35 protein-coding genes and 2 pseudogenes are annotated in these 47,032 nt (G+C 72.8%); 15 read left to right on the plus strand and 22 right to left on the minus strand.

Annotated features, from left to right (window positions below):
* Nucleotides 1-354 (plus strand): annotated as a pseudogene (locus ABFX54_RS37450) (hypothetical protein); the annotation flags it as partial.
* A 54-nt stretch (nt 355-408) separates the two neighbouring features.
* Here the strand turns inward: ABFX54_RS37450 and ABFX54_RS37455 are convergent.
* Together ABFX54_RS37455 and ABFX54_RS37460 are read right to left on the minus strand one after the other, a co-directional pair.
* Entirely contained in the window at nt 409-1,023 is a 615-nt protein-coding gene (locus tag ABFX54_RS37455) for a hypothetical protein (protein ID WP_346111483.1), read from the minus strand.
* Complete coding sequence (locus tag ABFX54_RS37460) at nt 1,020-1,319, minus strand: hypothetical protein (protein ID WP_346111484.1); 300 nt, start codon at nt 1,317-1,319, stop codon at nt 1,020-1,022. The genes ABFX54_RS37455 and ABFX54_RS37460 overlap by 4 nt, the downstream gene beginning before the upstream one ends.
* 395 nt (nt 1,320-1,714) lie before the next feature.
* On the opposite strand from ABFX54_RS37460, the gene ABFX54_RS37465 reads away from it, so the two are divergent.
* Nucleotides 1,715-2,542, plus strand: a complete 828-nt coding sequence (locus ABFX54_RS37465) for an alpha/beta fold hydrolase (RefSeq protein ID WP_346111486.1) — start codon at nt 1,715-1,717, stop codon at nt 2,540-2,542.
* Nucleotides 2,543-2,545: 3 nt separating this feature from the next.
* Here the strand turns inward: ABFX54_RS37465 and ABFX54_RS37470 are convergent, their stop codons facing one another.
* Genes ABFX54_RS37470 through ABFX54_RS37485 form a run of 4 tightly spaced genes read right to left on the minus strand, consistent with a single transcriptional unit; the run spans nt 2,546 to nt 7,270 of the window.
* Nucleotides 2,546-4,636 carry an iron ABC transporter permease gene (locus tag ABFX54_RS37470; protein ID WP_346111488.1) on the minus strand — a complete coding sequence of 697 codons (2,091 nt, stop codon included), beginning with the start codon at nt 4,634-4,636 and terminating at the stop codon, nt 2,546-2,548.
* Complete coding sequence (locus tag ABFX54_RS37475) at nt 4,633-5,625, minus strand: ABC transporter substrate-binding protein (protein ID WP_346111490.1); 993 nt, start codon at nt 5,623-5,625, stop codon at nt 4,633-4,635. Before ABFX54_RS37475 ends, ABFX54_RS37470 begins: the two co-directional genes overlap by 4 nt.
* A gap of 11 nt (nt 5,626-5,636) precedes the next feature.
* Nucleotides 5,637-6,473: an ABC transporter ATP-binding protein gene (locus ABFX54_RS37480; protein WP_346111491.1), complete on the minus strand. Its 837-nt coding sequence runs from the start codon at nt 6,471-6,473 to the stop codon at nt 5,637-5,639.
* A 50-nt stretch (nt 6,474-6,523) separates the two neighbouring features.
* Complete coding sequence (locus ABFX54_RS37485) at nt 6,524-7,270, minus strand: hypothetical protein (RefSeq protein WP_346111492.1); 747 nt, start codon at nt 7,268-7,270, stop codon at nt 6,524-6,526.
* A 161-nt stretch (nt 7,271-7,431) separates the two neighbouring features.
* Here ABFX54_RS37485 and efeB point away from each other — a divergent pair, with 161 nt between their 5' ends.
* Nucleotides 7,432-8,625, plus strand: coding sequence for an iron uptake transporter deferrochelatase/peroxidase subunit (gene efeB / locus ABFX54_RS37490; protein WP_346111493.1), 1,194 nt, complete (start codon nt 7,432-7,434; stop codon nt 8,623-8,625).
* A 39-nt stretch (nt 8,626-8,664) separates the two neighbouring features.
* Here efeB and ABFX54_RS37495 read toward each other — a convergent pair whose 3' ends face one another.
* From ABFX54_RS37495 to ABFX54_RS37505, 3 genes are all read right to left on the minus strand, one after another.
* Nucleotides 8,665-9,342, minus strand: a complete 678-nt coding sequence (locus ABFX54_RS37495) for a tetratricopeptide repeat protein (RefSeq protein WP_346111494.1) — start codon at nt 9,340-9,342, stop codon at nt 8,665-8,667.
* Nucleotides 9,343-9,346: 4 nt separating this feature from the next.
* Complete coding sequence (locus tag ABFX54_RS37500; protein ID WP_346111496.1) at nt 9,347-17,083, minus strand: RHS repeat-associated core domain-containing protein; 7,737 nt, start codon at nt 17,081-17,083, stop codon at nt 9,347-9,349.
* Nucleotides 17,084-17,205: 122 nt separating this feature from the next.
* Nucleotides 17,206-17,349: a hypothetical protein gene (locus tag ABFX54_RS37505; protein ID WP_181307945.1), complete on the minus strand. Its 144-nt coding sequence runs from the start codon at nt 17,347-17,349 to the stop codon at nt 17,206-17,208.
* 168 nt (nt 17,350-17,517) lie between these two features.
* Here ABFX54_RS37505 and ABFX54_RS37510 point away from each other — a divergent pair, with 168 nt between their 5' ends.
* Both ABFX54_RS37510 and ABFX54_RS37515 read left to right on the plus strand, forming a co-directional pair.
* Nucleotides 17,518-18,417 carry a CHRD domain-containing protein gene (locus tag ABFX54_RS37510; RefSeq protein ID WP_346111497.1) on the plus strand — a complete coding sequence of 300 codons (900 nt, stop codon included), beginning with the start codon at nt 17,518-17,520 and terminating at the stop codon, nt 18,415-18,417.
* A gap of 56 nt (nt 18,418-18,473) precedes the next feature.
* On the plus strand, nt 18,474-19,727 hold the full coding sequence (locus ABFX54_RS37515) for an FG-GAP repeat domain-containing protein (RefSeq protein ID WP_346111498.1): 1,254 nt from the start codon (nt 18,474-18,476) through the stop codon (nt 19,725-19,727).
* A gap of 126 nt (nt 19,728-19,853) precedes the next feature.
* Here ABFX54_RS37515 and ABFX54_RS37520 read toward each other — a convergent pair whose 3' ends face one another.
* Entirely contained in the window at nt 19,854-20,438 is a 585-nt protein-coding gene (locus tag ABFX54_RS37520; RefSeq protein WP_346111499.1) for a TetR/AcrR family transcriptional regulator, read from the minus strand.
* Nucleotides 20,439-20,548: 110 nt separating this feature from the next.
* Between ABFX54_RS37520 and ABFX54_RS37525 the strand changes: the two genes are divergently transcribed.
* Nucleotides 20,549-22,147: an MDR family MFS transporter gene (locus tag ABFX54_RS37525; RefSeq protein ID WP_487047327.1), complete on the plus strand. Its 1,599-nt coding sequence runs from the start codon at nt 20,549-20,551 to the stop codon at nt 22,145-22,147.
* A 126-nt stretch (nt 22,148-22,273) separates the two neighbouring features.
* Here ABFX54_RS37525 and ABFX54_RS37530 read toward each other — a convergent pair whose 3' ends face one another.
* The 3 genes from ABFX54_RS37530 to ABFX54_RS37540 form a co-directional block, all read right to left on the minus strand.
* Entirely contained in the window at nt 22,274-22,990 is a 717-nt protein-coding gene (locus ABFX54_RS37530) for a helix-turn-helix domain-containing protein (RefSeq protein ID WP_346111500.1), read from the minus strand.
* A gap of 52 nt (nt 22,991-23,042) precedes the next feature.
* Nucleotides 23,043-24,650: an amidohydrolase gene (locus tag ABFX54_RS37535; RefSeq protein WP_346111501.1), complete on the minus strand. Its 1,608-nt coding sequence runs from the start codon at nt 24,648-24,650 to the stop codon at nt 23,043-23,045.
* Between the two features lie 175 nt (nt 24,651-24,825).
* Complete coding sequence (locus tag ABFX54_RS37540; protein WP_346111502.1) at nt 24,826-25,626, minus strand: isocitrate lyase/PEP mutase family protein; 801 nt, start codon at nt 25,624-25,626, stop codon at nt 24,826-24,828.
* Nucleotides 25,627-25,816: 190 nt separating this feature from the next.
* On the opposite strand from ABFX54_RS37540, the gene ABFX54_RS37545 reads away from it, so the two are divergent.
* Entirely contained in the window at nt 25,817-27,046 is a 1,230-nt protein-coding gene (locus tag ABFX54_RS37545) for a glycosyltransferase family 2 protein (RefSeq protein WP_346111503.1), read from the plus strand.
* On the opposite strand, the pseudogene ABFX54_RS57160 reads toward ABFX54_RS37545, so the two are convergent.
* The 5 genes and pseudogenes from ABFX54_RS57160 to ABFX54_RS37565 form a co-directional block, all read right to left on the minus strand.
* A pseudogene (locus ABFX54_RS57160) lies at nt 27,010-27,369 on the minus strand (hypothetical protein); the annotation flags it as partial. The gene ABFX54_RS37545 and the pseudogene ABFX54_RS57160 overlap by 37 nt on opposite strands.
* Nucleotides 27,350-28,612 (minus strand): iron-containing redox enzyme family protein, encoded by a 1,263-nt coding sequence (locus ABFX54_RS37550; protein ID WP_346111505.1) that lies wholly within the window; start codon nt 28,610-28,612, stop codon nt 27,350-27,352. The gene ABFX54_RS37550 and the pseudogene ABFX54_RS57160, both read right to left, overlap by 20 nt.
* Nucleotides 28,613-29,528: 916 nt before the next feature.
* Entirely contained in the window at nt 29,529-30,524 is a 996-nt protein-coding gene (locus tag ABFX54_RS37555) for an NAD-dependent epimerase/dehydratase family protein (RefSeq protein WP_346111506.1), read from the minus strand.
* 160 nt (nt 30,525-30,684) lie between these two features.
* A complete protein-coding gene (locus ABFX54_RS37560) occupies nt 30,685-31,218 on the minus strand; it encodes a hypothetical protein (protein WP_346111507.1) in 534 nt (177 codons plus the stop codon).
* 176 nt (nt 31,219-31,394) lie between these two features.
* Nucleotides 31,395-31,916, minus strand: a complete 522-nt coding sequence (locus ABFX54_RS37565) for a nitroreductase/quinone reductase family protein (protein ID WP_346111508.1) — start codon at nt 31,914-31,916, stop codon at nt 31,395-31,397.
* Between the two features lie 89 nt (nt 31,917-32,005).
* On the opposite strand from ABFX54_RS37565, the gene ABFX54_RS37570 reads away from it, so the two are divergent.
* Nucleotides 32,006-32,626, plus strand: coding sequence for a TetR/AcrR family transcriptional regulator (locus tag ABFX54_RS37570; RefSeq protein ID WP_346111510.1), 621 nt, complete (start codon nt 32,006-32,008; stop codon nt 32,624-32,626).
* Nucleotides 32,627-32,638: 12 nt separating this feature from the next.
* On the opposite strand, the gene ABFX54_RS37575 is transcribed toward ABFX54_RS37570, so the two are convergent.
* The 4 genes from ABFX54_RS37575 to ABFX54_RS37590 all read right to left on the minus strand — a co-directional run bounded on the left by ABFX54_RS37575 (nt 32,639) and on the right by ABFX54_RS37590 (nt 37,622).
* Nucleotides 32,639-33,652, minus strand: coding sequence for an alcohol dehydrogenase catalytic domain-containing protein (locus ABFX54_RS37575; protein ID WP_346111511.1), 1,014 nt, complete (start codon nt 33,650-33,652; stop codon nt 32,639-32,641).
* A gap of 219 nt (nt 33,653-33,871) precedes the next feature.
* A complete protein-coding gene (locus ABFX54_RS37580) occupies nt 33,872-34,741 on the minus strand; it encodes a helix-turn-helix transcriptional regulator (RefSeq protein WP_346111512.1) in 870 nt (289 codons plus the stop codon).
* Nucleotides 34,742-34,765: 24 nt separating this feature from the next.
* Entirely contained in the window at nt 34,766-36,040 is a 1,275-nt protein-coding gene (locus ABFX54_RS37585) for a DUF3500 domain-containing protein (protein WP_346111513.1), read from the minus strand.
* A gap of 94 nt (nt 36,041-36,134) precedes the next feature.
* A complete protein-coding gene (locus ABFX54_RS37590; RefSeq protein WP_346111514.1) occupies nt 36,135-37,622 on the minus strand; it encodes a helix-turn-helix domain-containing protein in 1,488 nt (495 codons plus the stop codon).
* A 73-nt stretch (nt 37,623-37,695) separates the two neighbouring features.
* Between ABFX54_RS37590 and ABFX54_RS37595 the strand changes: the two genes are divergently transcribed.
* The 7 genes from ABFX54_RS37595 to ABFX54_RS37625 all read left to right on the plus strand — a co-directional run.
* Nucleotides 37,696-38,928 carry an S-methyl thiohydantoin desulfurase family protein gene (locus tag ABFX54_RS37595; RefSeq protein ID WP_346111515.1) on the plus strand — a complete coding sequence of 411 codons (1,233 nt, stop codon included), beginning with the start codon at nt 37,696-37,698 and terminating at the stop codon, nt 38,926-38,928.
* Complete coding sequence (locus tag ABFX54_RS37600; RefSeq protein WP_346111516.1) at nt 38,925-40,502, plus strand: hydantoinase/oxoprolinase N-terminal domain-containing protein; 1,578 nt, start codon at nt 38,925-38,927, stop codon at nt 40,500-40,502. The genes ABFX54_RS37595 and ABFX54_RS37600 overlap by 4 nt, the downstream gene beginning before the upstream one ends.
* Nucleotides 40,499-42,106, plus strand: coding sequence for an ABC transporter substrate-binding protein (locus ABFX54_RS37605; protein ID WP_346111518.1), 1,608 nt, complete (start codon nt 40,499-40,501; stop codon nt 42,104-42,106). The genes ABFX54_RS37600 and ABFX54_RS37605 overlap by 4 nt, the downstream gene beginning before the upstream one ends.
* Before the next feature lie 9 nt (nt 42,107-42,115).
* The gene (locus tag ABFX54_RS37610) at nt 42,116-43,168 is read left to right on the plus strand and encodes an ABC transporter permease (RefSeq protein WP_346111519.1); all 1,053 of its coding nucleotides are present in this window, start codon (nt 42,116-42,118) and stop codon (nt 43,166-43,168) included.
* Nucleotides 43,169-43,172: 4 nt separating this feature from the next.
* Nucleotides 43,173-44,900: a dipeptide/oligopeptide/nickel ABC transporter permease/ATP-binding protein gene (locus ABFX54_RS37615; protein ID WP_346111521.1), complete on the plus strand. Its 1,728-nt coding sequence runs from the start codon at nt 43,173-43,175 to the stop codon at nt 44,898-44,900.
* Nucleotides 44,897-45,688 carry an ABC transporter ATP-binding protein gene (locus ABFX54_RS37620; RefSeq protein WP_346111523.1) on the plus strand — a complete coding sequence of 264 codons (792 nt, stop codon included), beginning with the start codon at nt 44,897-44,899 and terminating at the stop codon, nt 45,686-45,688. The genes ABFX54_RS37615 and ABFX54_RS37620 overlap by 4 nt, the downstream gene beginning before the upstream one ends.
* Nucleotides 45,689-45,712: 24 nt before the next feature.
* On the plus strand, nt 45,713-47,032 hold a 1,320-nt coding region (locus ABFX54_RS37625), incomplete at its 3' end, for a GAF domain-containing protein (RefSeq protein WP_346111524.1).

Genomic DNA, 47,032 nt, shown 5'->3' on the forward strand with positions numbered 1-47,032 from the left:
GACGCCGCCTGCAACGACGCCGCCTGCAACGACGCCGCCTGCAACGACGCCGCCTGCGCTGACGCCGGGGTGAATGACGGCCGGACGCGCGGGCTGGCGCTGGCGATGCGGTACGAGATCGCGTCGATGCGCCCCGGCGGCTCCATCGTCAACCTGGCACCCGGCCCAGCCGGGATCGCGCTGACCCGCGCGACGGCACGGGAGGTCGCCGGCTCGGGAATCCGGGTGAACGCGGTGGCCGTGGGCAGGCCGGACGAGGTCGCCACCGCCGTCGTCTGGCTGTGCTCGGACGACGCCGCCCACGTCACCGGCGAGACGCTGAACCCGCCCTCCCTACGCCCGCCGCCCCGCTGACCCGCCCCCCGGAAGCGGCCCGTGAGCCGCACCCCCGCAGGTCGCCGACCGCGCTCACAGCGGGACGCGGCACAGCAGCCGGGTCGCGTCCAGACACTGAGCGTCGATGAACCGCCCCGACAGCCGCCCCGCCACCACGAGCCAGTTCTCCAGCCACAACCCCAGGCTGCCCACCGGCTTGGCCGGCCCCGTCGTGTGGAAGTCGATCAGGCCGGGACGGCTCGGCGCGAGCCCGTCGGCGTGCTCGCGAAAGGCCCAGGGCGTGGCGATGTCCCGAGGGCTCAGCTCCCCGGACGTGGTCCCGTCCGAGTAGGACAGATCGTGCACCCCGATACCGTGACGATCCCACACCACCCGCACGAACCGGCGCCCGTCGGCGGCCGGGAGGTCGGTGCGGGGCGGCGGTCCCGCGATGGTGATGGCGTGGGTCCAGCCGGGGGAGTGCTCGCCGATCCAGAGCAACTCCTTGAACGCGTACGGCTCGTACGACCGCATCGCCGAGCCGAGCCCGCAGGCGACCCCGGCGGCCGGGTCGGCGCCGAGCAGGCGGGCGACGTCGGCGGGGTCGCCCTCGATCCAGATCCCGGCGAACAGGTCGCCGAGCCCGCGCGCCGCGAGCAGGGGCCACTGCGCCTCGTGGCAAAGGGGCGACCGCGCCTCGTGCGTCATGAGGCCACCACCCGGCGCAGCGTCCGCCGTTCGGCGAGCCAGCCGGCATCGAGGAAGCGGCCGGTGATCCGGCCGACGGCGATCAGGTGGGGTTCGAGGTCGTCCTCGTCGCCCAGGTCGTCGTTGAGCTGCAGATCGTCCAGCCCGTCCTCCTCGTACAGGGCGCAGGGGCCGGAGAACTCGCCGAGCTCCCGCGCGTACCACAGGTCGAAGACGCGCCGCTCCGTCAGACCGAGACGGGGATCCGCCTCGCCGAGCACGAGGGCGAACGTCCAGCCGGGCGCGTGCGGGCCCATCCAGGCGACGGTGGCGCGCGAGCCGATCCCGCTCCAGCGCAGCGCGGTGGTCAGGTCGCAGTCGAACGTGTCGCCGGGATCGCAGCCGGCCTCGGCGGCGATCGTGTCGACGTCGTCGCCTTCGATTCAGGCGGCCTGGAAGTCTCCGCTCAGCCCGGCGGCGGTCAGCAGCTCCCACTGGCTCTTTTCAGGAAATAAGCTCACGTGGCTCCTCGGGTCGGCGTACGGGTCAACAAGGGCGTCAACAAGATCGTATAGCCCGGCCACGGCCAGGCCCAGCGTCCGGTAAAGGGCTGGATACCCGATTTTGGGGAGACGCGCGGTAGGCGTTCGCATGGGGGTGGGTATCGCGCTCCTGGACAGGGCACGACCACCGAGCACGGGGGAGCACGACCATGCCTTACGTCACCATGCGCGACGGCAACGAGATCTACTACAAGGACTGGGGATCCGGCCCCCCGGTGCTCTTCTGCCACGGCTGGCCGCTGAACGCCGACGCGTGGGACGACCAGCTGAAGATGGTCGCCGACAACCACTTCCGCGGCCTCGCCCACGACCGCCGCGGCCACGGCCGCTCCTCCCAGCCCTGGGACGGCTACGACTTCGACACCTTCGCCGACGATCTCAACGACCTGATCACGCAGCTCGACCTCCGGGACGTCACGCTGGTCGCGCACTCGATGGGCGGCGGCGAGCTGGCCCGCTACATCGGCAGGCACGGCACCGGCCGGATCGCCAAGGCGGTGCTGCTGGCGGCCATCCCGCCGGTCATGGTCAAGTCGGCGGACAACCCCGAGGGCACGCCCGACGAGGTGTTCGACGCCATCAAGGAGGGGATCATCGCCGAGCGCGCGCAGTTCTGGCGCGACACCGCGGAGACCTTCTTCGGGGCGAACCGGCCCGGCAACCGGGTCACCCAGGGCAACAAGGACGCCTTCTGGTTCATGGCGATGCACCAGAACATCCAGGCGGCGGTGCGGTGCGTGGACGCGTTCGGCTACACCGACTTCACCGAGGACCTCAGGAAGTTCGACATCCCGACCCTGGTCGTGCACGGGGACGACGACCAGATCGTGCCCATCGCGGCGGCCGGCGCCAAGTCGTCCATGATCATTCCCACGTGCACGTACAAGGTCTACGAGGGCGGCTCGCACGGGCTGGCCAACGTGCCGGGCACCAAGGAGCGCTTCAACGCCGACCTGCTGGAGTTCCTGCGCGCCTGAAGCTCAGGCGGCCTCGCCACCCGCCCGCGCCCGCCACAGCAGGTAGATGAAGTACGGCGTGCCGATCAGCGCCGTCACCAGCCCCGCCGGCACCTGCGCGGGCGCGATCACGGTACGCCCGAGCGTGTCGGCCAGGCTGACCAGCAGGGCGCCGAGCAGCGCGGCCACCGGCAGCAGCCGGGTGTGGTGGGCGCCGACCAGGGCGCGGGCGGCATGGGGGGCCACCAGGCCGACGAAGCCGATGACGCCGACCGCCGACACCGCCGTCGAGGTGAGCAGCACGGCCCCGGCCAGCGCGCCGAGGCGTACCGGCTCCAGGGGCACGCCCAGGACGCGCGGCGTGTCCTCGTCCAGGGAGAGCAGGTCGAGGTCGCGGCGCAGCCAGACCAGCAGCGGCACCACGATCAGCAGCGCCAGCGTGACGGGGATCAGCTGGGCCGGCATGCGCCCGTACGTGGAGCCGGACAGCCACGTCAGGGCCTTGGCCGTGTTCCACGGGTCGGACTGCACGATGATCAGGATGGTGATCGCCGTGCAGGCGGCCTGCACGGCCAGGCCGATCAGCACCAGCCGGTCGGAGCTCAGCCCGCCGCGCCAGGCCAGCCCGTACACGAGGGCGAAGGCGAGCAGCGCGCCCAGGCCCGCGGTCAGGGACATCATCCAGATCCCGGCCATCGGCACCAGCGTGATCAGCCCGATCGCGCCGACCCCGGCACCGGCGGTGACGCCCAGCACGCCCGGCTCGGCCAGCGGGTTGCGGCACACGGCCTGCACGGCCGCGCCGGCCACGGCCAGCGCGGCGCCCTCCAGCGCGGCGGCCATCACCCGCGGCCAGCGCTGGTCGAGCACGAAGGTCAGCGCCCGCCCGCTGCGCGCCTGCAGCCAGTTGGCGACGTCGCCGGTGAGCAGCCAGCGGTCCCCGCCCAGCAGGCCGAGGACCAGCGCGCCCGCCAGCAGCGCCGCGCAGACGCCCACCACGATGAGGAACGCCGTCCGCGAGCGGCCCGCGCCGGTGCGCACGGCCGGGGGCCGCCTGGTGGGGCCCGCGTCGCGGTAACGGCGGGCCAGCCACACCATGACGATCGCGCCGATGACCGTGGTGACCACGCCGGGCGGCACCTCGACGCCGGCCTGCGCGCCGAGCACGGCACGCAGCAGGATGTCGGAGGCGAGCACGATGAGCACGCCCACCAGCCCCGACAGGGGGAGCATGGTGCGGTTCCTGTGCAGGGCGGGGATGGACCTGGGCAGCAGCCGGACGATCACCGGCGCGCACAGCCCGACGAAGCCGATCGGCCCGGCGATCGTCACCGCCGCCGCCGACAGCAGCACCGCCAGCAGGGTCAGCCAGAGCCGCAGCCGCCGGACGTTCACTCCGAGCACGGTGGCGGTGTCGTCGCCCAGCCCGAGGATGTCCAGCCGGGGCCCGGCCAGCATCGCGGCGGCCAGCGCAGCCAGGATCACCGGGCCGAGCTGGGTGACGGCGTTCAGGTCGCTCTGCACGAGCGAGCCGCTGCCCCAGGCGAACAGCCCGACCGTCTCCTGCTGGAAGAGGATCATGACCAGGTTCGTCAGCGAGGAGAGCGCCAGCGAGGTGGCGGAGCCGGCCAGGATCAGCCGGGTGGTCCCGCTGCGCCCGCCCGCCGACAGCGCCAGCACCAGGGCCGCCGCGGCCAGCCCGCCGAACAGGGCCAGCCCGCCGGACACCGGCACCGGCAGCACCAGCCCGAACGCGGCGGCGGAGGCCACGGCCAGGTACGCGCCCGCGCTGACGGCCAGCGTGTCCGGCGAGGCCATCGCGTTGCGGGCGATCGTCTGCAGCAGCGAGCCCGCCACGCCCAGCGCGAGCCCGACGCAGACGCCGGCCAGCAGCCGGGGCAGCCGGGAGGCGAGCAGCACGCGGGCGGCCTCGTCGCTGCCGCCGAACGGCAGCGCCAGCAGGTCGAGCGCGCCGACCGACGAGGTGCCCTGCGTCACGTGCACGGCGGCCACCAGCACGGTGGCCGCCAGGGTGAGAAGGACGACCCCGGCGGCGCCGATCCGCCGCAGCGGGGTGTCGGGCGGCGCCGCCGGGGTCAGGACGTCCGTGCTCAAGCCGAGAACGCCTTCACCAGCTCGTCGGCGAACTGCCGGCAGGACAGGGGCCCGCCGAAGGTCCAGATGCCGTCAGGCAGCTTGACGACCTGCTTCTTCTCGACGAACGGCAGCGACTTCCAGATGGCGTTGTCCTGCAGTCCGTCGGTGAACACGTCCTCGCCGTCGGAGGCGTTGTAGAAGAAGCGCAGGTCGGGGTCCTTGAGCACGCTCAGGCCCTCGACGTCGGTGGTGCCGAGGCCCCAGTCCTTGTCGACCTTGCCGGTCCAGCCGTTCTTGAGCCCGAGCTGCTCGGCCACGTCGGAGACGAGCGCGCCCTTGCCGAACAGGCGCACGGAGATCGTGCTGCCCTGCTTCCAGCCGTCGGCCATGACGAACGACTTGCCGCCCGCGCCCGCGGCCTCGATCTGCTGCTTGCCGGCGGCCAGGGCCGCGTCGAAGTCCGCGAGCTGCTTGGTGGCCACGTCGGTCTTGCCGACGGCGGTGGCGATCATGTTGAGGTCGTCGCGCATGCGCTTGAGGTTGTCGGAGGCGTCGCTGCCCTTGGCCACCAGCACCGGCACGAACTTCTCCAACTGCTCGATCAGCCCGGCGTCGTCGGACTCCATGAGCACCAGGTCGGGCTGCAGGGCGCTGATGGAGTCGACGCTGGGCTCCTGCCGGTCGCCGACGTCCTTGACCGAGGCGTCGAGCTTGACCGCGGTGTCCCAGGTGGCGTAGCCCTTCACGTCGGCCGCCCCGACCGGCATGACGCCGAGACCGGCCAGCATCTCGGTCTCGCCCCATTCCAGGCTGACCACCCGGGTGGCCGGGCGGTCGAGCGTGACCTGCTTGCCGCGGCTGTCGGTGACGGTCACGGGAGCGGCGGTGGCGGAAGGCGTACCACTCGCGGCGGCCTGCTCGGGTACGGGGGCCTCGGTCGTGCCGCACGCGGCGAGAACGACCATGGCGGCGGCGGTCGTCAGGGCAGCCGTCAAGGCTCTGCGCATGGTGCTTCCTGTCATGTCGTGGCGGAGACGCCGGCATCCTGGCGTCCGCCGGTGTTGTGCCGGCCGATCGGCCGGGTGATGACGGTTCCGGTGACCGGGTCGGCGCTGACCTCGATGCGGATGCCGTAGGCGTCGGTGAGCAGGTCCTCGGTGAGGACCAGGGCGGGCGGCCCGTCCGCGCGGACGCGCCCCTGGTGCAGCAGGACGACATGGTCGGCGATCTCGGCGGCCTGGTTGAGGTCGTGCAGGACGACGCCGATCGCCACGCCGTGCTCGTCGGCCAGGTCGCGGATCAGTTCGAGCAGCTCCACCTGGTAACGCAGGTCGAGGAACGTGGTCGGCTCGTCGAGCAGCAGGACGCCGGTGTCCTGGGCCAGGCACGTGGCCAGCCACACGCGCTGCAGCTCGCCTCCCGAGAGCTCGTCCACGGGCCGCTCCGCCATGGCGGTGACGCCGGTCAGCTCCATCGCCCTGGCGACGGCGGCGGCGCCGTCGGGGTCACCGGCCTTCCAGCGGCGCCGGTACGGGTGGCGGCCGTACCCGACGACGTCGCGCACCTGGACCCCGCCCGGCGTGGGGCGGCTCTGCGCGAGCAGCGTCACCCGCCGGGCGAAGTCGCGGGCCGGCAGGCCGAGCGTGCTCGTGCCGTCGGCCAGCGTCACGGTGCCGCCGTCGGGGCGGTGCAGTCTGGCGAGCGCGCGCAGCAGCGTGGACTTGCCGCTGCCGTTCGGGCCCACCAGGGCGGTCACGTGGCCGGGCCGCAAGGTGATACGGCCGTCCTCGACCACGGTGGTGCCGTGGTAACTGAGGGATAGCTCCGCGCCGCGGAGAGAGATCTCCTCGGTCATGGGGATAAGGTTAGGCTACCCTTGCCAAATCCGCCATGCCGGGGTCGCGATCAGTGCCTCGGCACGGTGACCGGCGCGCTGAACGGCAGCACGAAGAGCGGTCCCGTCACCACGGCGCCCTCGCTGCCCGGCCCGTAGGGCAGGTCGGCGAGCTGGCGGCAGGTGCCCCGGTCCTCGATCCCGTAGACCGCGTTCCGGCCGTCCGCGCCCGAGTTGAAGCGGCCGACGAGCGAGATGCGGTCGCGCACCCGGCCCCGCTCGTCCACGAAGAACCCGTGGATCGGCGCGGTGGCGGCGAACGAGCCGGGGGTCAGCACCTCCTGCACCAGGTCGGAGATCAGGAACCGCACCGTGGCGCCGTCGGCGTCGGTCGCCGTGCCGTCCAGCTCGCCCAGGAACGGGGTGAAGATGCCCGGCGCGCCGGCGGCGAACCCGGGCGGGTAGGGCAGCGGCCGCACGGCGGTCTGCGAGACCCGCCAGGTGCGCTTGAAGGTGCCGGTCCTGATCGTGTACGTGCCGTTGCGGCATTCGAACGGGCGCAGCGTGAGCCCGGTGAGGTCGATCGTCTGCCGCACGATCGGGTTGCCGGTGGCGGGGTCGCCGAACCTGTCCTCGTCCACCCGTACGTCGAGGCCGCGCGGGGTGAGCCTCAGCACGAAGCCGGGGCCGACCGCCTTGACCTGGAACCGGCTCTCCTTGATCGTCAGCCCGGGGGCGCCCGGCTGCCCGTGAGCGGCGGCGGTACCGGGGGAGAGGGTGACGGCCAGGGCCGTGAGCAGGGCGAAAGTGGTGCGCATGACTGGTCTTACGGGACTCATCGATCCTCCTCGCAGCCGCGACGATCACGTCATCGTACGTCGGGCCCGATCCGACGTCGATCACGAAATCCGGCCCGGCGAGGTCCGGCCCGGCGGCAGGATAGGGTCAAGAGCTTTCGAAGGGAGCCGCGGTGGGGAGCGTGAGCAGACGGGGGCTGCTGACCGCCTCCGGCGCGGGTGTGGCGGCCGGGGCGGTGGCGACGGCGGGCGCCTTCCTGCTGGGCGAGCCCGAGCCCGAACCGGCCGCGAGCGCGGCGCCGCCCCAGGCCGTCGCCTTCCACGGGCCGCACCAGGCGGGCATCGCGACACCCGTGCAGGACCGGCTGCACTTCGCCGCGTTCGACGTGGCCGTGAGCACGCGTGAGGAGCTGGTCGCGCTCCTGGTCTCCTGGACGCGGGCCGCCGAGGCGATGACGGCGGGCCGGGTCAGCGCCGCCGACGACTCCGGCGAGGCCCTCGACCTGCCCGCCTCCCGCCTGACGCTGACCGTCGGGTTCGGGCCCACGCTGTTCGCGCGGGCGGGCGAGGACCGCTTCGGCCTGGCCGCCGCCCGGCCTCCGGCGCTGGCCGACTTACCCGCGTTCCCCGGCGAGAAGCTGGATCCTGCGCGCGGCGGCGGCGACCTCGCCGTCCAGGCGTGCGCCGACGACCCGCAGGTCGCGGTGCACGCCGTCCGCACGCTGGCCCGCATCGGGCTGGGCCGGGTGAGCGTGCGCTGGTCGCAGCTCGGCTACGGCAAGACCTCCTCCACCACACCCGCCGAGCTCACGCCGCGCAACCTCATGGGCTTCAAGGACGGCACGGGCAACATCCCGTACGACGACCGCGCCGCGCTCGACGAGCACGTCTGGGTGGCCGCCGCCGACGGGCCCGCGTGGATGACGGGCGGCAGCTACCTGGTCGCGCGGCGGATCCGGATGCACCTGGAGGCGTGGGACCAGGTCACCCGGCAGGACCAGGAGGCCACGATCGGCCGGACGAAGACCGAGGGTGCCCCGCTCGGCGGCAAGGGCGAGCGCGACAGGTTCGACCCGGCCGCGCTGCCCGCCGACTCCCACGTGCGCATGGCCCACCCGACCGCCAACGGCGGCGTACGGCTGATGCGGCGCGGCTACTCCTTCGTGGACGGCAGCGACAGTCAGGGCCGCATCGACGCGGGCCTGTTCTTCCTGGCCTACCAGCGCGACCCGCGCCGCCAGTTCGTGCCCATGCAGCGCAGGCTGGCCACAGGTGACCGGCTCTCGGCCTACATCCGGCACGTCGGGTCGGGACTATGGGCGTGCCCGCCCGGTGTGTCCCCCGGCGGGTACTGGGGTGACACGCTGCTGGGCTGATCCCGGGCTGATCCCGGGCTGATCGTCGCGGGGCCGGCCTCAGAGCTCGTCCGGGCGGATCCAGCCGCCGGGCACCAGCCGGGCGAGTTGCTCGCGCAGCAGGTCGCGCAGCGGCCCCTCGGGGTGTTCGCGGTAGAGCCTGAGCAGCCTGGCCGGGCGTTCCAGGATCTCCTCGGGGTCGTCCTGGCGGTCGGTGTACTCGGTGACCAGCTCGGGCAGGCGGGCGGCGACGTGCTCGTCCAGCCCCAGCTCCGCGGCCGAGCACAGCGCGTACTCCCAGGCCACCAGATAGCGCCACAGCTTGTCGTCGTCCTCGAAGTAGGCGCGCTCCAGCCGGGAGAAGGCGCCGAGCACCGCACCGTGGTCGCCGTCGCGGTAGGCGAGCACGACGAGGTGGAACAGCGCCCACTGGTGACCGGGCCGCAGCCGGTCCGCCCGCTCGAAGGCGGCCCTGGCCTCCGGGTGGGCGCCCAGCAGGTAGAGGGCGTAGCCGCGGACGTAGTGGGCGTCGGCCGTGCCGGGGGAGCGCTTGAGCAGCCGTTCGCTCTCACGCAGCAGCCGCCCGAGCGGCTCGGGCACCCCGGGCCCGTCCTCCGCCGCCTCGATCAGCTCGGCGATCGAGGCGGCCGTGTCGTCCGCGCGAGGCTCCGTGTCCGCAGGCGGCTCCGCGTCCGCGTGCGGGCCGTCATCAGGGATGTCCGGGGTGTCCGGGGGCAAGTGCTCACCATCCTCCGGAGTGGCCGGTGGACCTGCCGTTGGCCATCCAGCGCTTGGCGGTGGCGCGCAGTTCCCTCTCGATCTCCGGCAGCATACCCGGGTGCTCCCTGATGAAGCGTTCGAGCTCCCGCGCGGCGGCCTTGAACCCTTCGCCGTGCCGCCCGCTCTCGTAGCTGGTGTCGCCGCGGTACCTGTCGCGAATCTCACGCTTGACGGAGTTGGCCCACTCCGACGGCGACAGCCAGCCGCACGGGTACTTGGGCCGCGGGCTGTTGTGGACGAGGACGTCGGTCCCGCCCTGCACCACGTGGTACGTGTGCGGCCCGCCCACGCTGAGGTTGTGCACGCGCTGGCTCTCGCGCCGCTCGCTCTCCACGGCCGTCACCTGGACGTGGGTCCCCGCCGACGTCCGCAGCCACATGCCCGGCCGCAGCTCGGCGGCGGCCAGCCAGGTCTTCAGCGCGGGCACCCAGAACGGGTGGTTGCCGGTGGCGACCAGCACCCCGCCCGCGACGCCCACCTTGACCAGGTCCTTGGCGCCCTGGCTGGTCATGGTGGCCACGACCGTCTGTGAGGTCGTCCGCCCGGTCTCCGGGTCGGTGGCGAGCACCCGGTCGCCGGCCGCGACCTCCTCGATCGGCTTCGTGCTCCCGTCGGCCATCCGTACCTGGGTGCCCGGTACGAAGCTGCTGGTCAGCCGGCAGGTCTTGCCGACGCTCTCCACCGCCTCGTCGCCGAACTTGCCGAGGCGGGCGAACTTGGTGCCGCCGAACGTGATCGAGCCCAGCGCCCCTTCCAGGCAGCCCTTGCCGAAGCCCCTGGCGTAGTCGCCGAAGGAGTGCTTGCGGCCGAGCAGCGATCCGGCGACGGTGTTGATCAGGCCGTTGCCGACGCACGCGCCCACCGCCGCGACCAGTTGCGGTGGGATCGTGCCGTCCGGGTCGGAGTAGTCGACCGGGTTCCCCAGCCCGTACTCGTACAGGTTGTAGCCGCCGCCGAAGCCGATCGTGTCCTCGGAGATGAAGCGGCGCAGCGACGGGGAGTAGAGGCGGGTCCTGTTGTCCTGCAGCCCGGCGGGGATCGGCGCGCCGGAGACGCGGCCGGTCCAGCGCACGGTGTTGGGGTCGTCGGCGGCCGAGGACGTGGTGGCGCCGAACAGGTCGTACCCGTAGGTGGTGGTGATCTGCCCGGAGCCGTCGGTCAGCGCCAGCGTGGAGCCGAGCGCGTCCGGCAGCAGGCCCTGCACCTGGCCGTCGCCGCCGATCCTGGCCAGGGCCTCGTCCTGGCCGAAACCGTTGAGGAAGGAGGTCTCCGCGCCGCCCGGCCCGCTCTGCCCGATCAGGGCGTCGCCGTCGAAGCGGAAGCGGGTGCTCAGCGCGCCCGTGGTGCTGCCGACTCGGCGGCCCGCCGGGTCGTAGCCGAGGGTCGTGGTGACGCTGCCGTCCGACACCGAGACGAGCTCGCCGCGGGCGTTCCAGGTGTAGGTGAAGACGCCGTCGGAGGTCAGGTTCCCGGCCGCGTCGTAGGCGAGGGTCCGGCCGGCGTTGCCGGTCAGCCGGTTGGCGTCGTCGTGGACGAGGCCGGTCGCCGGTGCGGGGAGCTGGGCGCGGACGAGGGAGCCGTGCATCCGGGTACGGCGCCCGAGCGCGTCGTAGTCGTAGGCCACCTCGCCGGCGCCGGTCGTGCCCCGCTTGTAGCCGATCGAGGTCAGCAGGCCCGAGTCGTCGTAGCCGTAGGCGGCGGTGATCCCGCCGGGCAGCGACTTGGAGCTCAGCCGCGCGTCGCCGTCGTAGCCGTACAAGACGCTGGTCGAGCCCTGGGTGACCGACTTGAGCAGGCCGTCGGGGAAGTAGTCGTAGCCGACCGCCGGCTGCCCCGAGGCGCTCATCGACTTCAGTCGCCCGGCCGCGTCGTAGGTGTAGCCGACGGTCCCGGCCGCGCTGGTCTCGGAGGTGAGGTGGTCGAGGTCGTCGTAGCCGTAGGTGATCTTGCCGGCGCCCGGGGTGCTGTCGACCAGCTCGCGGACGCGGCCCCGGTCGTCGTACGAGGCGCTCTGCGTCGACTCGAAGCTCTGGCCGTTCCTGCCGAAGCCGATGAAGGTCGCCCGGCCGAGCTCGTCGTAGCGGTACTCGGTGACCTTGCCCCGCCGGTCGGTGACGGTGGACAGGCGGTTCATGCCGTCGTAGGTGAAGGTGTCCTTGGCGCCGAGCGGGTCGGTGCGTTCGAGCAGCCGGTCGGCGTCGTCGTACCGGTAGGAGGTGATCTTCCCGCGGGCGTCCTCGACCGAGGTGATGTTGCCGTTCTCGTCGTAGCCGAAGGTCGTCTCGTCGCCGGCCGCGTCGGTGACCGACCGGAGCTGGTCGGCGTCGTCGTAGGCCCGGGTGGTCGAGGTCCCGTCGGGGGCGATCGTCTCGACCACGCGGTTGGCCGCGTCCCGGATGAAGCGGGTCTTACGCCCCTCAGGATCGGTCACCGCGCTCAGCGCGCCGTCTATGTAGTCATATGTGGTGACACGTCCCTGCGGGGAGGTCTGGGTGCGCGGGTGCCCCTGGGAGTCGTAGGTGGTCCTCCAGGTCGCGTCGGTGATCCGCTCCGGGTTGCCGCGTTCGTCGTACGCGAACCGGGTGACGGCTCCCGTGGGATCGGTCAGCGTGTCCGGCCTGCCGTACGGCGTGCCCTGGTACGTCGCGCGGCCGGTCACGGTCGCCGACCCCGCGGAGCCCTTCAGCTCCACCGGGTTGCCCGCGCCGTCGTAGGAGATCGTCGTGGTGCGGCCGAGGCCGTCGTCGATCGTCGCGGGCAGGCCGCTGGCCGCGTCCCTGGTGATCCTGATGGTGTGCTCGCGGCCGGTGCCCGCCGCCTGCGTGTCGGTGGCCAGGTAACCGAGGGCGTCGTAGGTGGTCCTGCGTACGGCGCCGTCCGGCTCGGTGACCTGGGCGGCGGTGACACGCTTGCCGTCGAGGGTGTAGCCGAAGGTGTAGGTGCCCTGGCCCAGGATCGTCTGGGTGGCGACCCGGCCGTCGGCGTCGTAGACGTTGGTCAGGTAGGTGCGGCCGCGGGCATCGGTGATGGTGGTCATCCGGCCCGCGGCGTCGTAGCCGTAAGTGGTGGCCTGGCCGGTCGGCCCGGTCACGGTCCTGAGCCGGTCGCCGTCGTAGCCGTACGTCACCGAACGGCCCGCGTTGTCCTCCACCTTCGTGACCCGGTCGGAGGCGTCATGGGTGTAGCTGAGCCAGAAGCCGTTCGGAGAGCGGACCTCCGTGATCGGGCCGAGGTAGCTGCCGAAGGAGTTCTGGTACTTGCGCAGGATCTTGACCGTGTTGCCCTGCGCGTCGCGGATCTCCTGCAGCGGCGCCTCGTCGCCGAACACGTACGTCATGCCGTTGCGCAGCCTGAGGTGCCAGCCGCCCCGGTTGCACACGCCCACGTAGTGGAAGCGGGACCCGGTGAACTCCGGCGAGGTGTCGCGCGCCTCGAAGACGGCGTCGCAGAAGCCGGTGCCGGGCGAGACCCGCGCGTAGTGCACCTGGGACCCGTCGGGGAAGTTGAGGTCGGCCTCCTGGTACTGCCGCCGCGACGACAGGTACATGTTGTACAGGTCGTTGCTTCCGATGCCCATGGAGCGTTTGCGGGTGTCGCCCGGGTTGTAGCCGCGGTTGACGGTCAGCGGCAGGACGTCGTCCACCATGAGGTCGGTCTGGCTCAGAGCGAACAGCCCGCTGCCGAGGTCGACGGGGTCGCCCGCGGCGTTCAGGAACTTCAGCAGCCAGCTCCACGCCGGCTCCTGGTTGCCCGGCACGTTGATCATCGCGCCGTCGAAGTCGGAGACCGCCGTGTCCGCGTCGGGGACGACCTGGCGGGCGGCCGGGTCCACCTTGCCCGCGCCGAAGATCTCCCAGCCCCCGCCGCTCTTGTCGTAGTGCCAGAAGTTGACCCGTTGCCCCGCGGAGAGCTTCAGGTAGTTCGGGTAGGTGATCCGGGCGGTCCCGCCCACCAGCCGGCCGCCCGCGGGCTGGACGGTGTAGTAGACGGGCACGCGCACGCCGTCCGGCATGGGGATCGGCGTGCGGTCCACGGGGATCGGCGTGACGCCGACGCGCCGCGCCGGCTTGCCGTCGGCGTCCTCGATCGTCACGCCCGCCGGGATGCGGATCTCCAGGCCGGGCACGGCCGGGTTGGTGAGGACGACCTCCTCGGTGGTCGGCGAGGGGATCTCGACCTCGTAGTCGGTGTCCAGGGCGGGCAGGTACGGCGTGTAGAACAGCTCGTTCGCGCCCGCCTTGAGCGGCACCTGCACGTCGAACACGCCGTAGGTGAGCTTGCCCGTCGAGGCGCTCCGGCCGTCGATGCGCAGGCGGCGCACGCCTGCTCGCAGGTCCGTGAGGCGGAAGGCGCCCTTGGCGTCCGTACGGGCCGCGCGGCCGTCGGCGCGCAGGGTGACCCCGGGCAGCGGCAGGCCCGCGGTGGTCCTCACCACACCGGTGAGGCTCGCCTCCTCGGCCTTCTTCACGGTGAACACGGCGAGGGGCGCGCCGCGCTCGACCCCCTTGGGCAGCGCCGTCGTCGTGGTCTTCGTGCCCGTTGTGGCGGCTTTGGCGGCGGTCGCGGTCGCGACGCGGACGGTGACGGAGCCGGTCTCGGCGTCCTTCGGGCTGAGCTTCATGGTGTAGGTGCCGGCGACCGTCAGAGTGGCGGTGCGGTTGCCGTTCTTGGACATGCACGAGTTCCACAGGCGCGCGCCGGTGGGCGGCCACAGCTCCGTGGTGAGACAGCTCGCGTACGTCTCGTCCACCAGGGTGACCTTGACGCTCTGCCCGGCCGTGCCGGTGAAGGTGACCGCCGCGTTCTGCCCCGCCTTGGTGGTGGTGACCGTGACGTCCGCCCCGCCGACGGTCGCCGCCTTCTGCGCGTCGGCGGGCACGTCCACCAGGGTCACCGTGATCGTGCCGGTCCAGGCGTCCTTCGGGTCGAAGACCAGCCGGTAGGCCCCCGCGGCGGGCAGCTCCAACGTGTCGATGTACTCGTTCGGCTGGTAGACGCAGGTGTCCTTGGCCAGTTCGGCGCCGTCGGGCTTGAGCAGGCGCACGTCCAGGGCGCACGCAGGGGCGCCGGACGGGACGGCCAGGCCGACGAAGACCCGCTGCCCGGCCGCGCCGGTGAACGTCACCGCCCCCGCCTGGCCCGGCTTCGCGATCGGCACGGCGACGGGCGTGGCGCCCGGCGAGCTGGGCACGGTCACGTCGGCGGGCACACCGGTCAGGTCGAACGTCAGCGTGCCCGTCCAGGCGTCCTTCGGGTCGATGGTGAACCGGTAGGCGCCGTCGGCGGGCAGCGTGATCGTGTCGATGTACTCGTTCGGCTGGTAGACGCAGGTGTCCTTGGCCAGCTCGGTGCCGTCGGGCTTGAGCAGGCGCACGTCCAGGGCGCACGCGGCGGCGCCCGGCGGGACGGTCAGCTTGGCGAAGATCCGCTGCCCCGTCGTGCCGGTGAAGGTCACCGCCGCGCCCTGGCCGGGCTTGGTGATCGCGACCGCGGCCGGGGCCGCGTCCGGTGTGGTGGGCACGACGACGTCGGCGGGCACGTTGAGCACCTGCAGCGTCGGTGTGCCCGTCCAGGCGTCCTTCGGGTCGACGGTGAACCGGTAGGCGCCGTCGGCGGGCAGCGTGATCGTGTCGATGTACTCGTTCGCCTGGTGGACGCAGGTGTCCCTGGCCAGCTCGGCGTCGTCGGGCCCGAGCAGCCGTACGGCCAGCGCGCAGGAGGGCGCGCCCGCCGGGACGGCCACCTTGGCGAAGATCCGCTGCCCCGCCGTGCCGGTGAAGGTCACCGCCGCGCCCTGGCCCGGCTTGGTGATCGCGACTGAGGCCGGGGCCGCGTCCGGGGTGGTGGGCACGGTCACGTCGGCGGGCACGGTGAGCACCTGGAGCGTCGGTGTGCCCGTCCAGGCGTCCTTGGGGTTGATCTTGTAGGTGTAGGCGCCGCCGGCGGGCAGGGTGATCGTGTCGACGTACTCGGTCTCCTCGTAGAGACAGGTGCTCCTGCTCAGCTCGGCGCCGTCCGGCGCGGCCAGGCGCACGTCCAGCGCGCAGACGGGCGCGTCCGCCGGGACGGTGAGCCGGGTGAAGACCCGCTGGCCCGCCGCGCCGGTGAAGGTCACCGTCCCGTTCTGGCCGGGTTTGACGATCGCCACCTCGGCCGGCGCGGCGTCCGGCGACGTCGTCACGGCCGCGTCGGCGGGCACACCGACCACCGCCGCCTGGTACGTGCCGGCGATCACGCCCTTGGGATCGACGACCACACGGTACGTGCCGGCGGCCGGCAGCGCGACGGTGTCGAGGAAGGACTCGGCCGCGTACACGCACGTGTCCTTGACCAGGTCGGTGCCGTCGGGAGCGCGCACGCTGGCCGTCACGTCGCACGCCTTCGTGCCCGCCGGCATGCCGAGCTTGGTGAAGACCCGCTGCCCGGCCGCCCCGGTGAAGGTGAACGCGGCCTGCTGGCCGGGGAGGGTCGTGGTGAGGGACTTCGGCTCCCCGTCCAGGTCGAGCTCCGTCGTGGCGTCGACGACGGAGGAGACGAGGACGTCGACCTTGCCGGTCTGGTCGTCCTGCGGGTCGAGCAGCACGGCGTAGGTCCCGGGCTTCGCGCCAGGCGGCAGCTCCCATTCCCAGGTGGCCGAGCAGACGCTCTGGGTCTGCAGGCTGCTCCCGTCGGGGGCGTACACCGTGAGGGGCAGGCAGCCGGAGAAGGTCTTCCCCGAGGTGTAGATCAGGGCGCGCTGGCCGGCCTCGACGTCGAACAACGCCAGCGCGATCTGCTGCGCCGCGCCGATCTGGACCGAGGTGAGGGTGTTCTGGGCCAGGCGTACGGCGCCGCCGGTGCCGATGTTGGCGGCCAGGTACGGCGCCGGCGGCACGACCACGTCACCGGCGGAGACCGCGCTGCCGCCCGGATTGACCACCTTCACATGCCCGAAGGCGGGGCCCGGCGGTAGCTTGACCCGCAGCTCACCCGCCTCCGCCCGGGTCACCTGGACCTTCGAGCCGTTGAGCGAGGTGACGTTGCGCGTCCTGTCGGTGTCGAAGCCGCCGCCGGGCACGGTGAGCTCGGTCCCCGCGTCGGCGACCTTGACGCCGGTCAGGGAGATCGAGGGCTTGGGCCGGGATCCGGTGAGCTTGAAGCCCTTCCAGGTGGCCGACCTGCCGCCGGCCGTCACGGTCACGTCGCCCGAGGCGGCGCCGTCGGGGACCGTCACGGTGACGGTGTGGTCGGTGACTTCCGTGGGGGCGGCGGTGGCGCCGCCGAAGGAGACGGTCACGGCCGACTTGTCCGTGCCGAACGCGGTGCCGTAGATCGTCACGGCCGTGCCCGTCCTGGCGCTGGGCGGGGAGACCTGGGCCACCGCCAGCGTGCCGGCGGGCAGGTCGCGGATCTCCGTGATGTTGCCCGCGGCGTCGTGGCTGATCTTCGAACCGTCGCCCGGCTGGGCGAAGACGCCGGTCACGCGGCCGTTGGCGTCGTGCGCGTACCGTACGTCGCTGCTCTGCGCGGCGGTGCTCTGCGCGGCGGTGCTCTGCGCGGCGGTGCTCTGCGCGGCGCTGCTTTGCCGGGCGGTTTGCCGGGCGGTTTGCCGGGGGACGGCGGGTTCCTTGGCCTGGGTCCGGGTCTGGGCGGCGACCGGGACCGCGTTCGCGGTGGCGCCCTCCCGAGACGGCGCGGCAGGCGCCAGACCGGCGACCAAGGCAGCAACGACTAAGCCAGCAACCACCCGCATGCGAACGCTCCGGATTCAAAGAATGATCAACCCGGGCAAACCATAGATATCGTTTACAGAGGCCGTCAATGATCTCGGGCCGATGGCGTTCAACCGGCGATCACCCCGGCGTCGGACAGGGCCGCCAGGATCAGCGCGGCGCACAGCAGGGCCACGGGCCACGCCTTCTGACTGAGGGCCACGACGACGCCGGCGAAGAGCGCGACGACGGCCAGCACGAGCGGGACGTTCATACCGCGGATCCCTGCCCGCCGCGGCGCCGCCTAGCCCCCTTCCGGCCCTGATGGACGGCACGCGTCACCCCTTCGGGCGCTCCGGGAAGCCGCCCCGGTCACTGGGGGCGGTTGAACCCGGCGAGCCGGGCAGCCGTACCAGGCCCAGAGAGCACCGAAAGGGTAACCATGACCAAGCGCACCCTCGTCCTTCCCGGCCTGACCGCCGCCACGGCACTGATCGCGACCGCGCTCAGCCCCGTGTCCGCGCAGGCCATCACCCCCATCTACCTGGCCGCCTCGCTCGACGGCGACAACGAGGTGCCCGCCCAGGGGACCAAGGTCGGCGACCCGGACGGCAGCGCACTCGCCGTGTTCCGGATCCACGGTCACCGGGTCGACTACGCCGTCCGCTGGAACAAGGTGTCCGCCCCCAGCGGGTTCCACATCCACCGGGGCCAGGCCGGTGAGAACGGCGACGTCAGAATCCCGTTCATCGGCCAGGCGCTGCCCTCCTCCCTGCACGCCGTCAAGGGCACGGTCCTCGTCAAGGACGGCAACCTGCTGGCGCGCATCCTCAACAACCCGCGCAACTGGTACGCCAACCTGCACAACGCCGAGTTCGCCGGCGGGGCCGTACGCGCCCAGCTGTACCGGATCCGCCCGGTCGAGCTGGAGTCCGTGCTGTCGCACGGCTTCGGCAAGACGCTCACCACGCAGGCCAACGGCCGGCAGGAGGTGCCCGCGCCCGGCATGAAGGTCGGCGATCACAACGGCCGCGCCGGCTGGCTGGTGCAGCCGGAGGGCGACCGGGTGTGGTTCGCCTCCGCATGGAAGCGGATCGGGGCGCCGGTCGGCGCGCACATCCACCGGGCTCCCAAGGGCAAGAACGGGCCGGTGGTGGTGCCCTTCTTCGCCGCCGACAAGGGCCTGCCGCCCAGCGTCAACGGCATCGCCGGCAGCGTGAAGACCGACCACGCGACCTCGCGCCGCATCTGGAACAACCCGAAGAACTGGTACGCGAACCTGCACACCGCCGCGTTCCCCGACGGCGCGGTCCGCGGCCAGCTCCATCGCGGCGACTGGTGACCCACCGCTCCGCCGCGTACCCGCGCACGCGGCGGGGCGGCGGCTAGGCTGTTCCTGTGCCGCGTAAGGTGATGATCTGGCCGGTGCTGGCCCTGCTGGTCACCGCCTGCGGTCCCGGGACGACGCCGCGCCCGCCGGCCACTGCGGAGCCCGCGACCCCGGCGACGTCCGCGCCGCCCACCTCACCGGGTGCGCGGCGCGCCGACGACGTCGACGGTGACGGCCGCGCCGACCTGGTCGTCCAGATCGACCTGCCGCGCGAGGACCGGCGCTACCTGTCCATCGTCCACGGCTCGCCCCAGGGCCTCGACCCCCGCAGGCGCACGCTCATCACGTCCGAGACGTTCTACCCCTGGCTGATCGACGACGGCATCAGGGCCGACCTCGACGGCGACGGTTTCGGCGACGTCCTCGCCTACGGCCGGCCGGGCGGCGTCGAGAGCGAGCGCCGGATGGGCCCGCACATCTTCTGGGGCGGGCCGCGCGGCGTGGCGGCCACGGCGGCGCCGACCCCGGTGCCGATCCTCGTGGCCAGCGACCTGGGCGACTACCGCGCCGTCGCCGGCGACTTCGACGGTGACGGCGCCGCCGACGTGGCCATGTCCAGCCCGCCCGCGCCCGGCGGCTCCGACACGAACCTGGCTGTCCTGTACGGCCCGTTCGCCCGCGACGGCGCCCCGCGCAGGCGGAGCGTGCAGCCGTCCCCGACCGGCTCGGAGTTCTGGCGGATGAGCGTGGACCGGATCGGCCCGGGCCACGCCACCGCCCTGGTCGTGTACGAGCCCGACGACGGCGAGCAGACCTCCGGCTGGCTGCTCACCCCTGGCCCCGGCGGGCCGGCCAAGCAGGGTCGCAGGCTCAACAAGGGGATGTCGGCCGCGTTCGGCGACTTCGACGGCGACGGCTCAAGAGACGTGGCCGTCGGCGACGACGGCAGCCGCAACGACGAGCCCGGTTACGAGAACGAGCCGTCCTCCGTCGCGGAAACCCTGACCGTCTATTACGGCGACGGACGCACCGGCACGTTCAGGGGCACCGCGGGCCCGGCGGTGGCAGGCGACTTCGACGGCGACGACCGCGACGACCTCGCCTGGGGTGGCGGGTCCCGGCCGATCCTGACCTTCTGGGGCGCCACCGGGGGCCTGCGTAAGGGCGGGCGGTTCGCCGCGACGACCGGATCCAGGCCGCTGGCGACGGGCGACTACGACGGCGACGGTGACGACGAACTCGCCCTGGCCTCCGGCGCCGACGACTTCCGGATCACCGTGACGGACGGCAGAAAGACCCTGACCACCTTGCCGTCCCGCTAGAGCCGCCCTCCGCCCCCCGCCGATCCGCCCCCCCGCCGGTCCGGCCTGGCTCGGTTCGGTTCGGTTCGGTTCGGTCCGGCCTGGCTCGGCTCGGCGAGATCAGGGGCCGGGGGCCAGGGGCAGGGGTCAGGTGAACGACCGGGCGATCTGGTCCAGGGCGAGGACGCTCAGCTGGTGCAACGACCGGGTCTCCCGCTCAGCGCACCACCACTGCCCCGCGACCCGCAGCGCGGTCAGGAACGCGGCGGTGAGCAGCTCGGGCCCCGCGTCGCCCGCCTGCTCCCGCTCGGCCACCGCCGCGCTGAGCTCCCGCTCCAGCCGGATCCGGTAGGCCAGTTGCCGGGCCAGCAGCGTGGGGTGGTTCATGGCCAGCCGGGTGCGCACGTGCTGCGCGCGGTCGGCGACGCCGCTCTCCTCGTGCAGGCTGTCCAGCGCGCCGCGCAGCGCCCGCCAGGCGGACCGGTCGGGCGGCTGCTCGCGTACCAGCCGGACCAGCGTGCCGAGGCGCTGCGACTCGCCGTACAGCAGCGCGTCCTCCTTGCCGTCGAAGTAGTTGGAGAACGTACGGCGGGAGATGTTGGCGGCGTCGGCGATGGCCTCGACGGTGACGTGGTCGAGGCCGTGCTCGACGGTGAGCCGCAGCGCGGCCTCGTGCACCGCCTGTCTGGTCGCGGCCTTCTTGCGCTCGCGCAGCCCCGCTGTCCTGCCCATGATGTGTCCAAGCTTACCCAAGGGGAATAAATGCTCAATGCGCAAAGTTGCCGCATGGGCATGTAAGGTGTCCAGGTTGCATCCCTTTCCCCCTTGATCGGAGGTTGCGTGTGAGTGCCCAGCCGGCGGCGCCGTCCGCGGCGGCGGAGCCGATGACCCACCGCCAGATCCTCGAAGCCCTCAGCGGCCTGCTGCTCGTCCTGTTCGTCGCCATGATCAGCGCCACCATCGTCTCGGTCGCGCTCCCGCAGATCATCGGCGCCCTGGAGGGCAGCCAGTCGCAGTACACCTGGGTCGTCACCGCATCCCTGCTGGCCTCGACCGCCTCAACGCCCATCTGGGGCAAGCTCGCCGACCTGTTCAACAAGAAGCTGCTGCTCCAGATCGCCATCGTCATCTTCATGGTCAGCTCGCTGGCCTGCGGCTTCGCCCAGAACACCGGCCAGCTCATCGCCTTCAGAGCCATCCAGGGCCTGGGCATGGGCGCGCTGCAGATCCTCACCCAGGTCGTGATCGCCGCCATGATCTCGCCCAAGGAACGCGGCCGCTACAACGGTTACCTCGGCGCCGTCATGGCCGTGGCCACGGTCGGCGGGCCGCTGATCGGCGGTCTCATCGCCGACACCTCCTGGCTCGGCTGGCGCTGGTGCTTCTTCATCGCCGTGCCGTTCACCGTCGCCGCCTTCGCGATGCTGGCCAAGACCCTGAACATGCCGACCGTGCGCCGCTCCGACGTGAGCATCGACTACTGGGGCGCGACCCTCATCGCCCTGGGCGTCAGCGTGCTGCTCATCTGGGTCACGTTCGTCGGCGGCTCCTTCGACTGGCTGTCCTGGCAGACCGCGGCGATGGCGGGCGGCGGTGTGCTGCTGCTGGTCGCGGCCGTCTTCGTCGAGTCCGTGGTCAAGGAGCCGGTCGTGCCGCTGCACGTCATCCGGCGCCGCACCCCCGCGCTGGCCATCCTGGCCAGCCTCGCGGTCGGCATGGCCATGTTCGGCGGCTCGGTCTTCCTCGGTCAGTACTTCCAGATCGGCCGCGGGTACGGGCCCACCGCCGCCGGCCTGCTGACGATCCCCATGATGGTCGGCGTGCTGTTCTCCTCGACCATCAGCGGCCGGATGGTCTCCAAGAGCGGCAAGACGAAGCCGTACATCCTGGCCGGTCTGATCGTCCTGCTGGCGGGCTTCGCCGGTCTGGCCACCCTCGACCACCAGACGCCGCTCGTGCTGGTCTCGGCGTACATGCTCGCCGTGGGCGTCGGCGTCGGCATGTCCATGCAGAACCTCGTCCTGGTCATCCAGAACACGGTCCCGCTGCGCGAGATCGGCGCGGCCAGCGGCGCGGTCACCTTCTTCCGCTCGCTCGGCGGCACCATCGGCGTCTCGGTGCTCGGCGCCATCCTGGCCGGCCAGGTCGCGACCAACATCACCGAGGGCCTGGCCAAGGCCGGCATCCCGGTCGCGGGGGGCGGCGCGGCGGCCGGCGGCAGCCTGAACATCGCGGCCCTGCCCGAGCCCGTCAGGGAGATCGTCCGCGCCGCGTACGGGGACGCCACGGGGCGCATCTTCCTCGTCTCGGCGGCCATCGCCGTCGTCGGGCTCATCGCCGCGATCTTCCTCAAGCCCGCCCGGCTCCGCGACAGCCTCGACATCACGGAGCCGGGGACGGGGCCGGCGCCCAAGCAGGAGGTCGCCACGACGACCGCCTAGACCACGGGGCCCGGAAGGCCGCCTCCCCGCTTCGCCCGCGGGAAGGCGGCCTTCCGTCTGTCCGACCGGGAGTCGGGTCGCGTACGGCAGCCGAGCTCGGAGGGCTCCGCTGCGTACCCGCAGAGCTCAGGTCGCGTACAGGAGAGACAGCGGCTCGGCCGTGAACCCCTCGCCGCGGCTCAGCTCCGTCGCCGTACGGCCGACGAAACGGGTCAGCGAGCGGGCCAGATGGGGCTGGTCGAAGTACCCGAGCCGGTGCACCACGTCGTGGGCCGGCACGCCCGCCTGAATCAGCACCGCCGCTCGCCTGGCCCGGTCGATCCGCCGGGCCGCGCCACGCGTGAGCCCGGTCGCCGCCAGGAAGCGCCGCTGCACGGTGCGCTCCGACACTCGCGACACCTCCGGCGGCCCCGCGCGGTGCACCGCCGCCACCAGCGGGTCGCGGACCAGGATCTCCTCACGCACCAGCCGCCGTACGAACGCCTCGGCGTCGTCGTAACCGGGCAGGTGCCACGCCGACCCCTTCAGCTGGAACGACCGGCGCGTGGTGCCGGCGAGCTCCGCCGCGGAGTTGACCAGCCGACCGGCCGGAAGATGCGGCATGCTCGTGCCGAGCGCGAACGTGATGCCGAAGAACGTGGCCTCCTCCGGCACCGGAGCCGGGCTCGCCGCGGTCTCCGGGCCGACGACGGCCGCGCTGACCTCGCCGTGTCGTTCCCAGAAGACCAGGTCCCAGCTCGCCGCCGCCACCGCCGTCATCCGGCTGACGTCGTCACTGCGGCTGCGCCAGACCCGGTCGATGTACGGCGAGTCGGACGGCCGACTGACGATGTCCAGCCCCATTCGCGTAGATCCTCCAGGTTCGCCGCCCAGGCCGGGTCCGACACTACCGCCGTCACCGCAGGTCATGCACCAGCCGGCCGCCCACGACCGTGGCGATCACCACGATGTCCCCGATCCTCCCGGGATCGGTCGCGAGCAGGTCGTCGGAGAGCACCGCGAAGTCCGCCAACATGCCGCGGGCCAGTGTGCCCTTGCGGCCTTCCTCGCGCACCGCGTACGCCGAACCCGTCGTGTACGCCCGCAGCGCCTGCTCCACCGTCAGCGCCTCGTCCGGGTTGAACGGCACCCCGGCCGCGGTCGTCTGGTTGACCAGGTCGTGGATGCCGAGCAGCGGCGCGCCCTCGACCACCGGGCAGTCGGAGCTGCCCGGCAGCACGATCCCCGCCTCCAGGAACGAGCGCTGCCGGTAGCAGCCGCGGATCCGTTCGCGGCCGAGCGCCGCCAGCATCCCGTCACCGAGCTCGGTCACGAACCGGCCCTGCGGGACCGGGATGACGCCGAGCTCGGCGATCCTGGCCACCTGCGCGTCGTTGGTCAGGCCGCAGTGCTCGATCCGGTGCCGGGCGTCGGGGCGCGGATGCCGCGCCTGAGCCTCGGCGTAGGCGTCGAGCACCACGTCCACCGCCGCGTCGCCGATGGCGTGCGTGGCCACCTGCCAGCCCGAGTCGTGGGCGTGCAGGATGAACGTACGCAGCGCCGTCTCCTCCTCCTGGAGGAAGCCCCGGTGGCCCGGCTCGCCCTCGTAGTCGTGGCACATGGCGGCCGTCCTGCCGATCAGGGAGCCGTCCGAGAACAGCTTCACCGGGCCGATCCGCAGCCACTCGTCGCCGAGGCCGGTGCGTACGCCCAGATCCAGCCCGAACCTGGCCTCCACGGCGTGCAGGTTGGCCGAGCCCGGCATGAGCGTGGCCCGCTGCAGGAGCAGGCCGCGCCGCACGGCGTCCTGGAAGTCCGCGATGTCCCAGGGCCCGTTGCCCGCCAGGCCCACGCCGACGCCGGGCTCGGTGAAGCTGGTCAGGCCCTCGGCGGCGGCGGCCTTGGAGGCCAGCCCGATGCCCGCCACGAAGTCCTCGTGCGCCAGCGGCCGCAGCAGCCGCAGGGCCAGCTCCTGGGCCTGCTCGGCCAGCAGCCCGTCCGGCAGCCCGCGCTCGTCGCGGCTCACCGAACCGCCCGGCACGTCGGGCACGTCCTCCAGCCCGGGGAACCCCATGAGCGCGAACGCCGCCGAACTCGCCACGCCCATGTGGCACGAGGTGTGCTGCACCCAGACCGGCCGCCCGCCCGCCGCCCGGTCCAGGGCCTCGCGGTCGGGGTGGGCGCCCAGCTTGTACTGGTCGTAGCCGCCGCCCCGCACCCATGCGCCCTCGGGCAGGGTGGCGGCCCGCTCGGCCACGCGCGCGTACAACTCGTCCAGGGTGGACACGCGCAGGTCCAGCTCACGCATCCGCTGGCCGCGCAGGCTCAGATGGTGGTGGGCGTCGTTGAACCCCGGCACCACCGGCGCGCCGCCCAGGTCCACGACCACGTCCGCGTTCACGCCGTCGAGCTCGTCGTCCAGCCCGGCGACCCGGCCGCCGAACACGCCGAGGCGAGTGGCGTACGGCCGGTCGGGGTCCAGGGTGGTGAACCGGCCGTTGACGAACAACGTGTCGAGACGCATCGAACCTCCAGCTCGCAGCCCTCCGGAGGGGTCGTGCCCCCGATCAACCTCCCGCAAAAGCCGGGGGCGTGGCGGGCGGGGGGCCGACGGGGTCGCCGCGGGGGCGCCGTTCGGCGTGGCTGGCGGGTTCGGCCCGGCGCGCCGTTCAATGTGGCGGGTGGTAGGGCCGGTCGGGTCAGCGCAGGGCGTCGTTCAGCGTGCCGTAAGTGAGACCGTCCGCGAGCGCGTCATACGTGCCGTCCGCGAGCAGTTCGGCCGCGGCCCGGGCGGCGACCGCGTACGCGGACTGGGCGATGGCCGAGCCCACGCTCACCCTGACCACCCCGGCCGCCGCCAGCTCGGCCACCGGCGGCGCCCCGGGGCCGGCCATCACGTTCAGCGGCAGCGGCCCCTTGGCCAGACGAGCGATGACGTCCAGGTCGAGCAGCCCGGGCACGAACAGCCCGTCCGCGCCCGCCTCGGCGTAGACCCGCGCCCGCTCCTCCACCTCGGCCACCTGATCCCCGGGAACACCCGCCAAGTAGACGTCGGTGCGGGCGTTCACGAACAGGTCGACCCCCTCCGCCTCGGCGGCGGCCCGCGCGGCGGTGATGCGCGCGGCTTGTTCGGTGGCAGGAAGCAGGGGAGACCCGGGGGAGTCCTCCAGGTTGACGCCCACCGCGCCGGCCTGGATCACCGCGCGCACGGTGGCGGCGACGTCGCCGTACCCGCCCTCGATGTCCGCGGTGACCGGTACGCGCACCGCCGCCACGATCCGCGCGACCGCGCCGGCCATCGCCTCCCGCCCCAGCCCTGAGCCGTCGGGGGCGCCGTTCGCCCACGAGACACCGGCGCTCGTCGTCGCGATCGCCTGCGCTCCCGCTGCCTCGACGAGGGCGGCCGAGGCCGCGTCCCAGGCATTGGGCAGCACGAGAACCGCGCCGTGGTGCAGTGCCCGGAACCGGGTCGCGTGGTCGATCGAAGAGGAGGGGGTCACGATCGGGTCCTTCCGCAGGTGTCAACGTCGCCGGCGAGCAGCATCGCAGCCGCCCGCGACGTCGAGCCAGCGGTATTCGGACCTCACCATCCACCGACATGTCCGGACATCGTCACCAGAAATGGGGCGGTCCAGAACCCCTGTTACAGCTAGCCGTTTACCGCCACCGTCGGCGGGCAGGCGCGGCGATGTGGACGAGGATGTGGGCGGCGATGTGGGCGGCGATGTGGACCGCGCTTCGGACCGCGCTTCGAACCGCGATCTGGACTATGTGCTGCCGCTGCGCTGGGAAGACGACTCCGGCCTCGCGGAGCTGACCGCCTACCTCCGCTTCCTCCGCCGGCACGTGCGGATCATCGTCGTCGACGGCTCCGCCACGCCGCTGTTCGAACGGCACGCCGCCGCCTGGCGCGGCCTCGCCGAGCACGTACGCCCCGCGCCCGACCTCCGCTTCGCCAACGGCAAGGTCAACGGCGTCATCACCGGCCTGCGCCTGGCCCGCGCCGAGCACCTGATCATCGCCGACGACGACGTACGGTACGACCGGCACACCCTCGCCAGAATGAACTCCCTCCTCGCCGGCGCCGACATCGTCCGCCCCCAGAACCACTTCACCCACCTGCCCTGGCACGCCCTCTGGGACACCGCCCGCACGCTGCTCAACCGCAGCCTCGGCGCCGACTACCCGGGGACGTTCGGCCTGCGCCGCTCCTTCGTCGAGCGGATGGGCGGCGGGTACGACGGCGACGTCCTCTTCGAGAACCTTGAGCTCATCCGCACTGTCCGGGCCCACGGCGGCAGGGAGATCCACCCGCTCGACCTGTACGTACGCCGCCTGCCTCCCGACGCCGCCCGCTTCTGGGACCAACGCGTCCGCCAGGCATACGACGACCTGGCCCAGCCCGTCCGCATGGCGCTGTTCCTGTCCGTGCTGCCCGCCGTAGCCGCGTGCTTGCTGCGCCGCGAGTACACCGCACTGGCCGCCGGCGCCGCGCTGACCGTAGGCCTGGCCGAGGTCGGCCGTCGCCGGGCCGGCGGCAGCCGGGTCTTCCCCGTCACGGCCGCGTTGTGCGCCCCGATCTGGGTGCTGGAACGGGCGACATGCAGCTGGCTCGCCCTGGCCGCCTGTCTGCGCGGCGGGGTGCCGTACGCAGGCCGAAGACTGCACCGCGCGGCCCACTCCGTACGCGGGCTTCGCCGCGACCTGAACACGCGGCCGGCCCGGAAGATGGGCCTGCAGGAGGTGGACCGGCCAGGTCAGGAGTGCCGGTCGCCGGGTCAGGCCGGCAGGTCGGGCTCGCTCGCCGCCTTGAACCCCGCCGCCTTGTGCGACCCGTCGCAGAACGGCTTGACCGACGACAACCCACACCGGCACAACGCGACCGTCGCCCGTCCGGCCGGAATGGACTCACCGTCCTGAGTCACCAGCTCGAACGCCCCCCGCACCAGCAACGGCCCATCCTCACACGTCGTCACCGTCACCACCCCGGACCCCGCTTCCGCCCCCATCCGGGAACACGTCACCGCCCTCGCCCCGGTGCCCGCCTCCGCTCCCATCCCGGAAGCCGTCACCGTCGCCCTGCCGGAGCCCGCCTCCGCGCCCGGCCCCGGATTCAACTCCGAGCCTGAGCCCGAGTCCAAGCCTGAGCGCGGTGTGGCGTCATCGTTGCCCATCGCCGCGCCATCGTCGTTCGTAGCCACACCATCGCAATCCATCGCGGCGTCACCGTTTTGAGGCGGCATCGCATCCCTCTCGCGCGGGCACGCACTCAGCCGGTACCTCGACCAGAGAGCTGACTCCCCGCTCCCACCGGTCGAGAACGTGCCCGGCCCACAGGCGTTCCAGCTCCAGGGCACAAGCCGCGCCGTACAGGATGTCCTCCGCGAGCGCGGGTTCGTCGGCGGCCAGGTTCGCGCACAGGTCATGGGCGGCGATCTGCTCGTGCACGGCGTCGGCCTGCACGTGCTCGTCGTAGAAGCGGGCAGCGGCGTCGTCGCCGCCGAGCCTGCGCAGGCCGGCAGCGTAGCGACGGTTCGGCAGGGAGGAGGTCATCTCCAGCGCGGCCAGGTGCCCGGCCAGCGCGCCGCGCAGGCGACGGTGCAGGCCGAACAGGGACATGGCGTTCGAGATGGCCAGCGTGACGCCCGGCACACGCCCGAGGTAGGCGCCGTAGGAATCGTCCAGGCCGAGACCGCGCATGGTGGCGCGGAACAGCTCGGAGTGCATGCGTTCCGGCCTCCCGCCGCCGTACTCGTCGGCCTGGATCTCCACCAGCGCCGCCTTCGCCGCGCTCCGCAGCCGCGGGATCGCCCAGGTGTGCGGGTCGGCCTCCTTCAGGTGGTAGATCGACCGATGGACGACGAACTCCCTGAACTGCTCACGATCGGCCTGCCGGGCCAGGAACGTTGACAGAGAAGGTCCCTCATCGGCGGCGGTCAGCTCGTTGAGCGCCCGCCGCACCTCTTCCGGCCCGTCGAGCGACGGCCGGGGCACTGCCCGAGCCAGCGCCTCCTCCAACCGCTCCTCCAGTACGGCCCGCGCGGCCAGCAGCCACGGGTGCCACTCCCAGCGGTCATCCACGTCCTCGAAGCCCTGGTAATGCAGCTCGAAACAGGCGAACAGAGCCAACTGGAAGTCATCATCCGCCAGGCCACCATCGGCGACCTGCAACGGCGACGGCCACCCTTCCACCCCGTGCCACCCGGCGAGGTGCGCGTACGCATGCGACCCCCGCCCGTCGGCCGAGCGCCGGTCGCTGAGGTGCCCGTGCGGCGGCCGCGAGTGCTGCTGCTCCGCGAACCGCGCCTGACCCGGCCGCTCGTCCCGCGCCTGACCTGGTCGCCCGTCCTGTGCGTGCCCGGCGCTGAACTGCGCACCCGCCGTTCGCCCGTTCATCCGGTACGGGTCCGGGTACGGCTCCGGTGGGTGGGCCAGCCGCTCGAACAGCAGCGAGGTGAGCGGCCCACGCGGCTCAGGCAGCCTCACAACACCCTCCGCTGGGCCATCCGCCGCCCCCACACGTCCCCCGGACCATCTCCCACCCGCCATGACGGCGTTGTCGCGCAGGACCCCAAGACCTCCCGATTCGCCGGCGTCGCACGAGCCCACGGCGTCGCCCAGGCCGGCGGCATTGCGCGGCGTCGTGGCGCGATCCAGGTCGGCAGGGCCGCGTATGGTGACGGCGTGGCGCCGGCCGGCAGGGGTGCACGAGGTAACGGTGCCGCTCAGGCCGACAGGGCTGAGCGGGGTCCTGGCGCCGCCCGGGTCGACAGGAGGGTGCGGCGTCACGGCATCGCCCGTAGTCACAACGCTGCCCCGAATCGCGGTGCAGCCACCAGCCACCGCAATGCACCCAGTCACCGCAAAGCCTCAAGCCACCGCAAAGCGCGAAGTGGCCGTGTAGCCGACAAGCACGCGGCTGCAGGTGGCTGCGGGCTTCCGCATGGTCGGCTGCAGTCACAGGCACCTCCTCGACCTCGCCACTGCCCCCAGCAGCATGTGAGAAACCGCGCCCCGCACGACGTCGACCTGCACAGACGAGCCAGACGCACCCAGCGGGCCGCTATGCGGTGAGGCGAACCAGGGATCGCCGGACGGTCATGGCACGCCAGCGGGAGCGCTCAGCGGACGAGGTGCGCCCAGCTCACCGCTGATCCGCCGAGGTGCGCTTGGTGGGCCGCTTGGCAGCCAAGGCGCGCTGGGTGGATATGCCGAGTACGCGAGGGGCGCCGAGCGGACAGCTGAGGGCGGAGGAACGGTCGAACAGCAGAGGCGTGCGTCCCGGACCGGACTCGCCCGGACCCCGTTTCCGCTTCTTAGAGCGCCCTGCCGAGGAGGGTAAGCGCCCCCTCCCGCTTGTCAGCGCCCACTGCCGAAGAAGGCGAGCACTCCTTCCCGGTTATCAGCGCCCACCGCCAAGCAGGGTGAGCAACTCCCGCTCCCGCCCTGCGCTGAGCCCCGCCCGCCGCTCCCGGTCGAGCCCCTGCTCGCGTTCCCACGCCAGCAGGTCGGTGAGCAGGTCGGCTCGGGGCCGGTGGTGCAGGCCGGCGGACAGGGCGGCCTGGCCGGAACGGGACGACCAGCCCTCCCAGCCGGGCTCCACCAGCCACATCGGCAGCGACTCAGGCCCCATGTACTCGGCGACCCCCTGCTCAAGCAGCCACGCAGGATCGGCGGTGACCACCGGCCCGGTGTGCCCCCCGATGGTGCGGCACAGCTCGATCCACTCGCCGAACGGCACCTGCGGCCCGACCGTGTTGTACGTGCCGGTGGTGCCGGTCTCGGCGCAGTCGAGCAGCCAGGCGGCAAGGTCGCGTGCGTCGATCACCTGGGTGGAATCGCCGGAGGAGTCGGGCACGAGCAGCGGCGCGTGCGGGTCGCGGGCGGCCCGCGCCACCCAGTAGCCGGAGCGCCCGCTGTGGTCGCCGGGCCCGCCGATCAGCCCGGCCCGCGCGATGAGCAGCCGGTCGCCCAGCGCCTCGGCCGAAGCCTGCTCGCAGGCGACCTTCGCCTCCCCGTAGAGCTCCCTGTCGGCCTCGTCGACGTCGGTCGGTTCCAGCAACGGCGACGACTCGTCGGCGCCGGGCACCCCATGATCGGCATAGGCGTTGACGGAGGACACGTAGACCCAGTGCTTCGCCCGCTCACCGAGGGCCGCCAGGGCGCCGCGCACCTGGCCCGGCTGCCACGACACCTCCACGACCGCGTCCCAGTCTTGACGCCGCACCTGCTCATAGGCGTCCGCGGCCCGCCGGTCCGCCGGCACCAGCGTCGTGCCGTCGGCCACGGGGCCGCTCTCGCCGCGCGCCAGGCACGTCACCGCATGACCACGCCCGGCCGCCTGCCGCGCCACCTCGCGCCCCAGCCAAGCCGTCCCGCCAAGAATGAGTACGTTCATGCCAGCACTCAATCACCCGCCACGAGGTGATGCGGGTGAGGTTCGCAGGTGGCGTAACCTCGCGTGACGTGCAGCGGGCGGCGGCGATGCGAAATGAATGGCGGCGACAACGCGACGGCCTTGACCTGGGTCCGGAAGGTTCGGGGCACCTCAGGCCGACTCAGGCGACCTCGCTGCTGTGTCCGCATGAGGTGCAGGCTGTCGTCCGATTTCCATCGTGGACTGTGCACGCGCACGGGAATGAGCCGCAGTAGCGAAAGTCGAAATCCGGCCAGTCGCCCTCACCACGAATCCTGGCGTCTCCGAAGCTCATGAAGTGGAACATACGGTCATCCGGACCGTCGTTGACGATCTGAACGCGCCAACTGCTTTCCGGGCGGTCGAGTGTGACGCGCACGAGGTACACGTCGGTGTTCTTCCGCATCCACGTCGCCGAGCCCGCAGTACGGTTCTCGGCGCCGATGACCTCTTGTTCCTCGGGGAATTCCTTGACCTCCACCGTAGGTCCCGCGTCGGCCTTGAGACGGATCAGCGGCGGTCTGCCGCCATTCTGGCGGCCGTCGGCCGGGAAGGTCGTCACTCGTATCAGTGCCGTCTGGCCCGCGTTGGACGTCTCGATGTCCAGGAATTCGCTCGACTCACCGGCGGCGAGCTGCAACGGAGCCGACGAAGCAGTGAAAGTATCGCTTTTCATGAGGTGCCCCCGATGAATTCGCCAATAAGCGGGGGGCGTCTCTAGCTCTAATTTCCCCGCCGGCCTTCCGGCACACGGCGTCGTCGGTAAACAGGCATCTATTCTTCCCCATAAGAATTTAGAGTGATGAAACGTAGCAAGTGAGCCGCTGCTGCCGAACCTGGCAGGTCGTGGAGTCAGCGCTCGGGGAGGGGCGGGGTGTGAACCCGCTCCAGCACGACGGCCGGGATCTGCCTGCCGGCGGTCGCCTCGAACTCGGCGAACTTCGGGACGAGCGCTACCTCTCGCGCCCAGAGTCGCCCGCGCTCCGCGCCCTCGGCGAGCCGGGCCACGACCGGCACCCTCTCCGTGCCCACCTCGACGGTGGCCCGCGGGTTCGCCATGAGGTTGCGGTACCAGACCGGATGATGCGGACTGCCGCCGTGGATGCCGAAGATGGCCCAGCCGTCGCCGACCGGCTGGTAGAACAGCGGGCTGATCCGCTCGCGCCCGGTCTTGGCCCCGGTGTGGTGCACCAGGATGAGCGGCATTCCCCGCTCGTCGAACCCGGGAATCCGGGGCGGGATGGGCCGGCCTGCGGCGACGTCCTCATCGCTGCTCCAGGGCACGTATCCGGCGTTCGCCCGGAACTCGGCGATGATCCGGTCATTCCAGCTGCCGGAAGCCTCGGCTGCGGGGGTCGTGGACGAGTTGGACATGGCATCCCCTTCTGATATCCGGAGCACTTGCTCCTCAAAGTAGCGCAAGGCGGAGCATGTGCTCCGGATAAGCGGGTATGCTCGGCCCCATGGCAGTGGCTGAACCGGAGAACACCGCCCGGCGCCGCCCGCCGCGCGTGGACGCGATCCGTAACCGGGAAGCGATCGTCGAGGCCGCCGCCGAGGTGCTGGCCGAGCAGGGCGTCGCGGTGGACGTACGCGAGATCGCCCGCCGCAGCGGGGTGGGCATGGGCACCCTCTACCGGCATTTCCCGAAGAAGGAAGATCTCGTCCACACGGTCCTGCGCAGGGACTTCGCGAAATGGGCGGAATCAGCCCGCCAGGCGGCGATCGAGGCCGAGGACCCCTGGGCGGCACTGACCACCTTCTACCGGCAGGCCCTGACCGGCTACGCCCGCCACCGCGCGATCATGGAGAATTTCGCGCTGACCTGGGCCGACCCCGATCTGGAGGGCATCCACCAGCTTCGCCTCGTCATCGAGCAGCTGCGCGCCCGCGCCGGCGCCATGGGCCTGCTGCGCCCTGGCGTGACCACTGATGACCTGCTGCTCCTGCTGGTCTCACTGGGCCACGCCGTCCAGATCACCGACGAGTGCCGCCCGCAGCTGTGGAACAGGCTGCTGCGCATCTCCCTCGACGGCCTGCGCGCCGACCACAGCGCACCACTTCCCACCGACCTCGCCCGGTGATCGCGCGATACGTCAGCCGAACGAGATGACGCGCCGGCCGCCGCCCGAGGAGCCGGTCGCCATGGCCGCCAAAGTCTCCGGAGCCTGGTCGAGGGTGATGGGCGTGACGCGGGGCAGGATGCCGTGCCGCGCTGAGAAGGCCAGCGTGTCGCGTGTGTCGTGCGGAGAGCCCGACGGCGAGGCCATGACCCGCAGCCGGTTGAGCACCATGGGCTGAACGGGAAGGGTGAGCGGGGCGGCGTCGTAGCCGCAGAGCACGAGCGTGCCGTCGGGGGCGAGCCCGCCGAGGGTCGCGGCGGCGGCCTCGGTGGAAGGGGCGGAGTTGAGTATGACGTCCGCGCCGCCGCCCCACGCCTTGAGCGCCTCGGCCGGGTCGGTGTCGCGGTTGGCGACGTACAGGTCCGCGCCGAGTTCCTTGGCGGTCGCCGCGCCGTCGGCCCGGCGGCCGATCACCGCGACGCGGGCGCCCATCGCGACGGCGTAGCGTACGGCGAGCTCGCCGACGCCGCCGGCGCCGATGACCGCCACCCGCGAACCCGGCGTCGCCCCGGCCCTGCGCAGGCCGTTGAACGCGGTCAGACCCGCGCACAGCAGCGGCGCCGCCGCCACCGGGTCGAGCTCGGGCGGCAGCGGGGTCACGTAGCCGCCCTTGAACAGGCCGTATTCGGCGTACCCGCCGTCGGTGACAATGCCGGTGATGCGCTTGGACGGGCACAGGATCTGCTCGCCGGACACGCAGTAGTCGCAGTGGCCGCACGAGTCGTACAGGAACTGCGCCCCGACCGCGTCGCCCACGGACAGGCCGGGGACGCCGGCGCCGAGCGCGGCGACCGTGCCGGTGATCTCGTGGCCGGGGATGATCGGGAAGCGGGCGAACGGGAAATGTCCCTGGACGAGGCTGAGGTCGGTGTAGCAGACACCACAGGCGGTGATCTTGATCAGCACCTCGCCCGGCCCCGGCTCGGGGACGTCGCGTTCGGTGAGTGACAGCGGGGCGTTCACCCCGGTGGCGAGCGTTGCGCGCATGACGGTTTCCTCCTCGGTTGCCGTGGATGTGGCGGGTGGTCCCATCGCGGAGGCTCCTGGTGGAAGGAAGACAGGTCCCCCGCGCGCCGCCTCTCCCAGACTGCCCCTGGAGAGGGACCGGGGAACGCCCTCAGCCTGGGGTCCTCAACCCCAGCCTCACCCCGGGCAGTCCGGCCACCGGTCTCGGCCACCGGTCTCGGACGGCGGTCTCGGACGGCGTCAGGCGCGGCTTCGGGGGAGGCCGAAGGCCGGGCCCGGGGTGGCGCGCCACACGTCTGCCGGGTCGAGGGCGTGCAGGGCGGGCACGGCCTGCGGATCGTCGGGGACGAACCAGAGCAGCCGCTGCGCCGCGTCGGCCGTGACGATGCTGTTGCAGGTGACCTTGAGCACGCCGAGCGCCGGGTTCACGATGCGTTTGTACTCCTCGTGCCGCGCCCCGACCTCCCGCGCCCGCCACAACCCGGCGAACTCCTCGCTCGCGGCCAGCAGATGACGGACCAGCTCGCCGCTCGCCCGGTCGACGGGGCCGCGGCGGGCGACAGCGGCGCGGACGTCGGAGACGAGCAGCCGGGAGTGGTAGCCGTGGTCCTCGGGAGGATAGAGGTCACGGGTCGCCGGGACGGTGAACCAGTGGTGCAGGAAGCTCGCCCGCACCCCGGTCAGCCCCGCCTGCGGGCCGACGAGGACCTGCGCGGCGTGGTTCTGCACCACCACCTCGTGCAGGTCGGTGATCACCATGGCGGGGGTGTCCTCAAGGCGCTCCATGAGCTGGCGCAGCGCGGACTGCAGGTGCGGGGGCCGGGCCGCGTAGGGTGCGGGCCGCCCCGCCAGGTGGAACAGGTGGTCGGTCTCGTCGGGGCCGAGGCGCAGGGCGCGGGAGAGCGCGTGCAGGACCGGCGCGGACGGGATCTGCCCGCGCCCCTGCTCCAGCTCGGTGTAGTAGTCGGCGGACAGGCTGGCCAGCCGCGCCACCTCGTCACGGCGCAGGCCGGGCACCCGCCGCCGGGTGCCGGGCGGCAGGCCGACCGACTCCGGGGCCAGCCGGTCTCTGCGTGACTTCAGGAACGAGCCCAGCTCGGCGACGTCCACGGCAACCCCCTCCTCGCCTCCACCTTAGAAGCCGTGGTCGGTCTCCAGATGCAGCCGGAGCAGGTCGGCGCCGTAGTCGTTGCCGTTGGGGGTGCGGACGACCGTGTGGATGTGCTGCCGGGTCGGCTCCCCGCCGGGGCCGCGGTCGTCTCCGTACGCGACGGGGGCCTGGGCGTCGTACTCGATGAGCACGACCGGGCTGTGCACGCGGTAGTAGAACGCGGAGTCGTCGCCGGTCTCGCCGAGCCAGCAGAAGTACGTCTGGTCCAGGTGCTCCTCGACCTCCTTCATCCGTACGGCCGCGTGCCCCTCGTCCAGGTAGCCGACGTAGACGCGGACCAGGTCGAGCAGGGTGTCCCGCTGTTCGGGGGTGAACCGGGAGGCGGCCAGGCCGGCGTAGGGGAGCCGGAGGTTGTCGGCGCCCGCTCCCGCCTTCATGTTGGCCCCGCGCTTCACCTCCGTCGTGGAGATCACCTCGGCGCGCTGTTCCGGGGTGAGCGCGTGCAGCAGCGCGAGCCCGGCCTCGGTCTCCCTGGTGAACAGGGTGATCCGCTCGCCCCGGTAAGTGGCCGACGTCGGCTCCGAGCCCATGAACGTCGGCGTCATGACGACCTGGTCCTTGAGCACGAAGCAGTTGACGGCCAGGTGGTGGCCCTCGAACTGGAAGCCCCACGGCTGCGTGGCGGACGGCGTGCCCATGACCGTGAAGAAGTAGTGGCCCTCGGTCAGGGTCTCCCTGCCGCCGCCGGCCTGCTCGCCCAGGAACGCGTTGAGCTTCATGATGTTGCGGGTCTGGGTGAGCCCCTCGGCGGACAGTGCCGCCTCCAGCACCGCGTAACCCTTGGCGCGCTGGGCCTTGGTGAGGTCGCCCATGCGGACGCCCTTGCGGTCGAAGCCGTCGAGGTTGCTCCAGGCCAGCCACTCGTCGGCGCGTACGTCGTACAGCGTCTCCCGTCGCTGCGCCGCGGGGAGCGCCTTGAGGAACGCCTTGGCCGCCTTGACGAGGGCGGCGGTGGAGACGCCGGTGGAGTGGATCGCGTACAGGTCCTCGACCACCTTGCCGTCGGTGGTGACGCCGACGAAGTCGTCGTAGGAGAGCTCGCCGGGCCTCGGCGCGGCCCCGCCGGGGGGAGGCGCGCCGGAGGAGCGGGCGGCGCTGGCCGGGGCGCCGCCGGGCGAGCTCGGGGAGCAGCCGGTCATGGCCGCCACCGTGGCGGCGGCGCCGAGCAGCAGCGCCCGGTTCAGCAGCCAGCGGCGGGAACGTTCGGTCTCGGGGTCGCGCGCAGTGTGTCCGTGCATGGGTCTCAACCTCTACCAGGCGAATGAGGGAAGCGTGAACAGAGCCGGCGAACTCGCGACGAGCCCGGTCAGTGTCCCGAGGCGGCGAGCCGGGTCAGCGGCCCGAGGCGGCGAGACGGACCCGGCAGGCCAGTTCGACGGAGAAGCGCACGTCCGGCTCGTTGAGGTCGAGCCCGAGCGTCTGCTCGATCCGCCTGACGCGGTAGTTGACCGCGTTGGCGTGCAGGTTGAGCTCCGCGCCCGCCCGCGCCAGCGAGTTGCGATGCCCCAGGTAGGCGACCAGCGTGCGCATGGCGATGGCCGCGCGCTCGGGCCCGAGCGCGTCGAGAGGGGCCAGGATGTCGTCCAGCAGCGACCGGCTCAGCGGGGAGGCGTAGAAGTCGAGCAGCACCCGGCGCAGCCCGGTGACGTCGGTGACCTCGATGCCGCCCGCGCGGCCGCCGGCGACGGCCGCGTCGGCGGCGATGTGCGCCTCCGTCGCCGACTGCCGCAGCCCGGCCGCGCCGCTCTGCGGCGTGCCGAGCCCCACGGTGAACGCCCACTCCTCGCCCGCGACCGAGCGGGCGTGGGCGGCCACGGCCTCCATGACGTCGCGCAGCCGCCGCTGGTGGTCGGCGGCGCCGGTCTCCTCCGAGGCCACCATGACGATGTCGTCGTGGAAGGTGGCCAGATGCCACACCTCGTCGCGCCGGTCCACGAGTTGCAGCGCGTGCAGCTCGACGGAGGACGCGAGCACGGCAGGCGGGCGCTGCTCGGGATCGTGGCGGTGGGTGGGGATGAGCCAGGCGACCGCGTGGGAGAGCGACACCGGCAGCCCGGCGCGGGTGGCCTCGACGGCGAGCCGGTCGATGCGCGCCGACTCGGCGAAGACGAGCTCGACGATCAGGTCGGCGCGCGAGCGTACCGGCCCGAACCTGGCCTGGAGCTGCCGTTGCAGGATGCGGGAGAGCATCGCGGCGATCACCGGGAGCGCCACCGTGACGGACGCGTCGTCGCGGTCGGCGACCAGGCGCCCGACCGGCACCTCGCCCACGCAGACGGCGTGCGGCTCCGACCACGGCACGCCCGGGTCCTCGACGAGGGTGAGCCGGGCGCCGAGCGCCGCGCCGACCTCGTCGAGCACGGCCTCCATCGGCCGCCCAGGCGCGTCCCCCGCCGCCGCCGTGGCCCGCGCGATGGCGTACTCGGCCCTCGACAGCGCCTCCTCGGCGCCGCCGCGGATCGCCCGGTCGAGCAGCACCGCCAGCTCGGACGGCGTCACCGCGCTCATCAGCACCGGCAGCCCGCCGCGCTCGGCGAGCGCGCGGGCGGTCTCAGCGATCGGGAAGTCGCCGGCGAACACGATGCCGGCGCAGCGCGCGCCGATCGCGTGCCTGATCGCGATGTCCACCTGGTACGGCCGCGGCACCGCCCCATGAGGCATGGCCACGATCACCAGCCGGCCCGGCGAAGCCTGCCGCAGGTCGTCCTTGGCCACGATCTGCACGCCCGACACCGCGACGCCCTCGGGATCGCCCGCGACGCACCGGATGCCCATTCTCTCGCCCTGAGCGACGATGTCCGCCAGGCTCGCCTGTTCCATGAGCACAGTCTGGCGTGTTTCTCTGGGTGCTCGGCACATTGTTGGGTTTGACCCGGCTCCCTAGCCTCAAGACATGCCCGACCAGGACCTGCCTACCGGAGGCGGCGGCGCGCCCGTGTACCCGCCCGCGCACCCGCCCGCCGCCACGATCACGTCCGCGCACCCGCCCGCCACAGCCGCGCGTCCGCGCTCGACCGCCACGACCGGCACGACCGCCGGGACCACCGCGCCGGCGCGCCTGCGCGAGATCGCCGCGGCCGACGTCGCCGCACTCGCGGCCGGCGCCGCGGTCTTCGGCACGGGCGGCGGAGGCGCCGTCCAGACCGAGCAACTGGCGGTCGAGTCGGCGATCGAGAAGCACGGCCCGGTGCCCGTCGTCACCGTCGGCGAGCTCACCCGGGACGACGCCGTGATCGTGCTGTCGGCGATCGGGGCGCCGTCCGTCGGCACCGAGATGCTGCCCGCCGAGGGCCAGACGGAGACGATCGTCCGCGAGGTCGAGCGGATCACGGGCCGCCCGATGACGGCGGTGATGGCGGCAGAGATCGGCGGCAGCAACGGCGTGGCCCCTGTGGGCTGGGCCGCGGGGATGGGGCTCAAGGTCCTCGACGCGGACGGCATGGGCCGCGCCTTCCCCCAGGGCACGATGATCTCGATGAACGTCGCCGGGCTGCCGAGCGAGTTCGCCGTCATGGCCGACACCATCGGCAACGTCTCGGTGCTGCGTACGATCAACCTCGCCTGGCTGGAGCGCCACGCCCGCGCCATCACCGTGGCCAGCGGCGCGATCTCGCTCGGCGCCCACTACGTGCTCACCGCCGAGACCGCCCCCGGCGCCGTCATCGAAGGCACGGTGAGCCGCGCCGTCCAGGTCGGCCGCCGCCTGCTCGCCGCGTCCGAGCCCGTTTCCGAGCTGGCCGCCGAGCTGGCCGCCACGGTCGTCGTCTCCGGCAAGGTGATCGACGTCGAGCGCAACACCGAGGGCGGCTTCACCCGCGGGTCGGTGACCGTCGAGGGCGTCGGCTCCGACCGCGGCCGCCTCGCCCGGGTGGAGATCCAGAACGAGAACCTGGTGATCATCGAGGACGGCGTCGTCGTCGCCAGCGTCCCCGACCTCATCACCGTGGTCGACTCCGAGACCGGCGAGGCGATCTCCACCGAGCTGCTCCGCTTCGGCCAGCGGGTCAGCGTGCTGGCGTGGGCGTGCGACCCGCTGTGGCGGACCGAGCGAGGGCTGGAGCTGACCGGCCCCAGGGCCTTCGGATACGACCTCGACTACGTCCCGTTCGAGGGAGGACGCCGATGAACGCCCGCACCGACCTGTCCGTCGGCATCGACGTCGGCGGCACCAACACCGACGCTGTGGTGATCTCCCCGTCGGGCGAGGCCATCGCCTGGACCAAGAGCCCCACCACCGGCGACGTCACCGGCGGCATCAGATCGAGCCTGGCCGCCGTGCTGGACCAGCTCGGCCCCGACCGGGACGCGGTCTCCCGCGTGATGCTCGGCACGACGCACGCCACCAACGCGATCGTGCGCCGCCGCGACCTGGGCCGGGTCGCCGTGATCCGGCTCGGCGCGCCGGCCTCCACCGTCCACCCGCCGCTCGCCGGCTGGCCGGCCGACCTGCGCCAGGCGGTCCTGGCCGGGTACGTGCTGGCCGGCGGCGGGCACCTCGTGGACGGCTACCCCATCGCCGAGCTGGACCGCGACGCCATTCGCCGGCTGCTCGACGAGCTGGAGGGCCGCTTCGACGCGGTCGCCGTGTGCGGCATCTTCAGCCCGTCGTTCCCCGAGCAGGAGCTGGAGGTGGAGGCGCTCGTCCAGGACCACGTGGGCGTGGACGTGCCGATCTCCCTCAGCAGCGAGATCGGGGCGCTGGGCCTGCTGGAACGCGAGAACGCGACCGTGCTCAACGCCGCGCTCTACGCGGTGGCGCGCGACATCACCTCCGCGCTCACGACCGTCGTCGTCGAGCACGGGCTGGACGCGGCCACGTTCTTCGCGCAGAACGACGGCACGTTCATGGCCGTCGAGTACGCCGCCCGCTACCCCGTGCTGACGATCGGCTCCGGCCCCGCGAACTCGATCCGCGGCGCCGCCGCCCTGTCCGGCGCGGACGACGCCATCGTCATCGACGTCGGCGGCACCACCAGCGACCTCGGCGTCCTGGTCGGCCGCTTCCCCAGGGAGTCGACGCTGCCCCGCGAGGTCGGCGGCGTACGGACGAACTTCCGCATGCCGGACATCCTCAGCCTCGGCGTCGGCGGCGGCACCATCGTGGACGTGGCCGCGGGCACGCCGGGCACCGACTCGGTCGGCTACCGCATCGCGGAGGAGGCGCTGCTGTTCGGCGGCTCCACCCCGACCCTCACGGACGCGGCGGCCACGGCCGGCGCGGTCGTGGCGGGCCGGGAGCTGCCGCCGCTGGACCGCCCGGTACGCAAGGGGCTCGCGGAGGCACTGGCCGTCGCGCACGACCGGATCGAGTCGGCCGTCGAACGCATGTCGCTCGGCCGCACCGGGATGCCGCTGGTGGTGGTCGGCGGCGGCGAGTTCCTCGTCCCCGACCGGGTCCTCGGCGCCAGCGAGGTCGTCAGGCCGGAGCGCGGCGCGGTCGCGAACGCGGTCGGCGCCGCCATCGCCCTGGCCGGCGGCCGGGCGGACCGGCTGTACGCGGTCGCGGACCGCGTGGCCGCCATCGAGGAGGCCAGCAGGGCGGCGATCGACAAGGCCGTGCAGGCGGGCGCCGACCCCGCCCGCGTCGAGGTCATCGACGTGCTGGAGACGCCGGTGACGTACGTGACGCAGCCCACGCTCAAGGTCGCGGTCAAGGCCGCGGGGCCGGTGGCCCACATCGGACGAAAGGAACCGACATGAGCAGACACGGCAAGGCGTCCGCGACAGTCGCCGTCATCCTGGCCGCCACCGGCCTGACGGCGTGCGGCTCCGCGCAGAGCGGCGGTTCCGCCGCCCCGGCCGGGCGGACGGGGGCCGGGACGTACGTCTCCGGCGGCGTCTTCGTCAAGGCGATCTCCGCCGACCCCGGACACCTCGACCCGCTGACCGGCGTCTCACTCGCGGCCCGCGAGATGGTGGGGTACGCGTACGAGTCGCTCGTCTACTCCACCCCCGACGGGAAGTTCGAGCCCTGGCTGGCCACCCGCTGGGAGCTGGGCGAGAAGAAGATCACCTACACCCTGCACGACGGCGTCACCTGCTCCGACGGCAAGCCGTTCACCGCCCAGACGGCGGCCGACAACATCAACTACCACGCCGACCCCAAGCACGCGACCTTCTACTACGGCTCCCAGATCCACAAGGGCGTCTCGGCCAAGGCGGAGGGGAACACGCTCACCGTCACCACCAAGGAGAACGACCCCTTCCTGCTCGCCAACACGGGGACGGTCGAGATGGTGTGCGGGGCGGGCCTCGCCGACCCGGCGAAGCTCAAGACCACGACCGACGGCACCGGCCTGTACGCCCTGGGCGGCTCGACCCCCGGCTCCACCTACACCTACACCAAGCGCAAGGACTACGCCTGGGGCCCGAAGGGCGTCACCAGCCAGACCAAGGGCCTGCCGGACAGCCTGGAGATCCGCGTGGTCACCGACGAGAGCACCGCGGCCAACCTGCTGCTCTCCAGCGAGATCAACGCGGCCGTCGTCCTCGGCACCGACCGCAAGCGCCTCGACGGCGCGAAGCTCGGCTCGGTCGGCGTGCGCAACCCGGTCGGCGAGATGCTGTTCAACGAGCGCGCCGAGCGCCCCACCTCGGATCCGCTCGTCCGCCAGGCCCTCGTCACGGCGCTCGACCGCAAGGCGATCGGCGACGTGGTGAGCGACGGGTCCGCGACGGACTCCAAGTCGCTGGTGGTCAAGAACCCGCTCCTGTGCGTGGCCGGCGGCCCGAAGTGGACGCTGCCCGCCACCGACCTGGCCAAGGCCGGATCCCTGCTCGACCAGGCCGGCTGGCGGCTCGGCGCGGGCGGCAAACGGGAGAAGGACGGCAAGCCGCTGACCGTGAAGTTCATCTACGACGCGGCCACGGGCACGCACGCCCCCGCCGCCGAGCTCGTCCAGCAGACCTGGGACGAGCTCGGCGTCACCACCAAGCTCTCGGCGAACGACGCCAACGCCTGGTCGGAGCAGCTGTTCCAGACCTTCGACTGGGACACCGGCTTCGTGCAGATCGCGCCCGGCGGGCCGGTGACGGTGAGCACGTTCTTCGCCGGGGCGACCCCCGACAAGGGCGGCAACAACTTCATGTTCGTCGACAACCCCGAGTACGAGGCCCTGGCCGAGAAGGCCGCCACCGCCACGCCGGAGACGACGTGCGACCTGTGGCAGCAGGCCGAGGCCGCGCTGGTCGAGCGGACGGACGTGTTCCCGCTGGCCGACAACGAGCAGCGTACGTACCTGTCGGGCGTCGAGCTGGAGCAGCCGAACTTCGTCGCGCCCACCACGATCAGGATGCTGGGGTGACGTGACACCATGGCGATCTCCCCGGCCACCCCCAATGGGCCGCCGCCCGCAGGACCGGCCGTGCCCGCCGGGCCGGACCAGGCGCGCCGGGGGGGTCGCCACGCCCTCCCGAGGCTGTCGCCGCGCACCTCGTTCGTGCTGCGCCGCCTCGGCCGGGCGCTGGTCTCGCTCGCCGTCGTCGTGGTCGCCACGTTCCTCGTCGTGCACCTCGTGCCCGGTGACCCCGTCCGCGCCGCGCTCGGCCCCAGCGCCACCCCCGAGCTGGTCGAACGCACGCGGGCGGAGCTGGGCCTCGACCAGCCGGCCTGGCGGCAGTTCACCGGCTACCTGACCGGCCTGTTCCACGGCGACCTCGGCGTCTCGCTGCGCTCCCACCGCCCGGTGGCCGGCACGCTCGCCGACCGTTTCCCCACCACGCTCGCCCTCTCCGTGCTCTCCTTCCTCGTGGCCGCGCTCGGCGCCGTGCCCATCGGGGTCGCCACGGCGGTCGCGGCGCGCGGCGGTCGCAGGCGTGCGGCGGGCGCCGGGGTCTCCTGGGTGCTCAGCGGCCTGATCGCCGTCCCGAACTTCCTGCTCGCCGTCGGCCTCATCGCGCTGTTCGGCGTCACATTGAACGCGCTGCCGGTGGCCGGTTGGGGCGGGGCCGCCGAGGCCGTGCTGCCGGTCGCCGCCCTGGCCGTCGGGCCGCTGGCCTATCTCGCCCGCATCGTGCACGTGGAGATGCTGGCCGTGCTGGAGACCCCGTACATGACGACCGCGCGCGGCAAACGGCTGCCCGCGCGCCTGCTCTACCTGCGGCACGCGCTGCCCAACATGATCACCGCCGCGCTCACGACCGGAGGGCTCATCCTCACCGGGCTCGTGGCCGGCACCGTGCTCATCGAGGCCGTGTTCGTCATCCCCGGGCTCGGGTCGACGATCGTCTCGTCGATCACGGCGAAGGACTACCCGATGATCCAGGGGGTCGTCCTCGTCTACGCCGCCCTCGTCCTCGGCCTCAATCTCCTCATCGACCTGGTTCTCGCCACCCTCGACCCCCGTTCGTCGATCATGGAGGGCTGACATCGTGCGCTCCGGCCTCCTGCGCGGGCTGCGCGGCCCGCAAGGCGTCGTGACCGTTCTCGGCGTGCTCGCGCTGCTGCTCGTCATCGTGCTGGCGCCGTACGTGTGGGGCGACGCCGCCACCGCGACCTCCGTGGCCGAGCGGGTCCAGGGGCCGAGTGCCGCGCATCCGTTCGGCACCGACGACCTCGGCCGCGACGTGCTGGCCCGGGTGCTGATCGCGGCCCGGCTGTCGGTGCTGCTCGCGCTCGGGGCCACGGCAGTCGCCGTGGCCGGCGGGATCGTGCTCGGCGTCGTCGCGACCGCGCTGCCCCGGCCGCTGCGGCGGCTGGTCAGCGCGTTCATCGACATCCTGCTGTCGTTCCCGTGGCTGCTGCTCGCGCTGTTCTTCTCGGTGATCTGGGGCGCGACCGCGAGCGGCGCGATGCTGGCGGTGGGGTTCGCGGGGGTGCCGTCGATCGCGCGGCTGACGTACACGCTGGCCTCCTCCGTGACCGGGCGCGACTTCGTCCGGGCCGCCAGGATCGTCGGCGTCGGGCCCGTCGGTGTGATCGTCCGGCACGTGATCCCCAACATCGCGCCGCCGATGCTGGTCAACACCGCCGCGTACGCCTCCACCGCGCTGCTGTCCTTCGCCGGGCTGTCCTTCCTCGGCCTGGGCGTGCAGGCCCCTGACTTCGACTGGGGCCGCCTGCTGCGCGAGGGCATCGCGCGCATCTACGTCAACCCGATGGCGGCGCTCGGCCCCGGCATCGCGATCGTCCTCACCGGCCTGATCCTCAACGCGATCGGCTCGCTGACCGGCGAGTCCGCCTCAAGAACGCCTTCGAAGCCATACAAGGCGGGCAAAGCAAGCGCACGCGCCGCGGGCGGCGATCCGGGCGCGCTGGTGGAGGTCGAGGACCTGCGGGTGAGCTTCCCCGACCGGCGGGGCGACCTGGTCGAGCGGGTACGCGGTGTGAGCCTGACCATCCGGCCCGGCGAGACCGTCGGCATCGTCGGCGCCTCGGGATCCGGCAAGTCGGTCACCGCCATGGCCATCGCCGGCCTGCTCGGCCCCGAGGCCACGATCGACGCCACCAGGCTGAGCTTCCAGGGCATCGACATGACCGCCGTGCCACGCGCCGCCGACCGCCGCAGACTCGGCCTGGAGCTGGCCGTCGTCTTCCAGGACCCGCTCACCTCGCTCAACCCTTCACTCACCGTCGGGCGGCAGCTCACCGAGGTGAGCAGGACCCACGACGGCGTCCCCAGGGCGGCGGCCCGGCGCCGGGCCGGGGACGTGCTCGCATCGGTCGGGATCGCGCGCCCCGAGCGCCGCGCCCGCCAGTACCCGCACGAGCTGTCCGGCGGCATGCGCCAGCGGGCCATGATCGGGATGGGGCTCATGGGCCGGCCGCGGCTGGTCATCGCGGACGAGCCGACGACCGCGCTCGACGTGACCGTGCAGCGCCAGGTGCTGCGCGTGCTGCGTGACGCGCGGCGGCGGACCGGCAGCGCCATCCTGTTCATCTCCCACGACATCGCCCTGGTCAGCGGGTTCTGCGACCGGGTGCTGGTGATGAAGGACGGGCAGATCGTCGAGGAGGTGGCCGCGGCGCGGCTGGACGAGGCGCGGCACCCGTACACGCGGGCCCTGGTGGCGTGCGTGCCGCACATGGGCACCGACCGATCCCGCCCGCTGCCCGTCATCGACGAGAGCGGCGGCGTCGCCGAGGAGGCACGAGCGTGAGCACTCTCGAATTCGCCGGCCTGAGCGTGCGGTACGGGCACGGCGCCGGCACGCACGTCGCCGTGGACGGCGTGGACCTCACCGTCGCCTCCGGCGGCATCCACGGGCTCGTCGGCGAGTCGGGCTCGGGCAAGTCCACCCTGGCCGCCGCCGCGGTGGGGCTCGTCAGACCCTCTTCCGGCACGATCCGGCTGGACGGCGCCGACATCGCCGGCAGCTCCGCCGCCGCGCGCGCCGCCCGCAGGCGCGTCCAGCTCGTCTTCCAGGACCCGTACGCGGCGCTCGACCCCCGGATGCCCGTCGGGGCCTCGATCGCGGAGGCCATGCGCGCCACCGGCCGCCGCCCGTCCAAGGCGGACAGGCAACGCCGGGTCGAGGAGTTGCTGTCGCTGGTCCACCTCGACCCGAAGCGGGCCGGCGACCTGCCCTCGGCCTTCTCCGGCGGCCAGTGCCAGCGGGTCACCATCGCCAGGGCGCTGGCCGCCGAGCCGGACGTCGTCATCGCCGACGAGATCACCTCCGCGCTCGACGTCTCCGTGCAGGGCATCGTGCTCAACCTGCTCCGCGAGCTGCGCGCCGAGCTGGACCTGACCATCCTGTTCATCTCGCACAACCTGGCCGTCGTCCGGTATGTGTGCGACACCGTCAGCGTCATGCGGCACGGCCGGATCGTGGAGTCGGGGGAGACCGAGAGCGTGCTGTCCGCGCCCGAGCATCCGTACACGCGCGAGCTGCTGGCCGCCGTGCCGGTCATGGGGGAGCCGTTCGACCGGGAGGAGGCGGTCTGACCGCCGCGTGAGGAGGCAGGAAACGTGCGCGACGACATCTCGGCGCGGTCGGAGGCGCTGGCCACCGTGCTCGGCGCCGTCACCGGCGACGGCGCCGTCAGCCCCCGCGACCTCGGCGCCGCCCTGGAGACGCTGGGCGTGCCCGCCCCGCGTCAGGAGCAGGCGCGCGAGCACGTCCACCGGGCCCACAGCGAGCACGTACGGCTGCGCCGCCGCGAGCACGAGCTGGCCGCCCTTTTCGCCAGCGCCCGCGAGCTGGCCGCGGCGCGTGACGGCAGGGCGCTGCTCGAACGGCTGGTCCAGCGGGCGCACGAGATCCTCGGCTGCGACGTGACGTACCTGTCGGAGTACGACGCGCAGACCAGGGAGCTCAACGTGCGCACGACCGCCGGCGCCTACAGCGGCGAGTTCCGCCACCTGAACGTGCCCGCCGGCTACGGCCTGGCCGGCGAGGTCATCGAGCTGCGGATGCCCCGCTGGGTGCCACGCTACAGCGAATACCTGGAGGACCGGCGCGTTCCGGACATCGACCGGGCGGTCGAGCTGGAGGGCGTCGTCTCCATCCTGGGCGTGCCGATGGTGTCCGGCGACGACGTGCTCGGCGTGCTGTTCGTGGCGACACGCGAGGAGCGCTCGTTCACCCCCGACCAGATCGCGCTGCTGTCGGCGCTGGCCGACCACGCCTCCGTCGTCCTGCGGACCGCGCACACGCTGCGCGACCTGTGGCGTTCCGAGGAGGAGGCGCGCGCGGCGCTGGAGCGGCTCACCGAGCACCTGGCCGAGCGGGACCGCGCCGGCGCGGTGCACCGGGAGCTCATCCAGGTCGTGCTGGACGGCGGCGGCTTCGGCCAGCTCGTACGGGCGCTCTCCTCGGCCCTGGGCCGCGGCGTCACCGTGATCGACGCGGAGGACCGCGTCATCGCCGCGTCGGGGCCCGCCGCGCCGTTCATGAGCGCGCGGGCGGGCGGCCCGGTCGAGCTCACCCCGCCGGTACGGGACGCCGTCGCGGCCGGCGCGCGGACCGGCCACTGCCAGGTGCTCGCCGGAGCGGACCGTGAGGTGCCCGCCGGAGCGGACCGCGACCTGGCCGCCGTCGGCGCGCAGCGGGCGGGGGCGCAGGACTTCGGGGCGCTGCTGTTCGGGCCCGGTGACTTCGAGCTGGGCCCGGTCGACCGCCGTACGATCGAGCGCGCCGCGCAGGTGTGCTCCCTGCTGGAGCTGCAGCAGCAGGCCGTGGCGCGGGCCGAGGGCCGGCTGTTCACCGACCTCGTCGCGGACATCCTCGACGGACAGCCGGGCCGCCGTGACGACCTGGAGCGCCGCGCCCGCGCGTTCGGCGTTGAG

The sequence above is a fragment of the Nonomuraea maheshkhaliensis genome (assembly GCF_039529435.1).
GTDB lineage: Bacteria > Actinomycetota > Actinomycetes > Streptosporangiales > Streptosporangiaceae > Nonomuraea > Nonomuraea maheshkhaliensis.

Excerpts from the sequence above, each read along its gene's own strand:
- ABFX54_RS37530 (WP_346111500.1), bottom strand. The coding sequence starts at position 22,990 with ATGGGGCTGGACATCGTCAGTCGGCCGTCCGACTCGCCGTACATCGAC.
- ABFX54_RS37455 (WP_346111483.1), bottom strand. The coding sequence starts at position 1,023 with ATGACGCACGAGGCGCGGTCGCCCCTTTGCCACGAGGCGCAGTGGCCC.
- ABFX54_RS37560 (WP_346111507.1), bottom strand. The coding sequence starts at position 31,218 with ATGAAAAGCGATACTTTCACTGCTTCGTCGGCTCCGTTGCAGCTCGCC.
- ABFX54_RS37555 (WP_346111506.1), bottom strand. The coding sequence starts at position 30,524 with ATGAACGTACTCATTCTTGGCGGGACGGCTTGGCTGGGGCGCGAGGTG.
- ABFX54_RS37575 (WP_346111511.1), bottom strand. The coding sequence starts at position 33,652 with ATGCGCGCAACGCTCGCCACCGGGGTGAACGCCCCGCTGTCACTCACC.
- ABFX54_RS37460 (WP_346111484.1), bottom strand. The coding sequence starts at position 1,319 with ATGGGCCCGCACGCGCCCGGCTGGACGTTCGCCCTCGTGCTCGGCGAG.
- ABFX54_RS37610 (WP_346111519.1), top strand. The coding sequence starts at position 42,116 with ATGGCGATCTCCCCGGCCACCCCCAATGGGCCGCCGCCCGCAGGACCG.
- ABFX54_RS37570 (WP_346111510.1), top strand. The coding sequence starts at position 32,006 with ATGGCAGTGGCTGAACCGGAGAACACCGCCCGGCGCCGCCCGCCGCGC.
- ABFX54_RS37565 (WP_346111508.1), bottom strand. The coding sequence starts at position 31,916 with ATGTCCAACTCGTCCACGACCCCCGCAGCCGAGGCTTCCGGCAGCTGG.
- ABFX54_RS37595 (WP_346111515.1), top strand. The coding sequence starts at position 37,696 with ATGCCCGACCAGGACCTGCCTACCGGAGGCGGCGGCGCGCCCGTGTAC.
- ABFX54_RS37475 (WP_346111490.1), bottom strand. The coding sequence starts at position 5,625 with ATGCGCAGAGCCTTGACGGCTGCCCTGACGACCGCCGCCGCCATGGTC.
- ABFX54_RS37600 (WP_346111516.1), top strand. The coding sequence starts at position 38,925 with ATGAACGCCCGCACCGACCTGTCCGTCGGCATCGACGTCGGCGGCACC.
- ABFX54_RS37480 (WP_346111491.1), bottom strand. The coding sequence starts at position 6,473 with ATGACCGAGGAGATCTCTCTCCGCGGCGCGGAGCTATCCCTCAGTTAC.
- ABFX54_RS37590 (WP_346111514.1), bottom strand. The coding sequence starts at position 37,622 with ATGGAACAGGCGAGCCTGGCGGACATCGTCGCTCAGGGCGAGAGAATG.
- ABFX54_RS37510 (WP_346111497.1), top strand. The coding sequence starts at position 17,518 with ATGACCAAGCGCACCCTCGTCCTTCCCGGCCTGACCGCCGCCACGGCA.
- ABFX54_RS37485 (WP_346111492.1), bottom strand. The coding sequence starts at position 7,270 with ATGCGCACCACTTTCGCCCTGCTCACGGCCCTGGCCGTCACCCTCTCC.
- ABFX54_RS37605 (WP_346111518.1), top strand. The coding sequence starts at position 40,499 with ATGAGCAGACACGGCAAGGCGTCCGCGACAGTCGCCGTCATCCTGGCC.
- ABFX54_RS37465 (WP_346111486.1), top strand. The coding sequence starts at position 1,715 with ATGCCTTACGTCACCATGCGCGACGGCAACGAGATCTACTACAAGGAC.
- ABFX54_RS37505 (WP_181307945.1), bottom strand. The coding sequence starts at position 17,349 with ATGAACGTCCCGCTCGTGCTGGCCGTCGTCGCGCTCTTCGCCGGCGTC.
- ABFX54_RS37520 (WP_346111499.1), bottom strand. The coding sequence starts at position 20,438 with ATGGGCAGGACAGCGGGGCTGCGCGAGCGCAAGAAGGCCGCGACCAGA.
- ABFX54_RS37585 (WP_346111513.1), bottom strand. The coding sequence starts at position 36,040 with ATGCACGGACACACTGCGCGCGACCCCGAGACCGAACGTTCCCGCCGC.
- ABFX54_RS37535 (WP_346111501.1), bottom strand. The coding sequence starts at position 24,650 with ATGCGTCTCGACACGTTGTTCGTCAACGGCCGGTTCACCACCCTGGAC.